Origin of the sequence: Granulibacter bethesdensis CGDNIH1 (assembly GCF_000014285.2) — a bacterium.
Taxonomy (GTDB): Bacteria; Pseudomonadota; Alphaproteobacteria; order Acetobacterales; family Acetobacteraceae; genus Granulibacter; species Granulibacter bethesdensis.
In genome coordinates this window covers 832,501-890,171 of sequence record NC_008343.2, presented here as the reverse complement: position 1 = coordinate 890,171, position 57,671 = coordinate 832,501, and the positions used below count along the sequence as shown (strand labels likewise).

The 57,671-nt window shown below is 57.6% G+C and carries 37 protein-coding genes, 3 tRNA genes and 2 rRNA genes (2 of these 42 only partly in view); 22 read left to right on the top strand and 20 right to left on the bottom strand.

The window, feature by feature from the left end; all coding sequences use genetic code 11:
* From GBCGDNIH1_RS16345 to fae, 5 genes are all read left to right on the top strand, one after another.
* Nucleotides 1–527 carry the 3' portion of an ATP-grasp domain-containing protein gene (locus GBCGDNIH1_RS16345; RefSeq protein ID WP_011631481.1) on the top strand. It extends 625 nt beyond the left edge of the window, so the window shows 527 of its 1,152 coding nt (coding positions 626–1,152); its start codon lies off the left edge, out of view; its stop codon occupies nucleotides 525–527.
* Nucleotides 524–1,495, top strand: coding sequence for a methenyltetrahydromethanopterin cyclohydrolase (mch, locus tag GBCGDNIH1_RS16340; protein ID WP_011631480.1), 972 nt, complete (start codon nucleotides 524–526; stop codon nucleotides 1,493–1,495). Before GBCGDNIH1_RS16345 ends, mch begins: the two co-directional genes overlap by 4 nt.
* A gap of 16 nt (nucleotides 1,496–1,511) precedes the next feature.
* Nucleotides 1,512–2,417: an ATP-grasp domain-containing protein gene (locus GBCGDNIH1_RS16335; RefSeq protein WP_011631479.1), complete on the top strand. Its 906-nt coding sequence runs from the start codon at nucleotides 1,512–1,514 to the stop codon at nucleotides 2,415–2,417.
* A 13-nt stretch (nucleotides 2,418–2,430) separates the two neighbouring features.
* Nucleotides 2,431–3,279 carry a triphosphoribosyl-dephospho-CoA synthase gene (locus tag GBCGDNIH1_RS16330; RefSeq protein ID WP_011631478.1) on the top strand — a complete coding sequence of 283 codons (849 nt, stop codon included), beginning with the start codon at nucleotides 2,431–2,433 and terminating at the stop codon, nucleotides 3,277–3,279.
* 121 nt (nucleotides 3,280–3,400) lie between these two features.
* Nucleotides 3,401–3,910, top strand: a complete 510-nt coding sequence (fae, locus tag GBCGDNIH1_RS16325) for a formaldehyde-activating enzyme (protein WP_011631477.1) — start codon at nucleotides 3,401–3,403, stop codon at nucleotides 3,908–3,910.
* Nucleotides 3,911–4,001: 91 nt separating this feature from the next.
* Here fae and GBCGDNIH1_RS16320 read toward each other — a convergent pair whose 3' ends face one another.
* The gene (locus GBCGDNIH1_RS16320) at nucleotides 4,002–4,697 is read right to left on the bottom strand and encodes a HisA/HisF-related TIM barrel protein (protein WP_011631476.1); all 696 of its coding nucleotides are present in this window, start codon (nucleotides 4,695–4,697) and stop codon (nucleotides 4,002–4,004) included.
* A 71-nt stretch (nucleotides 4,698–4,768) separates the two neighbouring features.
* Here GBCGDNIH1_RS16320 and GBCGDNIH1_RS16315 point away from each other — a divergent pair, with 71 nt between their 5' ends.
* Together GBCGDNIH1_RS16315 and GBCGDNIH1_RS16310 are read left to right on the top strand one after the other, a co-directional pair.
* Complete coding sequence (locus GBCGDNIH1_RS16315; protein WP_232449679.1) at nucleotides 4,769–5,767, top strand: hydantoinase/oxoprolinase family protein; 999 nt, start codon at nucleotides 4,769–4,771, stop codon at nucleotides 5,765–5,767.
* A 23-nt stretch (nucleotides 5,768–5,790) separates the two neighbouring features.
* Nucleotides 5,791–6,192, top strand: coding sequence for a lysozyme inhibitor LprI family protein (locus GBCGDNIH1_RS16310; protein WP_025319259.1), 402 nt, complete (start codon nucleotides 5,791–5,793; stop codon nucleotides 6,190–6,192).
* Here the strand turns inward: GBCGDNIH1_RS16310 and GBCGDNIH1_RS16305 are convergent.
* Genes GBCGDNIH1_RS16305 through pabB form a run of 7 tightly spaced genes read right to left on the bottom strand, consistent with a single transcriptional unit; the run spans nucleotide 6,173 to nucleotide 13,561 of the window.
* Complete coding sequence (locus GBCGDNIH1_RS16305) at nucleotides 6,173–6,766, bottom strand: DUF447 domain-containing protein (RefSeq protein ID WP_011631473.1); 594 nt, start codon at nucleotides 6,764–6,766, stop codon at nucleotides 6,173–6,175. The two genes, GBCGDNIH1_RS16310 and GBCGDNIH1_RS16305, sit on opposite strands and share 20 nt — an antisense overlap.
* A complete protein-coding gene (locus GBCGDNIH1_RS16300; protein ID WP_011631472.1) occupies nucleotides 6,763–8,241 on the bottom strand; it encodes a DUF6513 domain-containing protein in 1,479 nt (492 codons plus the stop codon). Before GBCGDNIH1_RS16300 ends, GBCGDNIH1_RS16305 begins: the two co-directional genes overlap by 4 nt.
* Before the next feature lie 9 nt (nucleotides 8,242–8,250).
* Nucleotides 8,251–8,847, bottom strand: coding sequence for a flavoprotein (locus GBCGDNIH1_RS16295; protein ID WP_011631471.1), 597 nt, complete (start codon nucleotides 8,845–8,847; stop codon nucleotides 8,251–8,253).
* A complete protein-coding gene (locus GBCGDNIH1_RS16290; RefSeq protein WP_011631470.1) occupies nucleotides 8,844–9,425 on the bottom strand; it encodes an amino acid kinase family protein in 582 nt (193 codons plus the stop codon). Before GBCGDNIH1_RS16290 ends, GBCGDNIH1_RS16295 begins: the two co-directional genes overlap by 4 nt.
* The gene (locus GBCGDNIH1_RS16285) at nucleotides 9,422–10,591 is read right to left on the bottom strand and encodes a (5-formylfuran-3-yl)methyl phosphate synthase (RefSeq protein WP_198353682.1); all 1,170 of its coding nucleotides are present in this window, start codon (nucleotides 10,589–10,591) and stop codon (nucleotides 9,422–9,424) included. Before GBCGDNIH1_RS16285 ends, GBCGDNIH1_RS16290 begins: the two co-directional genes overlap by 4 nt.
* 22 nt (nucleotides 10,592–10,613) lie before the next feature.
* A complete protein-coding gene (locus tag GBCGDNIH1_RS16280) occupies nucleotides 10,614–11,453 on the bottom strand; it encodes an aminotransferase class IV (protein WP_011631468.1) in 840 nt (279 codons plus the stop codon).
* Nucleotides 11,450–13,561: an aminodeoxychorismate synthase component I gene (pabB, locus tag GBCGDNIH1_RS16275; protein ID WP_217265684.1), complete on the bottom strand. Its 2,112-nt coding sequence runs from the start codon at nucleotides 13,559–13,561 to the stop codon at nucleotides 11,450–11,452. Before pabB ends, GBCGDNIH1_RS16280 begins: the two co-directional genes overlap by 4 nt.
* 243 nt (nucleotides 13,562–13,804) lie before the next feature.
* Here pabB and GBCGDNIH1_RS16270 point away from each other — a divergent pair, with 243 nt between their 5' ends.
* Nucleotides 13,805–14,569 (top strand): tyrosine-protein phosphatase, encoded by a 765-nt coding sequence (locus GBCGDNIH1_RS16270; protein ID WP_011631466.1) that lies wholly within the window; start codon nucleotides 13,805–13,807, stop codon nucleotides 14,567–14,569.
* Between the two features lie 14 nt (nucleotides 14,570–14,583).
* The gene (panC, locus tag GBCGDNIH1_RS16265) at nucleotides 14,584–15,447 is read left to right on the top strand and encodes a pantoate--beta-alanine ligase (protein ID WP_011631465.1); all 864 of its coding nucleotides are present in this window, start codon (nucleotides 14,584–14,586) and stop codon (nucleotides 15,445–15,447) included.
* Nucleotides 15,448–15,449: 2 nt separating this feature from the next.
* On the opposite strand, the gene GBCGDNIH1_RS16260 is transcribed toward panC, so the two are convergent.
* The 3 genes from GBCGDNIH1_RS16260 to GBCGDNIH1_RS16245 form a co-directional block, all read right to left on the bottom strand.
* On the bottom strand, nucleotides 15,450–17,126 hold the full coding sequence (locus tag GBCGDNIH1_RS16260) for a sensor histidine kinase (protein ID WP_025319264.1): 1,677 nt from the start codon (nucleotides 17,124–17,126) through the stop codon (nucleotides 15,450–15,452).
* A gap of 383 nt (nucleotides 17,127–17,509) precedes the next feature.
* Nucleotides 17,510–18,088: a sigma-70 family RNA polymerase sigma factor gene (locus GBCGDNIH1_RS16250; protein WP_025319265.1), complete on the bottom strand. Its 579-nt coding sequence runs from the start codon at nucleotides 18,086–18,088 to the stop codon at nucleotides 17,510–17,512.
* A gap of 118 nt (nucleotides 18,089–18,206) precedes the next feature.
* Nucleotides 18,207–18,785 carry a sigma-70 family RNA polymerase sigma factor gene (locus GBCGDNIH1_RS16245; protein WP_232449678.1) on the bottom strand — a complete coding sequence of 193 codons (579 nt, stop codon included), beginning with the start codon at nucleotides 18,783–18,785 and terminating at the stop codon, nucleotides 18,207–18,209.
* Nucleotides 18,786–18,903: 118 nt separating this feature from the next.
* Between GBCGDNIH1_RS16245 and GBCGDNIH1_RS16240 the strand changes: the two genes are divergently transcribed.
* From GBCGDNIH1_RS16240 to GBCGDNIH1_RS16200, 9 genes are all read left to right on the top strand, one after another.
* The gene (locus GBCGDNIH1_RS16240; RefSeq protein ID WP_043452734.1) at nucleotides 18,904–19,647 is read left to right on the top strand and encodes a response regulator; all 744 of its coding nucleotides are present in this window, start codon (nucleotides 18,904–18,906) and stop codon (nucleotides 19,645–19,647) included.
* Between the two features lie 142 nt (nucleotides 19,648–19,789).
* On the top strand, nucleotides 19,790–22,747 hold the full coding sequence (locus tag GBCGDNIH1_RS16235) for an alpha-1,4-glucan--maltose-1-phosphate maltosyltransferase (RefSeq protein WP_011631459.1): 2,958 nt from the start codon (nucleotides 19,790–19,792) through the stop codon (nucleotides 22,745–22,747).
* Between the two features lie 79 nt (nucleotides 22,748–22,826).
* Complete coding sequence (gene treS, locus GBCGDNIH1_RS16230; RefSeq protein ID WP_011631458.1) at nucleotides 22,827–26,162, top strand: maltose alpha-D-glucosyltransferase; 3,336 nt, start codon at nucleotides 22,827–22,829, stop codon at nucleotides 26,160–26,162.
* Complete coding sequence (glgB, locus tag GBCGDNIH1_RS16225; RefSeq protein WP_011631457.1) at nucleotides 26,163–28,367, top strand: 1,4-alpha-glucan branching protein GlgB; 2,205 nt, start codon at nucleotides 26,163–26,165, stop codon at nucleotides 28,365–28,367. It begins immediately after the preceding gene.
* Nucleotides 28,368–28,372: 5 nt separating this feature from the next.
* Entirely contained in the window at nucleotides 28,373–30,163 is a 1,791-nt protein-coding gene (treZ, locus tag GBCGDNIH1_RS16220) for a malto-oligosyltrehalose trehalohydrolase (RefSeq protein WP_011631456.1), read from the top strand.
* The gene (malQ, locus tag GBCGDNIH1_RS16215; protein ID WP_011631455.1) at nucleotides 30,160–32,172 is read left to right on the top strand and encodes a 4-alpha-glucanotransferase; all 2,013 of its coding nucleotides are present in this window, start codon (nucleotides 30,160–30,162) and stop codon (nucleotides 32,170–32,172) included. The genes treZ and malQ overlap by 4 nt, the downstream gene beginning before the upstream one ends.
* Nucleotides 32,169–35,024, top strand: a complete 2,856-nt coding sequence (gene treY / locus GBCGDNIH1_RS16210; RefSeq protein ID WP_011631454.1) for a malto-oligosyltrehalose synthase — start codon at nucleotides 32,169–32,171, stop codon at nucleotides 35,022–35,024. The genes malQ and treY overlap by 4 nt, the downstream gene beginning before the upstream one ends.
* Nucleotides 35,021–36,514, top strand: coding sequence for an alpha,alpha-trehalose-phosphate synthase (UDP-forming) (locus GBCGDNIH1_RS16205; protein WP_011631453.1), 1,494 nt, complete (start codon nucleotides 35,021–35,023; stop codon nucleotides 36,512–36,514). Before treY ends, GBCGDNIH1_RS16205 begins: the two co-directional genes overlap by 4 nt.
* A 64-nt stretch (nucleotides 36,515–36,578) precedes the next feature.
* On the top strand, nucleotides 36,579–38,402 hold the full coding sequence (locus GBCGDNIH1_RS16200) for an ATP-binding cassette domain-containing protein (protein WP_011631452.1): 1,824 nt from the start codon (nucleotides 36,579–36,581) through the stop codon (nucleotides 38,400–38,402).
* Between the two features lie 7 nt (nucleotides 38,403–38,409).
* Here the strand turns inward: GBCGDNIH1_RS16200 and GBCGDNIH1_RS16195 are convergent, their stop codons facing one another.
* Nucleotides 38,410–42,411, bottom strand: a complete 4,002-nt coding sequence (locus GBCGDNIH1_RS16195) for a glycosyltransferase (RefSeq protein ID WP_162288469.1) — start codon at nucleotides 42,409–42,411, stop codon at nucleotides 38,410–38,412.
* A 268-nt stretch (nucleotides 42,412–42,679) separates the two neighbouring features.
* Between GBCGDNIH1_RS16195 and GBCGDNIH1_RS16190 the strand changes: the two genes are divergently transcribed.
* From GBCGDNIH1_RS16190 to GBCGDNIH1_RS16180, 3 genes are all read left to right on the top strand, one after another.
* Nucleotides 42,680–46,315: a glycosyltransferase gene (locus GBCGDNIH1_RS16190; RefSeq protein ID WP_011631450.1), complete on the top strand. Its 3,636-nt coding sequence runs from the start codon at nucleotides 42,680–42,682 to the stop codon at nucleotides 46,313–46,315.
* Between the two features lie 4 nt (nucleotides 46,316–46,319).
* Entirely contained in the window at nucleotides 46,320–47,429 is a 1,110-nt protein-coding gene (locus GBCGDNIH1_RS16185; protein WP_011631449.1) for an acyltransferase family protein, read from the top strand.
* 94 nt (nucleotides 47,430–47,523) lie between these two features.
* A complete protein-coding gene (locus GBCGDNIH1_RS16180) occupies nucleotides 47,524–48,726 on the top strand; it encodes a hypothetical protein (RefSeq protein ID WP_157691980.1) in 1,203 nt (400 codons plus the stop codon).
* 67 nt (nucleotides 48,727–48,793) lie between these two features.
* Here GBCGDNIH1_RS16180 and GBCGDNIH1_RS16175 read toward each other — a convergent pair whose 3' ends face one another.
* Nucleotides 48,794–50,140, bottom strand: coding sequence for a calcium-binding protein (locus GBCGDNIH1_RS16175; RefSeq protein ID WP_011631447.1), 1,347 nt, complete (start codon nucleotides 50,138–50,140; stop codon nucleotides 48,794–48,796).
* 437 nt (nucleotides 50,141–50,577) lie between these two features.
* On the opposite strand from GBCGDNIH1_RS16175, the gene GBCGDNIH1_RS16170 reads away from it, so the two are divergent.
* Nucleotides 50,578–51,669, top strand: a complete 1,092-nt coding sequence (locus GBCGDNIH1_RS16170) for a branched-chain amino acid aminotransferase (RefSeq protein ID WP_043452731.1) — start codon at nucleotides 50,578–50,580, stop codon at nucleotides 51,667–51,669.
* A 36-nt stretch (nucleotides 51,670–51,705) separates the two neighbouring features.
* On the opposite strand, the gene GBCGDNIH1_RS16165 is transcribed toward GBCGDNIH1_RS16170, so the two are convergent.
* From GBCGDNIH1_RS16165 to GBCGDNIH1_RS16135, 7 genes are all read right to left on the bottom strand, one after another.
* Nucleotides 51,706–52,734 carry an ATP-binding protein gene (locus GBCGDNIH1_RS16165; RefSeq protein WP_238595336.1) on the bottom strand — a complete coding sequence of 343 codons (1,029 nt, stop codon included), beginning with the start codon at nucleotides 52,732–52,734 and terminating at the stop codon, nucleotides 51,706–51,708.
* Between the two features lie 433 nt (nucleotides 52,735–53,167).
* A complete protein-coding gene (locus tag GBCGDNIH1_RS16160) occupies nucleotides 53,168–53,887 on the bottom strand; it encodes a response regulator (RefSeq protein WP_025320937.1) in 720 nt (239 codons plus the stop codon).
* 171 nt (nucleotides 53,888–54,058) lie between these two features.
* Nucleotides 54,059–54,135, bottom strand: a tRNA-Met gene (locus GBCGDNIH1_RS16155).
* Between the two features lie 37 nt (nucleotides 54,136–54,172).
* Nucleotides 54,173–54,287 (bottom strand): 5S ribosomal RNA (rrf, locus tag GBCGDNIH1_RS16150).
* Between the two features lie 101 nt (nucleotides 54,288–54,388).
* A 23S ribosomal RNA gene (locus GBCGDNIH1_RS16145) occupies nucleotides 54,389–57,126 on the bottom strand.
* Between the two features lie 355 nt (nucleotides 57,127–57,481).
* A tRNA-Ala gene (locus GBCGDNIH1_RS16140) sits at nucleotides 57,482–57,557 on the bottom strand.
* Between the two features lie 44 nt (nucleotides 57,558–57,601).
* Nucleotides 57,602–57,671 (bottom strand) — tRNA-Ile (locus GBCGDNIH1_RS16135) (it continues 7 nt past the right edge of the window).

Below are 57,671 nucleotides of genomic sequence, written 5' to 3'. Positions count from 1 at the left end.
CCGCCCCCTCCCCCTGCACACCGTTCCGTTTCGGTGGTGCGGCGCGTCTCACAGAGAGAGAGAATGGCCGCCTCTCCCCTGCTCTCCAGCACGCGGCGCTCGATCTGACGCGGGCCAGCGGGCTGGTCGGGCTGGGGAGCCTGGATTTTCTGGTTCACGAGGACGGTTTTCACCTGCTGGAAATCAATCCACGCCCCGGAGCTACGCTGGACGTGTTTCCGGAACAGCCACTCATCACCCTGCACATGCTGGCAAGCGGTGGGACGATCCCGGAGCCGGTCATTTCTCTCGCTTCGATGGCCGGATCACGCGCCTGTGCAGTGGCCTATGCACCCCGGTCAATCAAAATTCCCGAGGATTTTGTCTGGCCGGACTGGACGGCGGATCACTCGCGGACGCATACCCTCATCCCACGCGGCGCGCCTGTCTGCACGGTCCTGACCGAAGCGGCAGATGCCACCTCCGCCAAAGCACTGGCAGAGGATCGCACAAACGAGATTCTTCAGCGCCTGGAGACGTCATCATGAGCAACGCTTCCCCCGTCAGCGTCAATGCCCGCGCCTGGGCCTTGCTGCAGGACATGATCAACAATGCCGAGGAACTAAAAATCGGCGTATCCACCGGTTCTTTGGGCGAGACACTGATTGATGCCGGCTCCGCCGTGCCCGGCAGCATCGCCGCCGGTCTGCAACTGGCCCGCATCTGCATGGGCGGTCTCGGCACCGTCACGCTGCTGCCCGACCAGACTCTGGAGAACTGGCCGTTCAGCGTCTCCGTCGCGTCCTCCAACCCCGTTACCTCCTGCCTTGCCAGCCAGTATGCAGGGTGGAGCCTGCACCATAAGGACGAGAACGGCTCCTTCTTCGCGCTCGGCTCCGGCCCGGCCCGCGCCCTGGCACGGGGCGAAAAGCTGTTCGAGGAACTGACCTATCGCGATGAAAGCACCCATGCCGTGCTGGTGCTGGAAGCCGCCAAGCCGCCGCCGGCCGCCATTGTCGAGCGCGTGGCGCGGGAATGCCGCGTCGCCCCGGAAAATCTCGGCATCATCTATGCCCCAACGCAGAGCCTCGCCGGTTCCGTGCAGGTGGTGGGGCGCGTGCTGGAAGTCGCCCTGCACAAGACGCATGAGCTGCATTTCCCGCTGGAAAACGTCGTGGACGGCATTGCCTCCGCCCCGCTGCCGCCGCCGCACCCGGATTTCGTGACCGCCATGGGCCGCACCAACGATGCGATTATCTTCGCGGGCCGGGTGCATCTGTTCGTCAAAGGCTCCGCCGAGGAAGCCCGCAAGCTGGCCGAACAGCTGCCTGCCTCGACCTCCCGCGATTACGGCAAGCCGTTCAAGGACATCTTCGCAGCGGTGAAAGGCGATTTCTACAAGATCGACCCATCCCTGTTCAGCCCGGCGGAAGTGCTGGTGACGGCCATCGAGACCGGCGAGACCTTCCGCGCCGGTAAGCGCGATCAGGCCCTGCTGGACGCATCCTTCAACTGATCCCGAGCCTGCGACCGTGTCCCGGCCCGTAAATGGCTCCTCTCCCCTGATCGTCGTGTTCATCGACGATCAGGACTGGCATCTGCGTATGCTCCGCGCGGCTTTTTCCGCTGCGGGAGCCACGCTGCTGCCAGTACGTCTGAGCGATTGCGGGCTGGACACCACCCAGCCGTACGGGCTGCTGATCCCCGGGCTGGATGGCAGATTGCCGGATGGCGTGCTGGTGCGTGCAGTCGCGGGGGGCAGTTTCGAATCCGTGACCATCCGGCTGGGCGTACTGCATGCTCTGCACGCGATGGGGGTGCCGGTCTGGAATTCTGTCGGCGCGATTGAACGCTGCGTCGATAAATCCATGACCAGTTTCCTGCTGCAACATTCCGGGCTTCCCACTCCGCCAAGCTGGACCGTTCCCGGTCGCGATGCTGCCCTGGCCATCGCCCATCGGGAGCTGGTGCAGGAAAGACTGGTGCTGAAGCCCCTGTTCGGTTCTCAGGGCAAGGGCCTGACCATGATCGCCCGGGCAGAGGATCTGCCGCCGCCGGAGGAGGTCAACGACGTCTATTACCTGCAACGCTTTATCCCCGCTCATGGGCGTGGTTACGAGGATTACAGGCTGTTCGTCTGCGACGGAGAGGTGATCGCCGCCATGATCCGCCGGGCTGATGACTGGATCACCAATATCCGTCAGGGGGCCATCCCCTCTGCCCTGACCCCGGATGCGGATATGTGCGATCTGGCCCGGCGGGCTGCTCAGGCTGTTGGAGCCACCTATGCCGGGGTCGATCTGATCCGTGACCCGGACGGACAATATCTGGTGCTGGAGGTCAACAGCATGCCCGGCTGGCGTGGTTTGCAGCAGGTGGTTTCCTATCCCATCGCCGAGCAACTGGCCTCCCGGATGCTGGCCAGCCTGCGCCGTTGACGGTTTTTATGCCATGAACACCGCCTTTACCACCGAAGCCTTCGTCGATGCCTGTCTGGCAGAGCTGGAGGCCCCCAAGCCGGGCAATATCCATGTTTATGCGGATGGTCACGGCGCCACCATGGATGATTTCATCCGCAGCGCCCGTGCCGCCGCCCCCGCCCTGTGCCGCAGCGGTGCCAGCCTTGGCCCCCGCATCCGCGATGCCGCACAGGCAACATGGGACGCGGTGCAGCGGAACACCAATATCGGCATTCTGCTGCTCTGTGCCCCGCTCGCCATGGCGTTCGAGTCGGGGGAAGTTTCGTCCTCCGCCATACACGACATCATCGCGCGGACCGGTTTACAGGATACCAGAGCCATATTTCATGGAATCATCATCCTCTCCCCCGGCGGGCTGGGGGAAGCCGCCGAGCACGATGTACGCGCCCCCGCGACCGTGCCGATCCTGACCGCCATGCAAGCCGCCGCCGGGCATGACATGATCGCCCGGCAATGGAGCAGCGGATTTCAGGACATCTTTAACAAGGCCCTGCCCGTCTATACCGAGGCCAGAAAACGCTGGCCGGACCGCCAGTGGGCGGCTCTGGCGGTGTTCCTGCATTTCCTTTCGACCGGACCTGACAGCCATATTGTCCGCAATTTCGATGCAGAAACCGCCGAGACCACGCGCCAGCAGGCAGAAGCACTGAGCAACCGAATCGCCGCAGCCGCACATCCTCAGGCTCTGTTGACCGAAATTCTGGCCTTCGATTCCGCACTGAAAACCGCCGGGATTAACCCCGGCACCAGCGCAGACCTGACTGTGGCGACAATATTCGCCTATTCCCTCTCTGCGCACCTTGCGGGATCGCGCCGATAATGGTTGATATTCGCGCGCTTGCCGTGGTCCTCAAGGCCTCGGCGTTGCGGGTTTTCCTGATACTGCACCCGATGCGGTAATAGGAAAAGCCTATCCTGCCATTTATTCGGAGGAACACACCATGGCGGTCATCACGAAGACCCTGGTTGGCGAGTCACTGGTTGGCGACGGTAACGAAGTCGCTCACATCGATCTGATCATTGGCCCGCGCGGCAGCGCTGCCGAAACCGCGTTCGCAAACGCCCTCACCAACAACAAGGACGGCTTCTCCACCCTGCTCGCGGTGGTTGCACCGAACCTGATGGTGAAGCCGAACACAATCCTGTTCAACAAGGTCACCATCAAGGGCGCCAAGCAGGCCGTCCAGATGTTCGGCCCGGCCCAGCACGGCGTGGCTCTGGCAGTTGCCGAAGCCGTTGCCGAAGGCATCATCCCGGAAGCCGAAGCCGATGACCTGTTCATCTCCGTTGGCGTCTTCATCCACTGGCTGGCCGAAGACGACAAGAAGATCCAGGAATACAACTACAAGGCCACCAAGGAAGCCCTCGTCCGCGCCGTTCGCGGTGAGCCGAAGGCCTCTGAGGTCGTCTCTCAGTACAAGAGCGTGAAGCATCCGTTCGCCGCCAACTAATTGGCGCGCGCACTTTTGCGCACAGCGAAACGCCCGGCCTCTGGCCGGGCGTTTTTCGTTTCAGCCTTATTCGTTACAGCTTTCTGACACGTCAGATGCGTCGCAGATCATCCTGCGTGATAGTGCCGCCATGCAAGGCGGTTGCAACCAGTGCACCGCTGGCACCAGCCTGTTTCAACCGCTCCAGATCGGCGATATTGCGTACTCCGCCCGCTGCATAGACCCGTCGCGCACGGCCCGCACGCACCACAATCCCTTCCACACGGCTCAAATCCGGCCCAGTCTCCGACCCAACCCTCGCCAGCGTCATGGCAATCAGCCTGGTTGGCCAGAAAGCCACATCCTCCCACAGCCTCTGCGGTCCCTGAAACACATCCCCCCTGAAATCCAGTGACAGGCAGACACGTGACTCGCCTGTCAGAGACAACATGGCTTCCGTATCATTCTGCGACTCACTGCCCAGCACCAGACGATCATGCGTATGACGATCCAGCCAGTCGCGCGCGTCCTCAGCCCGCATGCCGGCATCAACCCAGACATCGAGATCCGGAAAATCCTGTCGCAGCGCCCGCAGGATCGGGGCAGCACTGCCCTGCCCCTCGATCGCGTCGAGATCGGCGATATAAAGCGAGCGGAATGGATGCAGCTTCAGCAGTCCGGCCACGACATCTCGCGGCGCGCTGCCCGCGCAAAGTGGTGTCTGAATAGGCCGGTACCGGTCGCGCTGGCCATGCCGGGCATGCACCACCTGTCCCTGCTTCAGATCAATGACGGGTATAATGTCCACGCCCCGATTATAGAGGAATTTCTGTCAATGCACACACGGGCTATAAATACCCGGACAGGATGGGGAACAACATGACGGTCATCGGGTGGGACATTGGGGGGGCCCATGTAAAGGCGGTGCGGCGTCAACAGGGGCAAATCGTGGTCGCCCATCAATATCCCTGCCCGCTCTGGCGTGGACTGGAGCATCTGGATGCCGCCATTGCACAGGCTCTGGCCGATCTCGGCGATGCGCCCTGCCATGCCGCCACCATGACGGGCGAGCTGGCAGATATTTTTTCTTCCCGTGCCGATGGTGTGGCTACCCTGTCAGCCCGGCTGGCGCAGTCTTTACCACGCCTGAAACTGTATGGCGGACGGGCCGGATGGATTCTGCCGGAACATGCAGGGCAGCACACGGACGATATCGCCTCCGCTAACTGGCATGCGAGCGCGAGCCTTGCCGCCCGCCATGTGCGGGACGGGCTGCTGATCGATATGGGGTCTACCACCACCGATCTGATCCTGCTGCGTGCCGGAAAGATCGCCGATATCGGCTACACCGATGCGGGACGGCTGGAGAGTGGGGAACTCGTCTATACCGGAATGGTGCGCACGCCCGTCATGGCCATCGCCAGCCATGCCCCGCTGAACGGCCGGATCACTGCCCTGACCGCCGAGTATTTCGCTACGGCTGCTGACATCTACCGGATTCTCGGATGGCTCGAAGAAGCCGCAGATCAATATCCCTCAGCGGATGGTGGGGCGAAAAGCTGCGAAGGCTCGCACCGGCGGCTGGCACGGATGGCGGGGGCGGATGCCGGGGATTTTTCCGACACCGCCATGCGCGGCTTTGCCGAGTGGCTGCACGAATCGCAACTGCGGCGGATTCAGGATGCAGCCATGTTGCTGTTATCCAACCGCGCCCTGCCTGCGGAGGCTCCGGTCATAGGGGCCGGTATCGGGATAAGAGTGCTGGAAAAGTTGGCGGCCCGGCTCGGGCGGCCCTTCCAGCGTTTCGGCAACCTGCCCGGACTGGGCGGCGATGGCAGCTTCGCGCCCGCCATCGCCGTTGCCATGCTGCTGACATGACGCAGAAACAGGACAAGTAGACTATGCGAACGATCCTTCTCGCCTCCTGCCTGACGGGCCTGCTTGTTGTAGTCTGCCGGACCGGTTTTGCTGCGGACTGCACCGATGGCAATCAGATGCAGCTCTCTCAATGCGCGGCACAGGCGGCTGCCAGTGCGGACAGGACGATGAACACGCTGTACCAGCAGCTTCTGAAAAAAATCGACCCTGACAGTCAGCAAAGGCTGCGAGCGGCTCAAAGGGCCTGGATTGCATATCGTGATCGGGAATGCCTGTTCCGCACCGGCGGAGGCCCCGACCAGGGCGGCAGCATCTGGCCGATGATCAATGCGCAATGCCTCCAGACCCTCACGGAAAGCCGCAATCACGATCTGGCTGCACAATTGAAATGCCAGAGCTGGGATCTCAGTTGTCCCGCAAACTGACAGCAGGCATTGATACGCCAATGTCCGGGTGAACGGCGCGGATTTTCTCCAGCAGCCATTCCCACGCCTCCTGCTCTCTTGGGCCGGCGGTCTTGGTGATGGCGATGCTGAGATAATCGACCTCCGCCCGCACCTTGTCCACGGGCAGCATATGCAGGCGGCTGGCGAGAATGGCGGCCTCGATCACCGCGGACTGGGCACGGTTGAATCCCGGAAACGGCGCATGGGTCTGGACAGTCTTCACCCGACAGCGGAAACGGGGGCGCAAATCGTCTTCCTCCACCCCGATGACCTCCAGCTCCTCATGGGCCAGAGCCGATGCGAGACGGGGCGGTGCCACAGACACGGAAGGAGCCAGTGGCCAATTACGTCGACCCGTGAGGCAGCCTGCGAAAACACGGACATCGTCGGTATGGCTGGCCGTCGCCTGTCCCCGCGCGCGCAGATTGGCAAGCGTGGTGGATGGATGAAACGGCGCCACGATCCAGTCACTGCCATCACGGATCAGCCCGAGCGGAGCCAGATGCGGCACACCATCCACCGACAGAGTCGTCACAATCGTTTCACGAATCATGGAATGTCATCCTGCCCGGTCGGCGGGGAAGCATCTGGTGCCGTGTCGGATGCACGTTTCCGCTCTTCCCTCTCCTGCTTCGATTTCAGCGTATGCCCGGCATCCGCAAGACGCGTGCGATCCGTGGCTGCCCCCGGACGCACGGCACAGCCCCAATCCAGTGGCTCGTCCTGCGTGTATCGTTTGCCGAGGGCGTAGGCGATTTCCGCCTTCATCAATTCAGCGCCGAGATAAAATCCATGCGCGCCATCCTGCTCTACCCCAAGATGGGGGAAGAAAGGAAAAGCCGTGTCCGAAACCTGATGCAATGCGCCGTTAAAAACGTGAATACCGTCTTCCGCCACGGCAATCCGGAAATTGGAATCGCGTATTTCACTGGCAAGACCGGCAATGTCTTCCGATGACTGCGCATAAGGCCAGCGATCATGAACATGCAGCAAGGCACTGGTATAATTGCGTGGCAACTCCGCATGGGCACGGGCTGCGAACATCATACGGCGCGCGACATCATGTTCCGCTACCGTGCGACGTGTATGCGGGCTGACATGCACGATCAGCACATTACGAATACGCAGCTCGGTGCAGATGCCGACCAGAGTGGCCGTGATGCCGGATGTATCGGCATCGGTCAGCTCGGTCAGATTACCGGTGCCCATCATGATTTCAGCCTTCGGCAGCATTTCCCTGATCCGCACATACCGCATCAGTGAATCCGTAAAGCCGAAATTGATCGGATCGAGCACCGGATCCAGCATATAGTCGATGCCCTTGGCATCCGCTTTTCTGGCCGCCCGGACCAAACTGTCGAGATCACCATGTGGTTTGGACAGCAGCACAGGCACCGCCGCAGTGCCATCAACCACATCCAGCGTATCTTCATTCAGGCTCAGCAGAAAATCCGCTCCAGCCAGCGCGCCACGCCGCAATTCCTCAGGATCGCCGCTATCCACGCTGACCTTGAAACCAGCTTGTTTCAAGGCACGGATCTGGTCTTCCAGATGCGCGAAATGACGTCCCGGCTTACAGCCGACATCAATGACATCCGCCCCATCCGCGGCAAGCCAGCGCGCCCGCTCGACAATCGCATCCGGGGAAAGATCAATCGCCGTGACGATCTCCGCGAAAATTCTCAGATCATGCTTGGATAAATCAGGAGGACCACCTTTCCGTCCCAGAAAACGGGGAAGATCGGCCAGTTCCTCCGGCCCCCGTTCGAAATGCACCCCGAAATGGGCCTGCATTTCATCCGGATCGATCCCGGCCCGGCCAGGAAAGATAACCCGATCTGCCTGTATCGGCGTTTTCAGACGACGCTGCACGATGGCTCCGGTCATCAATGCCGCGACCTTCACACCGACATTGGCCACCTCCCAGGTAAAAGGGGTCTGCCCCAGCCCTTGCAGCACATCGCGCAATCTGGCTTCCGCCAGATGCCCGGTCAAAAAAACGATGTGTTCGGCAGAGGCATCGGCCATGGCGCTGATTTACCGGGATTGAGCGAACGCGCTACGGCGACCGTCAATCGCGGCCTGCAAATCCTCATATGTTTCGACAACAGTCGTCGCTTCGAAATCACGCAGGCGTTCGGTGTTCTGAAGATCAATCCGGCGCGGATAGACTTTCACCATGCCGGACGGAGCTTCCGTATCCATTTCCGGTGCGGTATCGCAAGCGAAGACGATGGTGGGCACACGGCATTTTCCCGCCTGCGCAAACACGTTGGTGGCCAGATTGTCCGAGATTCCAACCACGCATTTTGCAACCGTATTCGATGTTGCCGGCGCGACGACCAAGGTATGATAAACACCGAAATAAAAGTTACCGACCGGCGCCGCACTGGCAGTCGTATCACGAAAAATACGGACATTGTCTGGCAGTTTGAGATCTTTGTGGTACATCCTGACCACTTCCGCCGCCGCTTTACTGACGAACAGATCGACATGATCCAGACTGCGGATCAAATCCAGACATTCGGTGAAATAATGCCCTGATCCGGTCAGGGCCCAGCCCCAGCGCGGTTTGACGATATGGCGGCTTTCCTCAGCCAGCGCGTCCATTTCTTCCTTGAGCGATCCGCTCATACCACGACCCTTTCATGTCCTGGCGGATGGGCTGCATCCAGCCCGGAGACGGGAATATCTTCCGGCCCGGCGATCAGCACCCGCCCCCGATAGCGCACGCGCATCGCCTGAAAAGCAGGATCCACGCTCCCCGCCGAATCTCGCTTGATAATCAGTACAACCTCGGCCCCAAGCCGGGTTGCCAGCCAGATGGCAAGGCTGTCCGAGGTCACATCCCATGTTTCCTGAATGTCCGGAGCACCACGCAGCATCGCCGCCGGCATCCAGACTGGGACCAGACCATCGCCAAGCGCCGTTTCAATCTCCGTCATGGAAGCCGCCGGAACGAGGCGGGCTTCCTGCCCGGCTTCACTACCGCACAATGCCAGACCAAACTGGGCCATCGCCAGCAGCGCCATTTCATGCGCTGCCGCGTCGTGAAAGCCAATCACGGGTTGCATCGCCCGCACAGTATCCGCAAAAGGCCCGCCCCCCGGCACCAGCACGATCCGCCCGGCACCACGGCCAATCGCCAGCAACCAATCCCGTCGCAAATGCGTATCCGCATGGCTGCCGCCGAGTTTGACGACCAGCGTCATCCGGCGGCACCACCATAGGCAAACAGCGCATCCGCCGCAGCACTGTAAGCCGTTTCGCGGGTGCGCTCGATGGTCACGCCAACGATGCCGGTGCCGACTTCCAGCTTCTCGACCGTGACGGTAGCCTTCATCACACGCGGGTGCACGATCACGAAAGCAGCGATACGCTCGGCCAGCGTTTCCACCAACCCGACATGACCATGTTCCACCAGCATGGCGATGCCATCGGTGATAACGTCATACGAAAACACATTCTGCATATCGTCGGTCTGGTAACGCGGATGCGCAACCAGAACCTCCACCGTGAAGCGGACTTTCTGCGGTTTCTCCCGCTCTCGCTCATAGGTACCGATGCGCACCGGCAGCACCAGATCGCGCACGAAAATACGATCCGCCAGCGACATGTCGCCTTGCGGATCAGGCGTGTAACCACGGGTCGCCAGCACGCGGTAATCAACCACCCCGGCCCCATTCGGCTCGGCCACGCGCGGGATCAGCGCCCGCACCGTACGCACACGCTCCAGCGTCACGGCGCCAGCACGGGCACCCTCCGTCAAGGCACGGCGGAAACCGAGAAAAGCAGGGGCCAGCAGCAGCAGGCGTGGCACATCCGGCTCTTCCAGCGATCCGGCCAGACCTGGCTCCAGCCCGATCCTGCGGCAGGCGCGGGTGAAATCCAGCAACGCCGGGGCCTTCATATGGCTGAGCAAACCACCCGCGCCCTTATCAGCGGTATCGAGCATCGCGCCATAAAAACCGGCGCCTTTCAGGGTGGGCAGAATGGCCAGATCGGGTTTCCGGTCAGCAAACAGCACCGCAACCAGCCTCACCCGACCGGAAAGAGGGGCCAGCGCGTCCAGCACCTTCTGGGGATCACCCTCGAAAAAGCCGATTTTGACATAGTGAACACCCGCCTCAACCATGGCTTCGGCAGCCTGAACGATCAGCGCCGGGTCCATCGGCAGATCGCCCGTCACGGCGCTGACCTTGTGACCGGAATGGTTATGCGCAGCATCCCAACGGGCCACCGCATCGACCGTGTGCCGCACCACATCCGGCGAAACAGCCCCCAGCGCCCCGATGGATGGGTCTTTCAGATCAATAATATCAGCACCGCCGGCAAGCGCGACTTCCGCTTCTTCTGGCCCGGTGACGCTGGTCAGCATGCGTGTCATCCGCGCCTCCCGCTCAATTCATGCATCGGTAAAGGAGGTCCGTATCGAAGGGAAGCTCCGTCGCCAAGAGGCTTTCACCGTTTCCATCCATTATGGAGGCCGCCATCGTGCATCCCAGACTGTTCACGATCAGCAGCCGGGAGGCATGGCGAAGCGTCTCCACGGACACGCTTTCCTCCCGGGCTTTCAGCAGCGGGATCAAGCGGGCACGGGTCAGACCGGGAAGGATTCCGCACTCCAGCGCGGGCGTGACCCATGCGCCATTCTCAAGCCCGAGGAACACGTTCCCGGCCGCGGCACAGGCTACGTCTCCTCTGGTATTGAGCAGCACGGCATCCTGAGCGCCCCGACGCTCCGCCTCCTGCCGGGCCAGAATGGCATCACCATACGCAAGCGATTTGATGCGGGAGAGCGGCGAATCAGCATTCCGCCGGGTTACCGCACACACCGTCACCCGGACAGAGGACAGGATCAGCGTATCAGCGGCTTTGGCGGCAATGGTGGCATAAAGAACCGGGCAAACCGGCTCCCCCGGCGGCCAGATACCACGTTTTGCAGCCTCCCCCCGCGTCAGGGTCAAACGCAGCGCGGCATCCGTCAGCCCGGCCGCTTTGGCCAGAGCGATCAGGCCGGAGCGCATCGCCTCATCCTCCATCGGCACCGGGATGGACAGCACCTGCGCCCCTTCCCGCAGGCGGCGCAGGTGGTCGGCAACCCAGATCAGACGGCCATGCCTCATCAGAATGGTCTCGAACACGCCATCGCCCAGCATCGCGCCACGATCCATCGGCGAAAGTCCGGCTTCGGAGAGCGGCAGAACCTGCCCGTTGATCCAGCAGAGGGGCTGCGTCATCGCGTACGCTCTTTCAGAATACAGCGTTCCTCGCTCCAGCCTCCGGTTGCGGCAGTGACGATGGCGCGCATCGGTGCCTGCGCCTTCAGCAGCATCTCCGCATGTTCTCGCTCCGGCACGGATTGGGCGACGATCCCGCCCCCCACGCCAATAGACAGGCGATCCCCCTGCATCACGATAGTACGGATGACGATGCTGAGATCAGCCGCTCCGTCATCACCGATCCACCCCAGGGCACCGGAGTAAATCCCACGCGGGCGCTGCTCCAGACGGTCTATCAGATCGAGCGTGCGATGTTTCGGACAACCGGTCATCGACCCGCCGGGGAAAGTCGCCCGGATCAGCCCGGCAATACCTTCTCCCGGTCGCAAACATCCGCGCACCGTGCTGACCAGTTGATGCACCGTGGCATAAGTCTCGATCGCGCACAGCGCCGGTACCGTCACACTGCCCGGTATACAGACGCGGGAAAGGTCGTTGCGCAGCAAATCCACAATCATGGTGTTTTCAGCACGTTCCTTCACATTGTCCCGCAATGCCTCGGCCAGCGCCGCATCATGAGCCGGGGTAGTGCCGCGGGGGGCTGTTCCCTTGATCGGTTTGGTCTCGACACCACCATGGCGATCCACTTGCAGAAACCGCTCGGGGGAAGCACTCAGCACCGCTCCGCCGGGCCATTTCAGATAGGCCGCGTAAGGGGCCGCATTCTGCCGCCGCACGATGCGGTACAGGGTCAGCGGATCAAGCTGAAGCTGGCAGCTGATCTCATTGGTCAGACAGACCTGATAGGTCTCACCCTGCCTGATCCATTCCAGACACTGCGCGACATCCGAAAGATAGGTGTTGCGCCCGCGATCCGCCGTGAAAACAACAGACGAGGCCTCTCCTGTCTCCGGCGGTGACGGGGCAGTCATCTGCACCAGGGCCTGACGGGTTTGTTCGATCCAGCCCTCATCTCCGGCAGGGGCAATCAGCCAGGTCTGGCCAGTCTGGTGATCCACCGCGATCAGTCGCTCCACCCGCATCAGCAGCGCATCCGGTGTCGGGGAAGCACGATGCACCGGGCCCCCGACTGCCTGCGCGAATTCATAGCCGAACCAGCCGACATAACCGCCGCGGAACGGCACCGGAAGCTCTGTTCGCTCCGCCCTATGGGGAACCAGGCTGGCCAGCGCCTCAAGAATATCCCGCGCCTGCTCTGGGTGATGAAATGCATCACAGCCAAGCGCACTTTCCGCTTCCCCCAGATAGGACCAGCGCGAACGGCTGCGCTCGCTCAAGGCTCCATCAAGCCAGAAGGCATGGGGTGAAGCCCCGAACAAGGTCAGAAACGCAGCCTCGGTATCAATTTCTACTGGCAGGCACAGGCTGATGACCCGGCTGGTATGGCTAAATTCCGACACTGGAAAAGCCATGGGTTCCGGCTCCTCCGCCACAGGCGGCTGAAATACCGGACGGTGCGAGCGTGCCGCCAGCGCCAGATCCCTGAAATTCGCAACCAGTCTCTCCCCATCCGGGGTCAGGATAGATTCAGGGTGAAACTGAACGCCCCAGACCGGTGCTGAGCGGGCGGCAAGCCCCATCACCAGATGATCCGGAACGGTCCAGGCTGTTTCTTCCAACCCCTGTGGCAGCGGGCGGCGTGCAATCAGCGAGTGGTAGCGCCCGACCGGAAACGGATTGGGCAGACCGGCAAACAGGCCGCTCCCCGTATGATGCACCAACGAGACCTTGCCATGCACCGGCTCCGGCCCGGCTGCCACTTCCGCCCCGGCAAGGGCGGCGATGCCCTGATGACCGAGGCAGATACCCAGCAGAGGCCATGCCCCGCTGCGGATCACATCCGCGGAAACGCCGAAATCACCGTCCCGGCCCGGGTGGCCCGGCCCCGGCCCGATGACCACAGCATCGAAACCCTGCCGGCGCAGATCACGCCACAGCGCACCATCCCACGCGCCCGCATCGTTGCGTACGATCACGGGTTCCTGCCCGGTCACACGGGCAAACAGATGGAGAATATTATGGGTAAATGAGTCGTAATTATCGACGATGAGCGTCCTCATCGCGGGCCGCTCCAGTGCCAGACGGTCGCTTTGCGTGAAACTCAACCCTTCCGCGCGTTTCAGACACGGCAGGGCCGGGTTGTCCCTATCATGACAGAATGCCGCCGTCACCCCGGAAGATTAAGGCCGGTGATGAACTCCATCCCCGCGTCCCACGCCACCCTGCCCTGCCCCGATCCGGGCGTAAGCCTGCCCCGCGTCATGCGGTCTGGCATTTCCTTTGGCGATCCGTAGCTTCAGGTTTCGGGTTTTCCGGATATCCCACGCCGGAAACAGCAGGAGGGCCGAATGTACGCACATCAACAGGTCGGCACACTTCCGCGTCAGGTAAGCGTGGAAGCAGCCCATAATTTTCGCGATCTGGGAGGATGGTCGACCCGTCTGGGCGGGAAGGTTCGTTTCGGACGCGTATTCCGCTCAGCCGCCATTCCCGCCGATCGGGACAACATTGCCCCCGAGATCGCGGCACTGAACCTGAAAGCCGTCTGCGACTTCCGGAGCGAGAGTGAAAGCGCGGTGTCCGATTCGGTTTTTACGCACCTTCCAGGCGTTACCGTTCATCGTCTGCCCATCAACCCGGCCGTCGGCGGCTCCATTATCGAGCTGCTGACGCGCGGGGCGCAGACAGGCGAGGATATCAGCCACCTTCTGCGCCGGGCCTATATCGCCTACGCGCTGGAATGGGGACCGAGCTATCGCGGCATGTTCGACCTGCTGTTGCAGAATGATATTCCCCTGCTGCTTCACTGCAGCATCGGCAAGGACCGCACAGGCTTCGGCGCCGCGCTGATCCTCCGCGCAGTCGGGGTCCGCTGGGACGATATTCTGGAAGATTACCTCGCCACCAACCAGCTATGGGAACCGGACCAGCAATTACTGGACCGTGTTCCACGCCATGCCCGCGCCACCCTCCTCAACGCTCATGAAGAGATGCTGCACGCGGCTTTCGAGGCCATTCGTCTGGAATATGGCTCTATCGAACGGTATTTCGAGCGTGCGCTGGGCCTGACCGCCCTCAGCCGCGAAAAACTCTGCGATCTTCTGGTTTCCTGACCGATCACAAGCACATGCATCTTGCCCGCACCCTGCCCACCTTGCAGCAGGCTGTCCATCAGTTGCGCCATGCCGGAAAGCGCATCGCCTTCGTGCCGACCATGGGGGCGCTCCATGAAGGCCATCAATCACTGGTCCGGGCCGCAATCGCGCAGGATTATGCGGTCGTCACATCCGTCTTTGTAAATCCGACACAGTTCGGGCCCTCAGAGGATCTGGCACGCTATCCTCGCGATGAGAAAGGCGATATCGCCATACTCGAACGCACGGGCTGCTCCATTGCCTGGCTGCCGGATGTGGACACCATGTACCCGCCCGGAGATGCGACCGGCTTTGTCATGGGCGGTCCTGCTCTGGGGTGGGAAGGCGCCAGACGTCCCGGTCATTTCAACGGGGTCGCGCAGGTTGTCGCGAAGCTGTTCGGTCAGGTGCGCCCGGATGCCGCTTTTTTCGGCGAAAAAGACTGGCAGCAATTACAGGTGATCCGTCGCCTGACGGCTGATCTTCTGCTGCCGGTTGCAATCCATGGCGTGCCGACACAACGGGAAGAAGACGGGCTGGCCATGTCATCGCGCAATCGCTTTCTCTCTCCTGAGGAACGCGCAATTGCCCCCTTGCTGTTCAGGACATTGTTGCAGGCCGGGCATGCCTTATCCTCCTCCCCTGATGCAGAGGAAATCTGCAAGAACGCAATTGCGGCGTTGAACGGACAGGGCTTCGATGTCGATTATTTTGCTCTGATCGAGGGCAGCTCCCTCTCTTCCATCGCCATTTTGCCGGAGGGAGATGACTGGCGGCTGATCACCGCTGCGCGTCTTGGTTCCGTCCGTCTGCTGGACAATCTCGGGCGGGCTGAGCTGGCGCGCTTCAGGGCTTAGCCTTAGCTCTCATCATCCTCTACCGATAGATCAGCCTCCTCCGAGGCAGAGTATCTGCGCCCGTGATTGCGTAGCCTGACCCGCAACTCATAGCGTGTGCCGCCCTCTGCCGAGACATCCAGAGCAGCACCAAGCTGACGGGAAAAGCCCTTTATCAACTGCCGTCCCAGCCCATCACGCATATCTGCCTCCACTTTGACGGGCGCAGTGTTGAGGCCGACCCCATCATCCTGAATGACCAGACAGACATCGTCATTCTCGACTGTCAGACGCACCAGAACGCTCCCTTTCCGCTGGTCAGGAAAAGCATATTTGACGGCATTGCTGACGACTTCAGTGACAATCAGGGCCAAAGGCACAGCCTGGTCACTGGTCATACGCACCTCCGGCGCCTCGATATGCAGGTTGATGCGCTCACCCGGCACTTCCCCGAATGCCTGAAACAGCTGCTCACACAACTCATTCAGGAAGCTGCGCATATTGATCGCCTGTAATTCTCCCTGCGTATAAAGATGCCGGTGTAACGTCGCGAGCGCCCGCACGCGATCACGCGCCGATTGAAACTCCGCCTTCGCCTGAGGCAGGCGAATGCGGGATGACTGGAGATTAAGCAGGGAGGCAATGATTTGCAGGTTATTTTTGACCCGATGATGAATTTCCATCATCAGCAATTCTTGCTGTTTATGAACTGTGGTCAGCTCATTTTCCCTTTGTCTGACGGCAATAACCGCCTGATCAAATGTGTCAGACAAGGCACGAAGCTCAGAAGGAAGCGGCAGATCTTTGCTGACATCCTCGATATCCATGGTGCGCCACTGCATCACGCGATGCGTGAACCGTCGCAGGGGTCTGGTAACGCTCAGATCGGTGGCGATCCAGACAGCCAGCAGACCGCACAGCACCAGCAGCAGAAATTCTCCCACCCGTGATATGAAAACCCGGTAGGCGGCGAAATGATTTCTTCCCTCTGACAGACCCAGCAGAAAACCAGTTTGATCTGTCAACGCAACATACCCGTATGCGGAATGTTCCCCACTACGCGACATATCGGAAAAGACAGTGTTCTGTCTGTCATGCAACGAAAGCAGCGGCACAGATCGGGGAAGACCATTTTCAATGTCCCCCGCCACCCCTTTACCTTTGTCGATCAACCAGACATGGGAATCTGCAAATTTGGGAGCAATGTGCAAACGCATATCGCTCAAAAGCCATGGACCGACATTCTGGCCGGAAAGAGCATACCGGATGATGACATGCCATTCGGGCGCATTTTGCGGGGAATTTTTTTCCTCATAAGCCGGCAAAGACTTATCTTTGATCATCCCATCAAGCAGGCTCTGTGATGGAGCGGGCTGATCTTCTGTGACACTGTCACATAAATTACCCCGACCCGGCTGAAAAACAGCCAGCCAGAGAATGCTTCCTTTTTTCAAGGCTTGGACGGTCTCAAGTAAGGTAGAGCAGGCAATATCGTGCTGCACGAACTCCAGCACCGCGGGAGACAAGGTTTTCAAAACCTCCTGCGTGCCGTTTATCTGGCGAAGAAAAGAGTGCTGATATTCGGTAACAGTATCCAGAGCGGCTAATTCAGCATGATAAGAAGAATGCCGGTAATTCGACCATTCAATAGAGACCGCACGTACAAAAACAGGAGCAACAGCGAGCAGAACAAGCCCCATGAGACGGATTCTGAAAGAACCCCTCATCGACAGCCATAATCTTCCAAAAGAAAACAGATGAGGCTGGCCGGCTGCCGAACATGCCTTATTTTGCACGATCCTTCTCGATCAGACGCAGCAACTCCTCCGGTATTGGTTCTTTTGCGATATCGTCAAAAATCTGATGCAGACTACGCTGGAGCCAAAGATCAAAGGCCCCATCGGTCTTCGCGGAACCGGATTCTGATGCAGGCCTGTCATCCTTCCGCTTTTTCATCGACACGATATTTCTTGGTTTATGCGGCTGGCAATGATTACCGACCAGCCTATCGGCTGGGATCAGCATACTGCACTGGCATGGACTTAGCCAATGGGCATCAACCTTCTGGTTGATGCCCGGCCGTTCATTGTGCCTGTAAACCACGCAAATCATGTTGTGCAGTAGCCGCCTTCTTCGTCGCAATACGGGATACTTTCCCGTCGCGGGCGGCTTCGGAGCGGTCTTCACCCATCAGCCAGGCCTCCAGCTGACGGCGCGCCCGGAAAACGCGGCTTTTAGCAGTCCCCACAGCGCAACCGGTTGCCTCGGCGAGGTCTTCATAGCTCATGCCGTGGATGACGACCATGACGAGCGCCTCACGCTGATCAACCGGAAGGCGCTCCATTGCCTTGCCAAGTTCCTTCAGCGCCAGACGGTCCTCATGGGCTGCGTCTGTTGCAAAAAATGATGCCGGCACGTCATCAATATCCGTGATATCGCGGCGTTTGCGGAGATTGGAAATAAATCGGTTGCGCAAGATTCGATGCATCCAGGCTGCAAAATTGGTTCCTGGAACGAAGCTCTCGCTGGCGGACAGTGCATTGCAAACCGCATCCTGCACCAGATCCTCAGCCACTGCCCGATTCCTGGTCAGAAACAGTGCCTGAACCCGCAGTTTCGGCAGAATAGCTATCACTTGATCGTGGAAGCTCTCGGTCGCCATAGGGTTTTTCCTTCTGTCTTCATGAGGACAATGAAGCAGGAGAAAAAAGGTTACATCGGCCGATACCAAAAAAATCCCGACCGCCTCTTTTTATTTTTAAAGTATATTTTTCAATAACTTAATCATTCTCACTGACCCCATATTCTGCCGCCTGGCTCAAAATCCGCCGGGCACGAGAGACGCGGACCTTCATGGCCCCGGCCGAAACTCCACAGATTCTGGCAGCCTCCTCATACTCCATTCCATGGGCCCCGATCAGCATCAATGCTTCCCGCAGCAGTGGTGATAACGACCAGATCAGCTTTTCGATATCTTTCAGATCCTGACGCTGATCCTGTTCCGTTATATGGAAGGCAACGCCCATGCTCTCTCCGGCCTGCCCGACATCTTCCAGCACCCTGCGCTCTGTCCTGAGGTGGCGGGCCTGCTCATAAAAAACATTCCGCAGAATAGTGAAAATCCATGCTCTCAGGCTGGTATCAGGCTGAAACTGATCAAGCGCACCCAGCGCCCGCAGAACGGCATCCTGCACCAGATCATCCGCGGCATGACGGTCCCTGGCCAGAAACCGCGCATAGCCACGCAACTCCGGCAACAAAGTTGCTATTTGCACGCGGAGTTCAGCCGCGCCATGCTGTTGGTCAGCATCCGACAGCGACGCCTGATTCTCCTCCCCCGGTCCCGGAGCAGGTTTCACGGCACGCGAATGAGAAGCGGATGATAAAGGAGAACCCGCGTGACGCGGTTGTCGTGTCATGGGGGCACAGTAACAGCGGCGCGCGCATGCGCAAGCGCAGAGCCAAGGAATGATACGGATGCAGAGCCTGTCCCGCGATGAATTGCTTCAAGCCCTGCCCTATGCACGCCGTTACGCCAGAGCGCTGGCCGGAAATCAGGAAAAAGGCGATGCCCTTGTTGCCTCCAGCCTGCGGCAGGCATTGACCGCTGCAGAGTCGCGTTATCCACAGGATAATGCCCGTTTCGGGCTGTATCATTGGGTCACACAGCAGTTTTCTGCCGAAGCCCCATCAGATCATGGGCCGCTTTCGATCCAGCAGCGGCAGAGTCTTCTTCTTTCCCATCTGGAGGAAGTTCCGGTGGAGGCGATCGGACCGATTATGGGCCTGAGCAAGGATCAGGCGGCCTCCCTGTTGGCGGATGCGCGCAGCAATCTGCGTAATGCCGCTTCGGCCAATGTTTTGATTATCGAGGATGAGCCGATTATCGCGATGGATATTGAAGAGCTGGTGCAAAGCTGCGGCCATCATGTCGTCGGGCTGGCAGCCTCGGAGCAGGAAGCCGTGGAGATGGCCCTGAAACACCGTCCCGGCCTGATTCTGGCCGATATCAACCTTGGCAAGGGTGGAGATGGCATGCAGGCTGTCTCCCGTATTCTGGCGCACCATCAGGCACCGGTGATTTTCGTGACGGCCTATCCGGAGCGTCTGTTGACCGGGGAGCATACGGAACCGGCTTTTGTCATCACCAAACCTTTCGAACCGATGACACTCGCCATTACGACCTATCAGGCAGTGACAGGTGGTGTATCATTGGGGTGAAGGCATGCCTGCGGGTCAATAAGCACGGTGCCTTCCCCCCTACTTGAGCTTCCGGTGAGGAACCCATTCCGCTGCGAGGCGCTTTCTGGGGAGAAGTGTCGACAGGATCGACGTCCCTCTTTTCGGAGCAGACACCGTATCCATGCAAGTTCTGGATCAGATCGCCAAGCCAGTCAGTCAACATATGACAGGGGCAAAAGCCGTCACCCTGGCTCGCCTCCCGGCCCTCCCAGCGCTGGAGCGGGAGGAGGACTGGCAGAGCACCCTGCACCGGATGGTCCAATTCAGGCAGGACGGATTTACCCATGTCGTGGTAACGGCCCACTTTGCGGCAGATGCGGGCGGGATCAGTGTTCCCCTTCTCAGTAGCCTGATACGACAGGCGCGTGCGGCAGACATTGGCGTCATTTTGGGTATCGACACTGGTGATCTGGATGCTCTGCCATCTCTTTCTCCCATTCTGGACACGCTGGACGGCCTCCTGATTGGCGGATTGCAGGACGCCTCATCGGCAGCAATCCGTCATTTCACCGACTTGGCATCTCGGGAAGGCAGGCTGCTGATCGGGGATATGGCCGGAACACCTATTCATCGTCTTCAGGATTTCGAGCAGACAGGCCTGACCCATGTTCTTTCATCCTATCCTTGGTGGGATGGGATCGGGATATGGTTCTGGCGGGAACTGGCTGCCCTGCAACGGATTGCCGCGGTGATTCATCCGCTGCCGGAGCATGACGATGATACCCGCTTTATCTTTCAGGCTGAACTGGCGGCCATCCTGGGCACCGGTCTGTCGGTGACGGCTTCATGGGGGCAGGCGGATGATCAGGCTTCCGCCCGCAATATCGCCCTCCGTCAGGCCAATGATCGGGCGCATTTTCTGGCCAGGTTCAGTCGTAGCGCCGTGCTGATCAGTGCGCCCGGTGCAGAATTGATCGCGTGCCTGCGCAGCGGAACTGATGGGTCGGGACGTCTCCTGCTGGTAAATACCAGCACGACATCGAGTGTCACCCCTCCCGCTGATCTGCTGGCCGCGTCCCGCACAGCGCTTTCCCTGCGCAATCCTGTTCCGATCACCATCAGCCCGCTCGGCACGGTGGACATCGAGGTTTCGCCCGCTCCTCCCATTGTCGAGAGGGCGTCGCTTTCCGTCATCGACTCAGCATTGAATGCCAGCCATTGGGCACGGATTGCCATTGAAAATGTCAGCCCCGCTGTGAATGACGGAGACTTTCCCGCCCGACGCACCGTCGGTGAAACCGTCACAGTGGAAGCGGATATTCTCTGCGAAGGCCATGACGTTCAGGCAGTCAGCGTATTATGGCGCGCAAAGGATGAAACCGGCTGGCATGAAAGCCGGATGCAGCCGCTGGGCAATGATCGGTGGCAGGGTTCCTTCCCCCTGACCAGGCTGGGAGACCATGTCTTCTGTATCGAGGCATGGCGAGATGAATTCGGCACCTATCGCGAGGAACTGCGCAAAAAATACGAAGCCGGAAACGACATCACACTGGAGCTTCAGGAAGGAAGATTACTGGTCGAGCGCCTGATCGAGGGACACGCTGATGTCCCGGATGGCCTGAAAGCCCTTACCTATGCCGATGATCAAGCCACACGGGCTGCTCTGCTGGCACCCGGCACGGCAGAGCATCTGGCTTCCCTTGATCCTCGTCCATTCCGGACACGCTCAGCCTTTTATCCTGTCGAAGCAGAGCGGCAGGCGGCACGTTTTGCAAGCTGGTACGAAATATTCCCACGCTCCATGAGCGATGATCCGGAGCGCCATGGCACCTTCCGGGATGTAGAAAAACATCTGCCCCGTATCCGCGATATGGGCTTTGATGTGCTGTATTTCCCTCCGATCCATCCCATTGGTCGGCAAAACCGCAAAGGGCGCAATAATACCCTGACACCTTCGGATACCGATCCCGGCAGCCCCTATGCCATCGGATCGGAGGTGGGCGGCCATGACGCCCTTCATCCTGAACTGGGAACACTGGAGGATTTCCGGCATCTGCGCGATGAGGCCGCAAGACACGGGCTGGAATTGGCATTGGATTTCGCGGTGCAGTGTTCCCCCGACCACCCATGGCTGAAACAGCATCCAGGCTGGTTCGCATGGCGCCCGGATGGCACGATCAAATATGCTGAAAATCCGCCCAAAAAATATCAGGACATCGTCAATGTCGATTTTTACAGCGACAAGGCGATACCTGATTTATGGGTTGCCCTCTATCATGTAGTCATGATGTGGGTAACGGAGGGTGTCAGGATCTTCCGCGTGGATAATCCACACACGAAACCGTTTCCCTTCTGGCAATGGTTGATTGCGGAAATACGTAAAACCCACCCCGACACGCTGTTTCTGGCCGAGGCATTTACCCGGCCCAAAATTATGTATCGTCTGGCGAAAATCGGTTTTTCCCAGTCCTACACTTACTTTACCTGGCGCAATAGCAAGGCGGAGCTGGCGGAGTATTTGCAGGAGCTGATCGGCACATCAACGCGGGAATTTTTTAGGCCCAATTTCTTCGTCAATACGCCGGACATCAACCCCACTTTTCTCCAGACATCCGGACGCCCTGGTTTTCGTATCCGTGCTGCACTGGCAGCAACATTATCGGGATTGTGGGGCGTTTACAGTGGATTTGAACTCTGCGAAGGCCGTGCCCTGCCCGGCAAGGAAGAATATGCGGAGTCCGAAAAATACGAGATCAAGGCATGGGACTGGGATCGCCCCGGCAATATCGTCGACGACATTCGCGTGCTCAATCGTCTGCGGCGTGACAATCCGGCGCTTCAATCCCATTTGACGGTGCGGTTTCTGACGGCATGGAATGATGCCGTCCTGTTCTATGAAAAAGCGACTCCCGACCGGCAAAATGTTCTGCTGATTGCGGTGACTGTCGACCCTTTCAATGCTCAGGAAACAGACATCGAAATACCTCTCTGGCTTTGGAATCTTCCCGATCACGGTTCACTTGTGATGGAGGATCTCATCTCCGGCGATGATTTCATCTGGACCGGAAAGATCCAGCATATCCGGCTTGATCCATGGACGCGCCCCTATGCCATCTGGCGCGCCAGATCCGCCATCTGACAACACTGCCGGCGGGAAGTCTGACCAAATTTTTCCTTGTGCTTTGACTGGCCTGAAGACCAAGTTGATTGGAGTTCACATGAGCAAAAACACCGCACTGTCACCCATTGAAGATCCGCTCTGGTACAAAGATGCAATCATCTACCAGTTGCACGTCAAATCATTCTTCGATGGCGACAATGACGGAATTGGTGACTTTAAAGGACTTCTTTCAAAACTCGACTATATTGCCGAGCTCGGGGTCACGGCCATATGGCTGCTGCCTTTCTATCCTTCTCCCCGGCGCGATGACGGATATGATATTGCCGATTACAGGGGGGTCCATAAAGATTACGGATCACTGGCCGATTTCCGCCGCTTTGTAGCCGAAGCCCATGCGCGCGGGCTGAGGGTGATTACGGAGCTGGTGGTCAATCATACGTCCGACCAACACCCATGGTTCAAAAAAGCCCGGGAAAGTAAGCCCGGATCGGCAGCACGCAATTTTTATGTCTGGTCCGACGACGACAAAAAATATAGCGGCACCAGAATTATCTTTCTCGACACAGAGAAATCCAACTGGACATGGGATGAAACGGCCAAAGCCTATTTCTGGCACCGCTTCTACTCCCATCAGCCTGATCTGAATTTCGACAATCCCCGCGTCTTGCAGGAAGTTCTGTCGGTGATGCGGTTCTGGCTGGATATTGGTGTTGATGGATTGCGCCTTGATGCCGTGCCTTATCTGGTGGAGCGCGAGGGCACCAATAATGAAAACCTTCCTGAAACGCACGATATTCTGAAACGCATTCGCGCAGAACTCGATGCGCATGCGCCGGGCAGAATGCTGCTGGCAGAAGCCAATCAATGGCCGGAAGACGCGCAGCAATATTTCGGCGAGGGCGATGAATGCCATATGTCGTTTCATTTTCCGCTGATGCCCCGCATGTATATGGCCATTGCACGGGAGGACCGCTTCCCGGTCACCGACATCATGCGGCAGACACCTGAAATTCCAGCTCTCTGTCAGTGGGCGGTGTTTCTGCGCAACCATGACGAGTTGACGCTGGAAATGGTCACGGATAGCGAACGAGACTATCTATGGAGCACATACGCTGCTGATCGAAGGGCACGCATCAATCTGGGCATTCGCCGCCGTCTGGCACCGCTGCTGGAACATGACCGCCGCCGTATCGAATTGATGAACGGGTTGCTGCTCTCCATGCCGGGAACGCCGGTTATTTATTACGGCGATGAAATCGGTATGGGCGACAATATCCATCTCGGCGACCGTGATGGGGTGCGCACGCCGATGCAATGGTCCAGCGACCGCAATGGCGGTTTTTCCCGTGCTAATCCGGCAGCACTGGTTCTGCCGACGATCATGGACCCAGTCTATGGATTTCAGGCCGTCAATGTGGAAGCACAGGCAGCGGACCAGCATTCCCTGCTGAACTGGATGCGCCGCATGTTGGCGGTACGCAGGCAGTTCACGGCTTTCGGGCGCGGCACGCTGCGTTTCCTGTATCCGGAGAACCGTAAAGTTCTGGCCTATCTGCGTGAACATGAGGATAGCGGCAATGAGCAGACCATTCTCTGTATCTGCAATCTGTCCCGCTCGGCGCAGGCAGTCGAGCTGGACATCAGCGCCTTCAGTGGACGCGTCCCGGTGGACATGGTCGGTGGCTCTGCTTTTCCCCCCGTTGGGCAATTGCCGTATCTGTTGACGCTACCCCCTTATGGTTTCTTCTGGTTCGTGCTGGCCCAGAGCGAGCATCTGCCACATTGGTACACGCCCCCATCCGAATCCCTGCCGGATTATGCAACGGTGGTGATCCGTTCCGACATCAGCGAGGTTCTGGAAGCACAGAACCGCAAAATTCTGGAAACTGAAAGCCTCCCCGCCTATCTGCCCAAACGGCGCTGGTTCGGCGCGAAAGGCGAAAGGGTCAAAGCCGCACGCTTTGCCTACATGGCGCGCCTCGGCGGCCATGAGGGTGATCCGGTGCTGCTGGGTGAGGTCGAAGTTCAGCTCGGCTCATTTACCGAACGTTATACGCTTCCACTCGGTATTGTGTGGGAGGATGATATCAGCAGCCCGCTGGTCGCACAGCTTGCCCTGGCCCGTGTACGACGTGGACGAAGGGTGGGCTATCTTACCGATGCCTTCGCGGTGGACAGCCTGACGGGCGCACTGATGACAAGCCTGCGCCGTGCTGCCAATAATCACAGCTCATTGAGCGTGGATGATGGCACAATAGAATTTCGTCCGACCCCCCTTCTGGCGGAGCTTACTTTGCCGCCGGATCCGGAAATTCGCCGTCTTTCAGCCGAACAGTCCAATTCTTCGCTGATTTTGGGAGAAACGATCGTCTTCAAGCTGATCCGTCGTGTCAGCAGCGGTATCCATCCCGAGGGCGAGATGACGCGGGTGCTGACTGAACGCGGCTTTGCGAATACAGCACCGCTTTATGGCGAGATGGTGCGGATCGGCCCCGATGGCACACCGCATACGCTGGCGCTGGCACAGGGCTTCGTACGCAATCAGGGCGATGCGTGGCAATGGACGCTGGATTTCCTCAGCCGGGCGGTGGAGGAATATGCCGTCACCGGTCGCAGTGGCACAACGGAAAGTGACCTGTTCGGCGGTTATAATGTGCTGGCCTCCGCTATCGGCCGTCGTCTTGCGGAAATGCATGCGATCCTGACATGGCCCGATGACAATCCTGATTTCAGCCCTGTTGCCGTCGATGTCCATGACTTGCAGGGCTGGGCCGACAGTGCGCGGGAACAGGTGCGCGACGCCTTCCGCCTGCTACATGGCATGACGGAGTTTGCTTCCAACGAAACTGCCGATCAGGTCAGAGCTCTGCTAGCTCAGGAGGCGGAAATAGTAGAACGCCTCGATACACTCGCCACAAAGGGAGCAGGCGCAATAAAGACCCGGATTCACGGGGATTTCCATCTTGGACAAGTGCTGGTCGTGCAGGATGACGCCTACCTGATCGATTTCGAGGGCGAGCCTGCCCGTCCGCTGGAGCAGCGACGCGCCAAAGGCAATGGTTTGCGAGACGTTGCGGGTTTGCTGCGCAGTTTTGACTATGCGGCCTCCTCCGGCGGCATGTCGCTGACCATTGCCGGCGCTGCACAGATGACGGAACGACGGGATCATTTGTTGCAACAGTTCCGGCAGAGTGCCACACGCAGTTTCCTTGATGCCTATCTGGAGGTTTTGCGTTCAGCAGATACGCCCTGGGTTCAGCCGGAAGGGATCGAGCCACTGCTGACGCTGTTCCTGATTGAAAAAGCTGCCTACGAAATACGCTACGAAGCCGCCAACCGGCCGGGCTGGATCGGCATTCCAGTGGCGGGGCTGTACCATCTGGTTTTCGGTGCATCCCCCTCCTCTCCGGCTACCGATGAAGGACATTCCTGAATGAATGCGCTGGACCCAGACACCCTCATCCATCCCGATGTAGCCACCGCGATCATACATGGCCGGCATGGCGATCCGTTCAGCGTATTGGGCATCCATACCACCCGTGAGGGTGTGGTCCTGCGCAGCTTCCAACCTGAAGCCACCAGCGTGGTGGCGATAAATCCGGAGAGTGGACAGGAGATCGCCACACTGCACCGTGTGCATGGCGACGGAATTTTTGCCGCCCGTCTGCCGGGCAGGACAGGTTACCGCCTGAAAATCGTGACCGCGACCGGGACGGATATCATAGATGATCCCTATGTTTTTCCTAATCTGCTTGGCGATCTGGATGTTTACCTGCTGGCTGAAGGGCGGCATGAGGATCTAGGACGTGTTTTGGGTGCCCATGTCACCACCATGCACAGTCCGGACGGACGGGAGGTCGAAGGGGTCCGTTTCGCGGTATGGGCGCCAAATGCCACCCGTGCCTCCGTGATTGGCAGCTTCAACCATTGGGACGGCCGCTGCCACCCCATGCGCAAACGCGTGGAGGCAGGGGTATGGGAGCTGTTCATTCCCGGTCTGACCGCAGGAACGATCTATAAATACGAATTGCTCGGCCCGAACGGAGAGCTTTTACCTTTGAAAGCCGATCCGGTGGCCTGGTATGCGGAAATTCCTCCTGCCACGGCTTCGATCGTCGCCTCCCCTGCTCCGTTTCAGTGGACGGACGAACAATGGATGCAGCAGCGCGGCAGATTACAGGCGGCTGACCAGCCGATTTCGATTTATGAGGTTCATCCAACCTCCTGGATGCCGGCGAAATGTGGAGACTGGAACACTCTTGCCGATCGGCTGATTCCCTATGTGCAGTCGCTGGGCTTTACCCATGTCGAATTTCTGCCGGTCATGGAACATCCGTTCGGCGGTTCATGGGGCTATCAACCGCTCGGGCAGTTTGCGCCGATGGCACGTCTCGGCACACCGGAATCCTTTGCTTCTCTGGTGAACCGACTGCATGAAGTGGGTATCGGCGTTATTCTCGACTGGGTACCTGCGCATTTTCCCACTGATGCGCATGGGCTGGCCCGCTTCGATGGCACCGCACTTTACGAACATGAAGACCCGCGCGAGGGTTATCACTACGACTGGAATACCTACATCTATAATCTGGGCCGCAATGAAGTACGGGCCTTCCTGATTTCCAGCGCAGTTCACTGGCTTACTTATTTCCATGCTGATGCGCTGCGCGTCGATGCCGTCGCTTCCATGCTGTATCGCGATTACAGCCGCAAGCATGGTGAATGGATACCGAACATGTATGGTGGCCGGGAAAATCTGGAATCCGTCAGTTTCCTTCAACATCTCAGCACTGTTGTGAAATCCCGTGCACCGGGCGCCGTTCTGATCGCTGAGGAAAGCACCGCATGGCCGGGTGTTACCAGACCAGCCCATGAAGGCGGGTTGGGCTTCGACTATAAATGGAACATGGGATGGATGCATGACACGCTGCATTATATGCAGGAAGACCCCGTCAATCGCAGCTGGCATCATGATCAGATGACGTTTGGACTGGTCTATGCCTTCAGCGAGAAATTTGTTCTTCCGCTTTCGCATGATGAAGTCGTGCATGGGAAACGTTCCTTGCTTGGGCGCATGCCGGGCGATGAATGGCAGCGTTTTGCCAATCTGCGTGCCTATTATGGCTTCATGTGGACGCATCCCGGCAAAAAGCTGCTGTTTATGGGCGGCGAGATTGCCCAGGAACAGGAATGGAGCGAAGGCCATGGTACCGACTGGTATCTGCTGGACCGCCCGAACCATCAGGGTGTTCAACGTCTGGTGGCCGATCTGAACATGCTGTATCGCGCGGAACCGGCCCTGTATCGCAAGGATTGCGCGTGGGATGGTTTTTCATGGCTGGTGATCGACGACAGGACGCAGAGCGTTTTCGCCTATATGCGGTACGGAGCAGATTCCGATGCTCCGGTTCTGGTGGTGTGCAATCTGACACCCGTACCACGTCATGATTATCGAATTGGTGTGCCGCAGGGTGGATACTGGCGGGAAATTCTCAACACGGACGCGGGAATTTATGGCGGCTCCAATACCGGCAATGGCGGGGGACGCATGGCGGATGCAACGCCCAGCCATCACCATCCCGCATCCCTGCAACTGACGCTACCACCACTGGCAACCATCATTCTGAAGCCGGAAAGCTGATCGCAATGGCGCGGTATAAATGGCCCACCAGACATGGCGTGATGCGAAAGGACGACATCACCCGTTTCCGCATCTGGGCACCGGATATCACCCTCATGTCACTCCAGATTCAGGGTCATGATCCTGTACCGATGCAGGCCCTTGATGGCGGCTGGCATGAGTATGAACAGAGTGCATCTGCCGGAACCAGATATAAATTCATCCTGCCTGATGGGCTTGCTGTTCCTGACCCTGCCTCTCGCTGTCAGGACGGAGATGTACATGGCTGGAGCATCGTCACCGATCCCGCTACCTATGTCTGGAAGCATACGGAATGGAAAGGCCGGCCATGGCATGAAGCCATTCTCTATGAACTTCATCCAGGCGCTTTTGGCGGATTCAAAGGCATCGTCGATTATCTGCCTTCCCTCAAAACTATCGGGATCACCGCTCTTGAACTCATGCCGTTGGCTGATTTTCCGGGAGCGAGAAACTGGGGATATGACGGTGTTCTACCCTATGCCCCCGATACGGCGTATGGCAGCCCGGACGATCTGAAAGCTTTGATAGACACTGCGCACGGGCTGGGCCTGATGGTCTATCTGGATGTGGTATACAATCATTTCGGGCCTGATGGTGCCTATGCCCATGTTTATGCCAAAGATTTTTTTGACGAAAGCAAACATACGCCTTGGGGTGCCGCCATCGATTTTACACGGTCGGAGGTTCAGGATTATTTCGTCGACAACGCGCTTTACTGGCTGAACGAATTCCGCTTTGACGGGCTTCGCTTCGATGCCACCCATGCCATAGAGCCACAATCTTTTTTGCCGGACATGGCGCGCCTGATTCGGGAACAAATCACGCCATCAGACCGTCATGTGCATCTGATGCTGGAACATGAGGGCAATGTTTCCCCCCTGCTCCGCCCGGCCAAGAACGGCGCATATTACGACGCGCAATGGACTGACGATTTCCATCACTGTCTCCATGTGCTGCTGACCGGAGAAACCGAAGGATATTATGAAGATTTCGAGGATGCTACCAACCTTCTGGCACGTTGTCTGAGTGACGGCTTCGCCTATCAGGGAGAAGTATCACGCCATAGCGGCCAGCATCGTGGCCATCCCGCCGATGGGCTGCCTACGACCGCTTTCATCATCTGCCTGCAAAATCATGACCAGATCGGCAATCGTGCCATGGGGGAGCGTCTGATCACCCTGACGGATCATGACGCCTTACGGGCGGCTACCGCGTTGCAGATCCTTATGCCTCAAATACCTCTGCTTTATATGGGCGAGGAATGGGAATCACATACACCATTTTTGTTTTTTACTGACCATCACGACGAACTTGCCGACGCCGTCAGAGAAGGACGGCGGGCTGAGTTCAAACATTTCTCCGCCTTTCAGGATCCGGAAAAACGGGAGCATATCCCTGACCCAAATGCCGAGACGACCTTTACCCGCTCAATCCCCGACTTTAGCGCTGCTCAGACACAGCAGGGGCGGGATGCACTGGCATTCCGGCAGATACTGCTGTCACTGCGTCATACTCTGTTGCTGCCCCGCCTGGCAGGAACACGCAGCGCAGGGGTTGATATTCTAGGTCAGGGCGCCCTGCTGGCACGGTGGAAGCTGGGAGATGGCGCACTCATGAGTATCGGCATCAATCTCGGCACAGAACCGGTTCCCCTGCCTCCGATAGCCGGAAAAGCCATTTTCAGTACGCGCGACCCATCCTCCAATCACACCCTGTTGCCGGTAGCCACCACCGCGCTATGGTTCAAGGAAGCCAGCGCCGAGGATGTTCCGTGATTGATGAAGACCTCCATCGCCTTGCCGACCGTGCCGGAGTATCTACCTGGTACAGAGATGCTTTCGGACATGATAATGCCGTCTCCCCGGATACATTGCGGGCCGTATTGCGGGCAATAGGACTGCCCGGCGACAGTCCGGGCCAGATTGCGGACAGCCTCGCCATTCTTCAGGCACGGGAAGACGGGCGGCATCTTCCTCCCCTGATGACCGCCGATGCGGGGCAGCCCATTTCGCTCGGGCAGCAGGAAGGCGCGTGGGAACTGACGCTGGAGAACGGCACACGCCGCAGCGGAACACTCAATCCTGGCGAAAGCCTGCCACCCATTGAAGAACCCGGTTATCACAGTCTGGAAATAGCCGGACAGCGCATCACTATTGCCAATGCTCCGGCCGAGTGCAAACGCCCCCGTCATGGAAGCTGGGGGGTGGCAGCACAGCTTTATGCCCTCCGCCGCGAAGGAGATGGGGGCATTGGTGATTTCGCCGCGCTGGCCCGCTTTGCTCCCGCCGCCGCACGGCAGGGTGCGCACGCGATCGGCATCAGTCCGGTCCATGCCCAGTTCAGCGCCGATCCGGACCGATTCAGCCCGTATTCTCCCTCCAGCCGTATTGCGCTCAATGTGCTGCATGGCGACGATGCCGGTCTTCTGGACGGTTTTTCCTTCCCGGAAGGAGAGGCCGAGCGCCAGCATCTGGAAAGCCTCAGCCTGATTGACTGGCCTGCCGCCACGCGTCTGCGTCTGCGCCGCTATCGCGCCCTGTTCGATGCGCTGGGCGGCACCCATCCCGACTTCACCGCATGGCGGGCCGGTCCTGGCAAAATGGTGGAGGACCACGCCCGTTTTGAAGCCCTGCACGGGCATTTCTTCGGAACCGACCCGTCCCGCTGGAACTGGCGGAGCTGGCCGGAGGAGTATCGTCACCCTGCCTCCCTCACCGTACAGCGTTTTGCAGTCGAGCATGCAAAAGAAGTCGATTTCCATGCCTTCCTGCAATTTCTGGCCGAGCGTGGGCTGGCTCATGCCCAGCATGCTGCGCGGGAAAGCGGGATGGAGATCGGGCTGATCACCGATCTCGCCGTCGGCACGGATGGAGGCGGCAGTCATTGCTGGAGCCGGCAGAAAGAAACGCTGATCGGCCTGTCCGTAGGCGCACCCCCCGATCTGCTCAGTCCGCAGGGGCAGGATTGGGGCCTGACGGCTTTCTCCCCCGTCGGTCTGATGGAGCAAGGATTCAGCGCTTTCATTGAAATGCTGCGCGCCGCCCTGCGCCATGCGGGCGGGGTACGGATCGATCATGTGATGGGTATTGCCCGGCTTTGGGTGTTGCCGGAAGGCGCGCGCGCGACCGAAGGCGCTTATCTGCGCTTTCCGTTGCAGGATATGCTGCGCCTGATCGCGCTGGAAAGCCATGCGCATCAGGCATTGGTCCTGGGCGAGGATCTGGGGACCGTACCGGAAGGGTTTAGTGACGCGCTTCAGGCCCGTGCCGTACATGGATTGCGTGTGCTGTATTTCGAGCGCGGAGAACATGGCTTCAAACCGCCTGAATATTATTCCCGCACCGCCGTCGCCATGACCAGCACGCACGACCTTGCCCCCGTTGCGGGGTGGTGGAGCGGCCATGATCTGGAAACCCGGAAGTCACTCGGCTTGCTGGGTGACGACACGGCTATCTGGCTCAGTTACGAAGAACGCGAGCGTGACAGACAAGCCCTGTGGGGTGCCATGCAGGCATCGGGCGCGGCTCAAGGCGATGCGCCCGAGGCACATAATACCAGCCCTGCCGTGGATGCAGCGATCCGTCATATCGGCCGTACGAACTCGACCCTCGTGCTGTTGCCGATAGAAGATGCGCTCGGATTACGCGAACAGCCGAATCTTCCGGGGACTTACAGGGAACATCCGAACTGGCGCCGTCGTTTCAATGGAGCAGCGGAAGCATTGTTCGACTCCCCGGACGTGTCGCATCGCTTGCAGGAATTGGAAAAAAGCCGCCCCTCATGAGCATCAGCGCCACGGCCAGACTGCAATTCCACAAGGATTTCACCCTCGCCGATGGCACGAAACTGGTCCCCTATCTGGCCAGTCTGGGTATCAGCCATCTCTATGCCTCCCCTTTGCTGAAGGCGCGTCCCGGATCGACTCACGGCTACGACATTGTCGATCACACTCAGCTGAACCCCGAAATCGGGGATGAGGCAGCGCTGCAAACGATGGTCGCTGCTTTACGGCAGCACGATATGGGTTTGATCCTGGATATCGTGCCCAACCATATGGGGGTCGGCGGCACCGATAATCTCTGGTGGCTCGACGTGCTGGAATGGGGACGCTCCAGCCCCTATGCCGAGTTTTTTGACATTGACTGGGATCCACCGGATTCATCCCTGCGCGGTCGTATACTGGCACCTTTTCTCGGCAGCCCCTACGGCGACGCTCTGGACCAGGGCGATATCACCCTTCATTTTGATGATCAGGACGGGCGGCTTTTTATCAGCTGCTATGGGTCTCACCGCTTTCCCGTGACCCCGCGGGAATATGTGACGATTTTGTCCGCCGAAGGTGGCCGGCTGGAGGAAATCGCCCGCGACATCGCCGAACTTCCTGCGGGCCGCGACAGCACCCGACGGCAGGTCGAAGACTTGCGGCAGCAATTGCGCGAGCCTTCCCTGCGGAGCGGAATAGATCATGCCCTGCGCGCCTTCGATCCTCATCAGCCGGCGGGGCGGGAACGCCTGCACCGCCTGCTGGAACGGCAGCATTACCGGCTGAGCTTCTGGCGGGCAGCCTCCGATGAGATCAACTGGCGGCGGTTTTTCGACATCAACGGTCTTGCCGGGGTTCGGGTCGAAGTGCCGCATGTGTTCGATGCAACCCATGAGTATACGCTTTCCCTTTATACGCGTGGGCTGATCGATGGGCTGCGGATCGACCATGTAGACGGGCTGGCAGATCCTCGCGGCTATTGCCGGAAGCTGCGGCGCAGGCTTGAAGCCGCAACGGAAAGCAGGCCGGTGGAGTTGCGACATATTAAACCGGTGATCTGGGTGGAGAAAATCCTCGCCCCGCATGAGAAACTGCCTGCCGACTGGCTGACCGATGGCACCACCGGCTATGATTTCATGAGTCAGGTGTCAGCCCTGCTGCATGATCCGTACGGAGAAGCGCCGCTGACGCATTTCTGGACCAGCCTCACGCATCGTCCCGGTGATTTCGAGGATGAGGCCAAGGCGGCCAGACGGCAAATTCTACGCGAAAGCCTGTCCAGCGAGACCTTTGCCACAGCTGCCGCCCTGCATCGTCTTGCCCGCCGCGATCCACATACGCGGGATTATACGCTCACCGCCATCCGACGGGTACTGGTCGAAATTCTGGTTCATTTCCACGTGTATCGTATCTATGCCGGGCTTGGAGGGATGGCGGAATCTGATGAGCGGGAGTTGGACTGGGCGATTGCCGGGGCCCGGAAAACCGTACGCTCTGCTGATATCGGCCTGCTTGATCTGGTCGGAAGATGGCTGGCCGGCAGCGGGCTGCGGCAGGTGCCGGCAGGACCCAGGCGTCAGGAATGGTTACGCGCCATGGTACGGTTCCAACAGCTTTCCGCCCCGACCAATGCCAAATCGGTGGAGGATACGGCATTTTATCGCTATGGACGCCTGCTGTCCCGCAATGAAGTCGGCGCCGAGCCGCAGCAATTCGCGCTGACTCCAGCCGCCTTTCATGCCGCCAATACGGACCGTCGCAAACGCTGGCATCGCGGCCTGCTGGCCACTGCCACCCATGACCACAAACGTGGCGAGGATACACGCGCACGCATCGCGGTTCTGTCCGAACTTCCAGAGATCTGGGAAAACGCCGTCATGCGGTGGAGCCGCCTGAACGCGCCCCTGCGACGGGAGATCGAGCATCATCCGGCACCCGACGAAGCCGATGAGGCCATGCTGTATCAGATGCTGATCGGCGCATGGCCCTTTGGCCTGTCACCCGACAACAGGGAAGGCATGGCCATTTTCATCGAGCGTATCGCGGCATGGCAGGAAAAAGCATTGCGGGAGGCCAAGCGCCACTCCGAGTGGGCTGCACCCGATGAGGCATATGAATCCGCCTGCCGCAGTTTTCTGTCCGATCTGCTCAATCCGGACCGCCCGGCAAAAGTAGCACAGGACATGGCGGCTTTCGCATCCGGTATCATGGCAGCAGGCGCCTGCAACAGCCTGTCGCAGACTCTGCTGAAAGCGACATCCCCCGGAATCCCCGATCTCTATCAGGGGGCAGAGTTCTGGGATTTCAGTCTGGTCGACCCTGATAACCGTCGACCAGTTGATTTTCCATCCCGCATGGCCGCTTTGCAGGATGAAAACAAGGCAGAGGCAGCCAGTCTGGCCGGGCACTGGCATGACGGACATATCAAGCAGGCAATTCTGGCGGCTGCCTTGCGCTTGCGCCGCCGGGCACCAGGCCTGTTCGAAGCAGGAACCTATCTGCCGTTAAAGGTGGAAGGGCCTCAATCCGGCCATATTCTTGCCTTTGTTCGGGCGCATGAGGGACGTGCTGCGCTGACAGCTGTCACAAGGCTGACGGTGCGGCTGCGAAATGAAGATGATTTTTCCTCTTCCCCGGCTCAGCCTCACTCTGGCAGCAACGGTTCCTTGCCCCTTGCGGAGCAGACGCAGTCAGAACTGTGGACCGTTCCGGCAACGTCATGGAAAGGAACTTTCATCCACGTACCGCGTCAGTTTCAGGGCCGAAAGGTCAAAAATCTGCTGGATGGGATGGAGACGAACGCTCTGCCTGCCCGGATAAGGGCGGAAGATCTGTTCAATATCCTTCCTGTCGCTCTGCTGGAGGCAGGATGAGTCGTCTGGTCGTCATATCCAACCGCGTGCCGCTGCCAGGCAACGATTCGCTTGCTGGGGGGCTTGCTGTCGCCTTGTCGGGTCTGCTGCAAAGCAAGGGAGGATTATGGTTCGGCTGGAGTGGTCGGATCAGTGACGATGGGGAAGATACCATCCACCATCAGGCTGACGGGCAGGTTGATTACGCGACCATCGATCTGTGCCGTCATGAGCATGACGGATTTTATAATCGCTTCGCTAACGGCACTCTCTGGCCATTGTTGCACGGAATGCCCGATCTGGTGCGCTTTCGTCAGCAGGATGCAGCGACTTACCGGGCGGTCAACCAACGTTTCGCCGACCTTGTGTCCACACTGCTGAAACCCGACGACTTCATCTGGATTCACGATTATCATTTCCTGCCCCTGGCCGGCATGCTGCGCCAGAAAGGGTTGCGTAATCCGATCGGCTTTTTCCTGCATATTCCGTTCTGTATGCATGAAACCCTTCAGACCGTACCCGGCATGGACGGGTTGGTACGCGAGATGCTGCAAGCCGATCTGATTGGTTTCCAGAGCACCTCCGATATGGACCATTTCAGTCAGGCCGCCCATCAGGCCGGTCTTGTAAAAGGTTTACCTCCCACCCTGGAAACCATGCAGGGGCACCGCGTCAGACTCGGTGTCTTTCCTGCCGCCATTGATGCACGCGGTTTTGCACAGACCGCCAGCATCGCGATGGAAGGGCCGGAATATCGCGCCCTTCAGGAAAGTCTGGGCACGCAATCCCTGATTCTGGGGGTTGATCGGCTCGATCCCACCAAAGGCTTGCGGCAGAAAATCGGGGCCTATCGCCAGTTTCTGCTTCGGCATCCAGAGTGGCGCGAACTGACCAGCCTGTTACAGATTGCCGCTGCCTCACGTCAGGATGTCGAGGCCTATCGTCGACTGAAAGAAGATGTCACGCGGGAAGCAGGGGCCATCAATGCAGAGATGGGCACACCGCACTGGCAGCCTCTGCGCCTTGTCACGCAGGCTGGCCGGAGGGAGATTATTGCCGGTTATATGCGGCTGGCCAAAGTTGCGCTGGTGACGCCAGCGCGGGACGGCATGAATCTGGTCGCCAAGGAATTTATCGCCGCCCAGCGCCCGGAAGACCCCGGTGTGCTGATCCTTTCCCGATTCGCCGGTGCGGCTGATCATCTGGAGGAGGCGCTCATCGTCAATCCTCATGATCAGGATTCACTTGCCGAGACGATTGCACGGGCGCTCTCCATGCCTCTGGCCGAACGCCGGGCGCGATGGGAAGCGTTGTGGCAGAGACTACAGCAGGAAGACCCCGTCAAATGGGGCCGGTCCTTCCTTGCTTCCCTGATGCGTTCTACGCACCATCCTGCTTCGTACATACCAACAAATAGACTCCCCCATACTCATACCTCCATCATCCGGGCCGGATCCCGACCGGTCGGGGTTCATAAGCAGGGTGCTTCCAAAAACTTCTCCCATCATTGAATGCCTGAATACGATTACCAACCCCTCTCGCCAATCGACTGATACAGAGCGTAAAAGCGGGGCCATGGCCCCTCCCCTTCTTCTTCTGAGCGATATTCATCTGTCTTTGGGCAGCGCGCCGCTGCTGACCGGGGCTGAACTCAATGTTGCTGCCGGTGACCGGTTATGTCTGGTCGGGCGTAACGGTTCCGGTAAATCCACCTTCCTCAAGGTCGCCGCCGGATTGCTGAAGCCGGATAGCGGTACCTGTTTCGTGCAGCCAGGCACGACTGTGCGCTATCTGCCGCAGGAACCCGATCTGAGCGGCCATGCTACGCTGCTGGATTATGTGACAGCCGGGCAAGGCCCTTCCGACGACCCATATCGTGCCGCCTATCTGCTGGAGCAGCTGGGGCTGGCTGGGGAGCGCACGCCCGTCAACCTTTCCGGGGGGGAGGTACGCCGCGCCGCATTGGCGCGGGCGCTTGCCCCCGATCCCGACATCCTGCTGCTGGACGAGCCGACCAATCATCTTGATCTCCCCGCCATCGAATGGCTGGAAGCCGAGCTGAAATCCATGCGCGGCGCGTTGGTGTTGATCAGCCATGACCGAAAACTGCTGACCGATCTCTCCCGCTCCATCGTCTGGATTGATGGCGGCATCACCCGTCGGCTGGATCAGGGCTTTTCCCATTTCGAGGAATGGCGTGATCAGGTGCTGGAGCAGGAAGAGCGCGATCATCACAAACTCGGCCGCAAGATCGCCATGGAAGAAGACTGGCTCCGCTATGGCGTGACGGCCAGACGCAAACGCAACCAGAAACGGCTGGGTGATCTTCACTCTCTCCGGGCACGGTTCAAGGAGACCAGACCCGGCCAGTCATCACTCAAAATGAACGCGGCGGATGCCCAGCTATCCGGCAAAATCGTGATCGATGCCGAGGACATCTCCAAAAGCTTCGCTGATACAACCATCATCAACACATTGACCCTGCGTATTCTGCGCGGAGACCGGATCGGCATCGTCGGACGCAACGGCGCGGGTAAAACGACCCTCCTCTCCCTCCTGACCGGCACGCTCGAACCCGATACCGGCACGATCAAACTGGGCACCAATCTGGTGGTCGAAACGCTCGACCAGCGCCGTGCCAGTCTGGACGACAGCCGTACCCTTGCCGATACGCTGACCGAAGGGCGCGGCGATCAGGTCATCGTCAACGGCCAAAGTCGCCATGTCATCGGCTATATAAAGGATTTCCTGTTCAAACCGGAACAGGCCCGCACACCGGTCGGGGTGCTGTCAGGTGGGGAACGCGGGCGGCTTATGCTGGCCCGGGCACTGGCCAAGCCGTGCAATCTGCTGGTGCTGGACGAGCCGACCAACGATCTTGACCTCGAAACTCTGGAACTGCTTCAGGAAATCATCGCCGATCATCCCGGCACTGTCATCATCGTCAGCCACGACCGTGATTTTCTGGATCGTACTGTCGGCAGCGTCGTGGTCGCAGAAGGTAACGGCGTCTGGACGGAATATGCCGGTGGCTACAGTGATATGGTGGCGCAGCGCGGTCAGGGCGTTGGCGATGCCCCCATATCCGGCACGACCGGAAAACCGGCGGCTCTCCGTACCAAACCGGCGCAGGCTGCCGCCAGAACACCGTCACCAAAGGGCAGGCTATCCTATAAAGACCAGCATGCTTTCGATACGTTGCCCGCCAAAATCGCCGTTTTGGAAGAGGAGATCGCCCGGCTGCGAAGCAAGCTGGAGGATGCGGATCTGTTCAGGAAAGACCCGGCCACCTTCTCGAAAACATCAGAAGCACTGGCCACCACCGAGGCAACGCTGGCTGAGACGGAAGAACGCTGGCTGAACATTGCCTTGCTCAAGGAACAGCTTGAGCAAGGCTGAGAGTCTCTTACTTGTAGCGATACCAGGGCTTACGGATACGCGGCGGATAGGAAAGCGTGAACTCCGTCTGCAATGACAGATTGGGGTTGTAGGTGGGATCCTGCCCCAGCACATGCTCCCACTGCCGCAGCATATAGAGATACTCCCGATGTGCACGCTCGGCGTTGGATTGCTGTGTGTCTTCACCACGGCTGATGGATTCCAGATGATCCAGCACCGCATGAGGGGTCCAAAGGACACGCCATCCAGCCTGTTTCACCCGCAGACAGAAATCGACGTCATTGTAGGAAACAGGCAGGTTTTTCTCATCCAGCCCCCCTACAGTTTCAAACACATCACGCCTGATCACCATGCAGGCCGCCGTTACGCAAGACATATCCTGCACACGGACAAGCCGACGATCATAGCCTTCGGCATCGGGGGGACTCTGCCGGAAAACATGGGATGCCACACCGCCATGCAGGCCGGTGATCACCCCGGCATGCTGCACCGTTCCATTCCCATAGAGCAGCTTGGCCCCCACCACCCCGACATTCGGTCGCAGCAGCTGGGACACCATCTCCCGCAGCCAGTCCGGCTCCCTCACCACAATGTCATTATTGACGAGCGCGATGACCTCGCCTTTCGTCAGCCTGGCTGCCTTGTTGTTGAGGGCTGAATAATTGAAGGGGCCATCATCACGCAGAACCGAGACGCGGTCATCGTCATCCTGAAGGGCCTTCAGAACACGCGCCGTCGCAGGCTCGACACTGCCATTATCGACGATAATCACCTCGATCGCAGGATAATACGTCCTGTAAAGCAGTCCTTCGACGCATTGGCGCACGAGTGCCGCATGGTCCTTGGTGGGAATAATGATACTGACCAGCGGCGGCTGCATGGGCAGCGGATAGACAATGCGCGGCCCATGCGGTGCATCGACAATCTGTGCTCCGTCCGGGCATTGCACCTGAAGAGTATCGAGCCATTCCGACCGATCCGGGGCCGCCCGAACCCTTCGCTGGATGGCAATATGGGCTATGTGGCTTACTTCTGACGGTTCAGAACCAGCAACCGCCTGCGCCCACACACGATGCCGCCACAGCGCCCCCGTCAGCAGATCGCCATCAGGCAGCAGATCGCTTCTGATGGCCACCAGACCATCCAGCGCGCAGGGGTCACGCAGGCTTTCCTCAGACCATTCCGGATAGAAATGCGGTTGAACCTCTGCCCCGGCAATCTCGTCATCCGTGTAGAGCATGACGGCACCCGGTGCCTGATCCGCTTCAGCCGCCAGCAGATACAGGGCATGGGAGCGTAAATGGTCCCCCGGCTCCAGCAGCACCGTGTAAAAACGCCGTCTTATTTTTCCGGTCGGCAGCAATGAGGAGAATCGGCTGTCCTCCCGCGCCAGCGCCTGCCACCATTCAGGGAGTGGAGAAACATCGGGCGCTGACAACAGCAGCATCGTCCAGCGCTGATATGCTTGCTCCTGCAGCGACGTCACACAAGCCCGCAGCGTGGCCTCATCACCATCCCAGCGCATACGCACATCGAAGGTTGGACGCTCCACCAAGTTGGCCATATGCCGATGGATGGCCGCAATGTCCTTGTCATCCAGCGTATCGTAAAACTGGCTCCAGAGACTGAAATTACGCTTCCCGACGCGTTTCAGAATCTCAAGCCACGCACGCTGGACCGTTTTCGACAGGCCATGCCGCACTGCATACTGTCTGGCCCCCCGCACAAGCCGCAGAGCACGATACGCCTGATAACGGGCGACTGCCATTCTGCCTGGCGCCTGCCTGCCATCCGCAGCCACCGTGTTGACCAGTGCGGAAGCCATCGCAGGCCATGCATCCGGCACATGCCGCAGAGCATGGCTCTCTATGGCAGGGGACATGATCTCCGCCACCCGGTTTCTGAAGAAATCGGGGCTGTATTCCTGCTCAACACGCTTCAGGGCGGCCTGACGAAGCCGTTCCCACAAAGCCTGGTCCCGATACAGACGAGCGCAGGCGTCTGCAAATTCCTCTGCGTTATCGGCAACCAGCAACTCTTTCTCATGCGTCCAACCGAGCTGGCGCGCCAGCAGGGCAGTGGCCACAACAGGAACCCCGCGTGCCGCCGCTTCGCAGACTTTCAAGGGAATACCAGCCGCATAGCGGGTGGGCGCAATAAAAACCCTGGCGGTCTCGTACAATGCGTCCAGATCCTCGACTCTGCCCAATATGGCAATACGAGGCCCCTGTAGCGCCTTGGCACGGCGTGCGCCTGCACGGCCCGCCACCTGAAGGGTCCAGTTCTCCGGCATTGCTCTGGTCAATAGAGGCATGACATCGCTGGCAAACCACAGCAGACTGTCCAGATTGGGGGACGGATCGTCATCAAGCGCACCGACGAACAGATAACCCGATCTCTGATCGAAGCCGTTTCCAGTAGGGGCCGGTGCCTGTGCATGGCCCAGCACATGGACATCTGCACAACCTCCCTGCGTGAACAGAATTTTCTCATGCGGAGAGACGGTGACGATACGGTCTGCCAGACGGGCCATACTCATTTCCGCCTCCAGCATCTCCTTTCGTCTGGCTGCGCCGGGAGGATGACCTTCCAGCGTCATCTGGAGAATGCTGCGCTGTGCGAAAACCGCCTCCGCATCATAAATGAGGCGGGCAGACGGGCGGGTGGAAATATGGTCCAGAAACAGCCGCATATTATGGGGGCGGCTGACGAAAATCGTGTCGTAATAGCCATCCCGCTTATCAATCAGACGGCGCAGCCCATCCACCCCTTCATTCAGGGCAACTTCCACTTCCCGTGGGAACAAAGTGTAGATCTCGTCCCAGGAATCATTGGGGGTCAGAAGCGGATAATAGGTAACCGACCAGCCCTCCGCGACCAGAGCCAGAGTCAGTTCTGCCGCGCGGGGATAGCCTGCGCCGAGGGACGGAAACGGAACCCGGTCGTCAATAACCAGTACACGGCCCTTTCCACTGTCCCGGGCGCGGGCGAACAGGGGATCGGTTCCGGGAGCATGATGCTCGCGCTTCAATATCTGCTGATGCCGGGTTCTGAAGCGTTCATGGTTGGTTGCCTGCAATGCCAGCGCCGAGGCGGAAGAGGTCGCGCTGGCAAACTCGAAGTGATCGATCGCCGCATCAGGTTCGTACACAATTCTGTATCCGGCTTCCCGCAGCCGCATGCAGAAATCGGTTTCCTCGTAATAAGCGGGCGCAAAGGCTGTATCCAACCTTCCCAACGCCTCGAACGCCTTTCTCCGCACCAGCAGGAAAGCCCCGGAGCAGTAATCCACGTCACGCCTGAACTGGAATTCCGCCTCCAGAGGGTTGCGCCCCCTTCCATAGCCAAGGCAGGTGCCGTCGCTCCAGATAATGCTTCCGGCTTCCTGCAAGGTGCCGTCCGGCAGAATGATGGGGCCGCCAACCGCACCGATATCCGGTGCAGCGTTCAATGCGTTCCATGCCGCCTGCAACGTTCCCGGCCGCAGCATGGCATCATTGTTGAGCAATAGCAGCCCCGGACCCGCCGCATGGTCCGCCGCCAGATTGACCCCGCGCAGGAAATGCAGATTGTCCTTGTTCCTGAGGATCACCGCCCCATCAATGCGATCCAGCAGACGCGATGTCTCATCAGACGACGCATTATCTGCAATGACGACTCGCACCTGTAGAGGAGCAGCGTGCTCCATGATCGAACGCAGGCATCGGTATGTCAGGGGGGCCTGGTTATAAAGCACCAGCAAAATCGAGATGTCCGGAGTCTCACCGCCATAGAAAACCAGGCGTTCCTCCGAATCCAGAAAGCTTTCCAATTCCTGCCGGGCTTGCTCCCGGAAAGTGTCTTTGTCGATCCGCAGAACAGGCACACCAGGGCCGCCCGACGATGGAGAGGGTGGTTTGCCCAGTAGCCTGCCGGCGGAACGCTTTAAATTCCTTGATATTTTTCTGCGCAGCCGCCCCCAATCCAGCCTGCGGTCCTGCTGACGGGCCAGACCTGATATCCGAGCCATGTCCAGTTGAGCCGTCAGGACGGCCACCTGCGCCCTTAACTCAGCCTCTGAAAGCCTGGCCTGAGCCAGCTCTTCGCGTAAAAGGTCAAGTTCTGCTTCCGTCGATAGCTGGCCAGACAAAGTGTAAAAGCCCTTAATGTTCATATCCTCCGACCAACAGGATGGTCGGAGGAACCGCACTTGCACATGATCGCATGTCACGGCAGGAATATACAGGTTTGCTAACCTGCATATTTAATAACAAAGCATCTTTAAGAGGAGAAAGCGGTTGGGAGAAATCTTCCGCCAGGAACGAGCCAGCGATGGTCTCGAATTTACCGGTGAGCGCTTTACCTCGACCGTCTCTGGCCGCATCGAAATTGAACATTTGCACCGCTATTATCTGGCCAGGCATTTCTGCCGTGGGCTGGATGTGCTCGATATTGCCTCTGGCGAAGGATATGGGACGGCTATTCTGGCCCAGGTAGCACGCTCCGTCACCGGGGTAGACATCGCTCATGATGCCATTGCCCATTCTCGTTTACACTATCGCCGCCCGAACCTCACTTTCATGGAAGGGAGTGGAATTGCCATTCCATTACCGGACCAGTCAGTTGATAGAATAGTTTCTTTTGAAACCATAGAGCATTTATACGACCACCAATCTTTTATGGCCGAGTTGCGCAGGGTGCTGCGCCCGGGCGGTCTGTTGATCATTTCCAGCCCGGAACGTGATATTTATTCTCCCCCTGACCAAGGCTCCAACCCGCACCATGTGCACGAGCTGACACGCCTTGAATTTCATTCCCTGCTGCTATCGAATTTCAGGCATGTCCGCTCCATGGGACAACGCGCCTTCATTGGCAGCGCGATTGCAGCCGAACAGATTCCGGCTTTGCCCGGACTGGCAATACCTGCCAGTCCGCTGCCGCTGGTGATCGAACACCGTGGCGACCTGCATGCTGAAGCCTCCAACGGCCTGCCGCGTGCGACCTACCTGCTGGCCATTGCTTCGGATGATCCTCTTCCCGAAACGCCGGAAAGTCTTTTTATCCATACCAGTGATCTGGACAGAAAAATCTACGCCCAGCTTGACGAGCTGAAAGCGCTCAAGGAGCATCGGGAAGCTGAGATCGCGGATATTCAGGCAGGCTTTGCCAAAGATCATCAGATTATTGCCGAACAATATCGGCGCCTGAAATGGGTTGAACAGGAACGGGGCACCACACGGGCTGCCCTGATCAATACAAGGCAAACACTTGCCGTGGTGGAGCATGAGCTTCGACAGACCTGGAATGCCCTGCAGAATGCCGGCCAGCAATCCGAGAATATCCGTCAGCAGCTGGATAACGCCCATCATCAGATTGCGCATGCTCATCTACAGCTCGCCGATGCCGCCAACCATGCACAGGCATTGCAGCGTGAACGGGATCTGCATCTGGAAGAAGCCGGCCTGCTGCGGATGCGCCTGGCCATCGCCCAGCAACAGCCTCAGCGCTCGTTATTTTCAAGTGTTATACAAAAAATCGTGCCTTCATCATTGATGGTCCGATATCGCAACAGAAAAAAAATCAAACGGGCGTACCGCATCATCAAGGATAGCCCTCTGTTCGATGCGCGCTGGTATCTGGATACGTATCAGGATCTCGATAGCAGTAAAACTGATCCGGTTATCCATTATATTCTGTACGGAACCCAGGAAGAACGGGATCCCGGACCAGATTTCTCTACCACGTTCTATATCCGGCGTTATCCGGATTCGATCAGTGCCGGTCTGACGGCGCTGGAGCATTATGAGCTGCATGGCAGAAGCGAACAGCGCCAGATAGCGCCCTCCTCTCATGCCGAAGCGCCTGTCAAAGAGCCGGAACCAGTCATCGCGGAATACGACACAGAAGCAGACAATGCCTCCGAACCGGATGAAGTCATTCAGCCGCCAGTCTTGACTGCAGACGACAAACGTAAGCCCTACGTTCTGTGTATATCCGGTGAGCCGCATACGGCGGGGCATTTCTATCGGGTCGTTTATTTTGCCGATGCCATCCGCGCTGCGGGCGGCAGGGCTACTATTTGCACCATTCCCGAAGCCAGAGACGGCCACGAAATGGCCGAGGCTGATATTATCTATATTTGGCGCAGCCAATGGACGCCTGATACAGAAATTATTTTCCACCGTGCGAATGGTCGCAAGCTGCCGATCGTATTCGACTGTGACGATCTGATGTTTGAACCCGCTTTTGCAGAAAAGAACATTATCGACGGGATCCGCTCGCAAAATTACGCTGAAAAAGACGTCAAGCGGCTCTTCTCCCGCGTGCAGCAGATGATGCGCATTGCGGATTTCTGCACAGCCCCAACCCTGCCGATGGCCGCCAGAATGCACCGGCGGCAGAAAGCCACCTTCCTGATCCCGAATGGCTTTGTGGAATCGACATGGAGCACATCACGCAACGCCGTTCGTACACGCCATATACATGGACAGACGCCGCTGGTCCGCATCGGCTATGCGGGGGGAAGCCGCACTCATCAGAAAGATTTTGCCCAGATTGCTTCCATCGTTGCGGCAGCCCTGAAGGCTGATCCGGATCGTCGTCTGGTTCTGTTCCGGCGTGGTCCGTGGCCGGCCATGGATATTGAGGAATTCCCCGACCTGCATGCCATGGAGCACCAAATTGAATGGCGCGAACTGGTGCCACTCGAAAATCTCCCCACGGAAATAGCCCGTTTCGATATCAATCTGGCACCGCTGGAAGTCGGAAACGTTTTTTGTGAGGCCAAGAGTGAGCTGAAGTATTTCGAAGCGGCTCTTGTCGGCGTGCCAACCATTGCTTCTCCGACGGTTCCATATCGTGACGCAATCCGCCATGGGGTCACCGGTATGTTGGCAGACAGTCCGCAGGAATGGGCGGATGCGCTTGATCAACTGCTCAATAATCCCGACGCACGTCGGGATATGGCCCGGGCCGCATATCACGATGTGCTCTGGCGCTATGGTCCTGACGGGCGCACCGAACTTGTGGCGGGCTGGCTTGACCAGATGCTGCGCCCGGGCCGTGCGGCGGCATGGGCCTTTGAGCGGGAAATAAAACATCGGCAGGCATGGCCGCATCCGCTTCCGGAAATTCCCGAAACAGAGACTGTCTTCTTTCATGACAGCCTGCGGGATGCGGAAATGACGGTTATCATTCCCGTCTACAATTATCGTCAGTACATACTGGAGGCGCTGGAATCTGTCCGCGATCAAACGGTCGAGCAGTTGCATCTGGTTGTTGTTGATGACTGTTCAACCGATGATTCTCTGGAAGTCGTGCGTTACTGGATGGAAACCAATGCCGCCCGCTTCGGCCGGGCAGTGCTCCTGAAAAACAAGACGAATCAAGGTCTGAGCCTGACGCGCAATGCCGGCTTCAACGCCGCGGAAACGCTGTTCGTGCTGCCACTGGATGCCGATAACAAGCTGATGCCGGAAGCCGCGGTACGGCTTTATGAAGCCATTAAGGATACGGATGCAGCCTATGTCTATCCGTCCCTGCAGGAATTCGACGATGGCGACGGGATCTTCAGTGCACGGGATTATAATCCCGCCATCTTCCGACCCGGCAATTTCATTGATGCAACAGCTCTGATCAGGCTGTCCGCATGGGCCCATATCGGTGGCTATAAGCGCATGCCACTGGGCTGGGAAGATTATGATCTGTGGTGCCGGATGGCTGAATATGGATGGTATGGGAAACATCTCGATAAAATTCTTGGATTTTATCGGGTGCATGGCGAATCCATGCTTCGTACAACGACGAATAAAAGCCGGAATCAGGAAGATCTGATCAACGATATGCGCACCCGCCATCCGTGGATTCTGGACGGTATTTCTGCTGACAGTGATGAGCCGGGTGGACTGATTTTGCCATTGCCGGCTGAACCATAAGAAAATGTCCCAACCATCGGCCACCTCTGCATATGGTCATGCAGGAGGCTATCATACACGCTGTGCAGGTCTGGATATTTTCCGGGCCTGCGCCATTTTATGTGTTCTGTTCATCCATTATCTCAGCACATTTTCCCACTGGTTCGGCATACCGGTAAAAAACTGGCTGTTTAATTTCGGGCTGCTGGGGGTCGATCTTTTTTTTGCCCTCAGTGGTTTTCTTGTGGGTGGTCTGATACTTGATATCGTCGACAAAGGGCCGAGTATCGCCAATTGGCGCATTTTCTTATTGCGGCGCTGGACGCGGACACTTCCGCTGTATTATGCAGTCTTGCTAGTGCTGGCAGTTATTTATCCGCCCACAGAGCATCTGGTGCAGACATTGCTTCAGTATGCGACATTCACGCAAAATCTGCTGACACCGCTGCCGTCGCAAAACTGGTATGCCGTCACATGGTCTCTGGCAATCGAAGAATGGTTTTATGTTATCTTTGGCAGCCTGGCCATTTTAGGAAGTCTTCTTATTCGTAAAAGCTGGGCGATCGGTCTTGCCCTTGGCGTAATGATCATCGCCCCCCATCTGGCGCGATGGTTTTTTCTGACGCCTGAATTATTTGCCCAGGCATCTGGCACAATTGTCATTCATCGTCTGGATGGCATCGCATTGGGTGTGCTGCTTGCTGTTCTGTCGCGAAAAAACAGTCTGCTCTTCCTATACCCCAACCTGTTTTTTCTGATGGGGCTGGGGCTGATCATTCATCTACTCCTGTTTCCAACCCCTCTGCCGGGTCGCTATTTTCGAACCTATATCCTGACTTTGTACCAGATCGGTGCCTGTCTATGCCTTCCCGCCATGCTGCAGATCCGCCGTCTACCTGTCCTGCTGGATAAACCCGTCAAGGCACTCAGCAATCAGGCTTACGGGCTATATCTTTTCCATCTTCCTATTCTGGAACTCGTCAATATCTGGGTGCTTGAGGACAAAATCGGTCGCGGGACGGGTACGGTCATGATCATGACTCTGCCTCTTATTCTATCATGGGCATCTTTTCGATATTTCGAAATGCCTTTGCTGTCATTGAGACCAAAACAAAGATTTGCAAATGCCTCCTGAGCATACAGACCAGCAGCCCTCCCCCGATTTCCTTTCTTCGATTCCGTGGAAGCGCCAACAGTTTTATTGGCTCTTATTTTCCGCCTTCTGTTTGGTGACACTGGCTGTCCGGTATCCGCTTGGTCTGCATCATGCCACTTTGTGGGCTGAAGATGGCATCTGGTATCAGAATGCCTACCAGCACGGATGGTCGAGCTTATTGCTGCCTCATGTAGGCTATCTGCAAACTGCCTCCCGGATTGTAGCGTTGCTGGCCCAATCTTTGCCACTGGGAGATGTGCCGGTTTTTTTTGCTGTGATTGCGCTTCTGATACAGGCAGCCCCGGCAATATATGTGACCTCATCCCGTTTTGCGCCGCTCGTACCTGACTGGCGAATTCGCTTTCTGCTGGGTGGTTTCATGATCACCATGCCTTACGGGTTCGAGGAATTCGTCATTCTGACCAACACCCAATGGCATCTTGCACTGCTGGGCTTTCTGATCGTGATCAGCCCCGCCACTGCAACAACCAGGGGAGCCATTTGGGAATCTTTCTGTCTGGCCATTGCGGGCTTGAGTGGTCCCTTTTCAATTCTGCTGACACCATTTGCCGTTTATGAGCGGTGGCAGAGAAAGGATACAGCGGCTCAAAGGCGTCTCATCATCATGGGGGCATCCGCATTGATCCAGCTCGGGTTCCTGATGGTGTTTCACCACACGCGCACTCTCCCCGCACCACTCGGGGCTTCCGTTTCCGGTTTTTTCAAAATTGTCTCGCTGCAAGTTTTTGTGGGTGGGCTTGCCGGTTTTAACGGGGCCACCTGGATATCCAGGCAGCCATGGTGGGCAGACAGCACTCTGTTACCATTTATCGTGACAGTTTCTGGCATGTTCTTGCTGGCAGTGGCAGCCAAGACCGGGAGTTCTGCTTTCAGAAAGCTTCTGGTATTTGCCGCCCTCATGCTGACAGTGGCGATGATATCCCCTCTGGCGGCAAAGGTGGAACCACAATGGCAAGCACTTGCTCGGCCGGGAATAGGGGGCAGATATTATATGATGCCTATTCTGGCCTGGTTCACGGCCCTTCTTGTAGTGACCTTGCAGGCCAAAATACGTTCGATCCGTCTGGTTGGCATGCTGCTGCTCAGCACAACCCTGTTTGGTATTGTCATGGACTGGCATTATCCGGATATGCTGGTCGTTTCTCCTGCGGGTTTTTCCGACAGTGTTGCCCGTTTTCAAAATGCGGCACCCGGTAAGGTTATCTCGTTTCCGATAAGACCTCCCGGATGGAATATGTGGCTTCAGAAAAAATAGTTTGGCACTTTTGACAAAAAAAGCCGCCAGGAAAACCTGGCGACTTTCTTTTCGACAGCCTCAAAAATCAGGTTGTGGTGATTTGATTCTGGTTCAGCTGATTAACCCCGACCAGCGTGATTGTGGTCGAGTCAGACAGGGTAATCTGCAGGCTGGATGCTCCACCGACAACGGTTGACTGAGCAGCGTTAAGAACATCCTGCGCAGTCTGACCATATCCGAGGATAGCCAGATCAGAGCTGGCTTCAAACCCATAGATGCTGAGGTTACCACCGGCCTGACCATTGACCACGGCAAAGACATCTTCTCCACCACCACCAAAGATAGTGGCAGTACCAGCGCCACCGAAGAAGGTGTCGTCACCAGAACCGCCGAAGATGGACTGCCGCCCTGTTCCGCCTATAAACAGGTTATCACCGGAAGAGAAAGCGCTGGACAGGGTTACGTTACCATTGCCCGCAAAGAAGGTATTGCTGGCGCTGGATTGGGCCACGTCAATTTCACCGCCCGTGCCGCCATAGTAAACACCACCGACAGAGCCGCCGAAGACATGTTGCGTGCCACCACCATTGGTGAGCGAGAACGCACCGCTGCCCTGAATATACAGACCATTGCCGCTGCCACTGAACAGCGTTTCCGAACCGGAACCCCCGAATAGAGTCGGGCTGCCCGTATCATTGACGAAAGTGAGGTTACCGGATCCACCCTGATAAAAACCACCGCTGCTTTCGGCGAATACCGTATCAGAGCCAGCCCCCCCCATATACGTATCAATACCGTCAGAATGGCTGGTGAAGCTGAGGGAGGAACCACTCTGCCCACCCCAGATTTCCGAGCCATTACCGTAGGTTGCCACGGTCGCAACCCCAGAGCCGCCGACAAAAGTGTCCGTTCCCAAAGAGGCGACCTGCATGGAAGAATTGTTTCCGAAAACCAGGCTTCCTGCAGTACTACTCCCGCCATCGGTCATAACAGACCATGCGCCAGTGGTTCCGCCAACGATTGTATTATCACCAAGAGACCCCACAACAGTGCCAGATCCTTGTTCGAGCTGCAGAAGATTACCTGCCTGCCCAAAGAAGATAAGCTGATTATCGAGAGTGTTCTGGTTGAAATAAACCGTATTGGAGACGGCTCCCGCTGCTATGGGAGCAAGCACAGAAACCTCGTATCCCTGCGGAATACTGACACGTGCATTTGATCCTGGCTCAAAAATAGTGACGCTATCCGACATGTTTGTTGAAGATATCGGATTGATCACAGTATTCGGCTTATTAACCGAATAATTCTGTGGCAGAACACTATCCAGAAGCTGCTTTGAAAGCAACCCAAGGTTGGAATAATAATTAATCGTGAAGTTTGTACTATAGGCGTCGGTACCACTGGCACCTGGAACAGTGACAACGCTGGACATGGAATAACCCTCCGCTTCCCAACGTTCTGTTAGACGATGAAATAGATTTCATTCAAGCAATTTTACTATTTTTATAAATAAATAATCAGTCAAATATATTTTATATACTTATAGAATATTTTTTTCTATTATAAATCAACCTTTAGTTATTTTTATTATTACTATAATAATATTATGAACAAAGATTTTCAACCATACGGTTATAACCGATGATTTAAATTTTAGCTTGTTTTTGCACCCATTATGCTGGAGTGCCCCGCCGATGCTGCACGGCAGCATAGCGACTATCTCTGAGCATTTAAGCTGTGCACCACCGCAACATCGCCTTAAATATGTGACAGATCGCTTGGTCGTCGCACTGAGAGGTTTCTTGATCGGTGGCTGCTATACCTGCCTACCGTGCTGTTTCGGTCCTACTGCCCAGGAGTTCCCGGCTAATGTCTTTTCCGGTCACACGAACGACATCTCCGAAACAGCGTCCTCATGATGATGATTTACGCTTCGGGCGGACGTTCTCAGACCATATGTTCATTATGAACTATGATGAAGGGCAAGGTTGGCACGACCCTCGTATTGTACCGTACGCTCCGTTCACCTTCGATCCGGCCTGCTGCGTCCTGCACTATGCCCAGTCCGTGTTCGACGGACTGAAGGCTTTCCGGGGCGCAGATGGCGCCGTCCGTATTTTCAGGCCATCCCGCCACGCTGAACGCCTGAACCAGTCCTGTGAAAAGCTGTGTATTCCCCAGTTAGACCCGGCTTTGATTGAGGAGTCGATCGCGGCTTTGGTGCAGGTGGATCAAGACTGGGTTCCGGGCAAGGCCGGAACCTCTCTCTACATTCGTCCGACCGTCATTGCTTCGGAAACGTTTCTGGGGGTGCATCCCTCTCATAGCTATATCTATTTCGTGATTCTTTCCCCTGTCGGCGCGTATTATGCGGAGGGGCTGAATCCTGTGAAAATTCTGGCCACCGATACCCATGTCCGCGCCGTCCAGGGGGGGCTGGGTGCCGCCAAAACAGCGGGAAACTATGCAGCCAGCTTGCAGGCCGCCCGGGATGCGCAAGCCGAAGGATATACGCAGGTTCTGTGGTTGGATGGCGTTCATCGTGAATATCTCGATGAGGTCGGAACAATGAACATCATGCTGCGCATCGGGAATGAAGTGATTACCCCTCCCCTCAGTTCCGGGACAATCCTGGCCGGCGTCACGCGGGATTCTGTCCTGACTCTGATGCGTGAATGGGGCATGACAGTCAATGAGCGCCCCATTTCCATCCATGAGGTGATGGCAGCGGCCGAGCGTGGCGATCTTGCTGAAATGTGGGGGACAGGCACGGCCGCCGTGATCTCTCCGATCGGGGAGCTTGGCTATCGTGGGCAGAAGATCATCATCAATCGGGGAAAGATCGGTGATCTGACCCAGAAACTCTATGACACCATCATTGGTATCCAGTACGGCACCTTGGCTGATACCCATGGATGGACCCGTATCGTCGTCAAGGAGCCTGCTTCCGCAGCTGCGTAAAGTTCCGTTCCGTCTCCTCCCCTCGGTCACGTCTCGTTAAACAGGTAAGGTGACCGAGGCACAGGCCCCTCCCTCGCGGCGATTGCTAAGCACGACATCACCGCCATGAGCACGTAGAATATTGCGGGCAATGGGCAGCCCCAGACCAAATCCACCGGTTTCCCTGCTGCGGCTACCTTCCAGCCTTTGGTAAGGGTCGAAGACCCTCTCCATATCCTCGGGCGGAATACCCGGTCCCTCATCCTCGATGTCCATCCTGACCATTCCATTCACAGACAGGCTAATCCGTATGGTCGCGCTGCCCCCATAGGCGAGCGCATTATTCAGCAGATTCGTTATCGCCCGCTTCAGTGGCAATGTTCTTCCACGTACAGGCAAATGATCTGGACCTATATAGTGAAGCCGCTCGGTATAGTCTGGACGCGCATCAACTGCTTCATCAAGAATTGTCTTTGCCAGTTCTGGTAAATCAAGCAGTACCATCGGCTCCTGCATATCGGCATCTCGCCCGAATGCCAGAGTGGCACTGACCATTTCTTCAAGTTCATCCAGATCGGCGATCATGCGCCGGCGCAGTTCTTCATCATCAATAAATTCCGCGCGTAATTTGAGCCGGGTGATTGGCGTCCGCAGATCATGACCAATGGCGGATAGAATGAAAGTCCGGTCCTGTACAAAGCGACGGATACGGGCCGCCATCACATTAAATATCTGCGCCGCCTGAACAATTTCACGCGGCCCCTTTTCCTCTAACGGTGGGGCATTCACGTCACGCCCTAATGCTTCGGCAGCATGAGACAGGGTACGCACAGGGGCAATCAGACGACGGGTTGCCCAAATGCTTAGACATGCGGCTGTTAACGTCATCAGAATAAAAGCCGCCAGAAATGTTGGTGAATGCCACGGTTCAACAGGCGGAAGCGGAATGTACAACGTCAGCCACTGTTTCCCTGCTTTTCCAACCAAAGGATGCCAGGAAGGAGACCTGCCTTCAGACTCACCGGATAGATGCTCATGCATCTTATTATCCATTTCATCTTTAACAGATGGCATCTGCAGACTCACCTGCAGCATCCGCTGGGGCCTGTCCAACCTGACAATAATACTGACTGGATGGACCTCCTGCATCGGAGGACCGAAACTCATCCCCGCCCGCAGCAATTGCATCCATGTCTGCGGAATAGGCTGGGTATCACCCAGAGGAGGAGATTGGCTCAGAGCCAGCCGATAACCGGGCGGCAGATCCATACGCTGGATCAACGCCTGGCGCTCTTCCGGAGGAACCGACATGACGCTGCGATAAATCAGCGATATGCGACTTCCTGCATATCTTGCCTGAGCCAGTTGCTGAAGATCAATGCGATCCAGAGCATGAATGGCCAGCCCCGCCAACTGAACAATGACCAGAACACTGGTCAAAACCAGCGCCGTGCGGTTGGCGAGACTACGTGGCCATAATGGAAGCCTCATCATGACTGAAACGCAGCAATGAAGGTCATCAGATCATTTCAACGGTGGCAGCCAGCACGTATCCACCGCTCCGAACCGTTTTGATCAGTTGCGACTGACGACCATCATCTTCCAACTTACGGCGCAGACGGCTGATTGCCACATCAATCGCCCGATCAAAGGGGCCAGCCTGACGCCCCCGCAGCAGATCAAGTAGCATATCACGGGTCAAAACACGGTTAGGACGATCCACCAACGCGCTCAGCAAATCGTATTCTCCCCCGGTCAAGGGAACTTCCGCCCCTTGCGGATTGATCAGACGCCTGCGGGCTGGCTCCAATACCCATCCGGCAAAACGCCTGCTCTTCTGATTGGCTGTCTCAACGGTTCTCAATTCTCCTTCTGTCCGCCTGAGAACCGCACGGATACGAGCAAGCAATTCCCTGGGGTTAAAAGGTTTGGCAACATAGTCATCAGCACCGATTTCAAGGCCCACGATGCGATCCGTCTCCTCACCCATGGCTGTCAGCATAACGATCGGAACCAAAGACTGGGACCTAACCCAGCGAGCCAGATCAAGGCCACCTTCCCCCGGCAACATCAAATCAAGAACAAGCAGCTGAAAATGCCCGTTGACCCAAGCCCGACGCGCCTCGCGGCTATCACGGACTGCGGTCACACGGAAACGGTTTTTCTCCAGGAATCTGGCCAAGAGTTCCCTGATTTCCCGGTCATCATCAACGATCAGAATATGCGGCACTATTTCCATGCCACGACTGTAATCATCTTGTTGTACGATGGGGAGTAGCCGTTGCAATAAGTCACATTTCAGCGTGTCTAATCGCTGCTTGGGTGCTTATTGTATTGGGTACATACGAAAATAAGCCCATCCCTATTATTGAGGGATCGGCTTTATGGTTTCTATTTCAAAGTCTGGAAGTGGTTGCGGGGGCAGGATTTGAACCTGCGGCCTTCAGGTTATGAGCCTGACGAGCTACCGGGCTGCTCCACCCCGCGTTTGTGGTGGTAGGTAGCGTGAGGGGTGGGTTGGAAGACCTGGCGGCGACCTACTCTCCCGCATCTTGAGATGCAGTACCATGGGCGCTGGGGCATTTCACGTCCGAGTTCGGGATGGGATCGGGTGTAGTTTCCCCGCCATAGCCACCAGGTCGTCCAACCCACCTTTTTGGGTGGTGTTGTGATGGGATGTTCTGGTGTTTTTTAGGATGTGCTGTTTGTCATGTGTGGATGACTTCTGTGCATGATGGAAGTTCTTGAGCCTATCGGGCTATTAGGACCAGTTAGCTGAGTGCGTTACCGCACGTATACACCTGGCCTATCGACGTGATGGTCTTTCACGGCCCTCAGGGAGACCTGGTTTTGAGGTGGGTTTCCCGCTTAGATGCTTTCAGCGGTTATCCCGTCCGCACATAGCTACCCGGCTGTGCCGCTGGCGCGACAACCGGTGCACCAGAGGTGCGTCCATCCCGGTCCTCTCGTACTAGGGACAGATCCTCTCAAGTCTCCAACACCCACGGCAGATAGGGACCGAACTGTCTCACGACGTTCTAAACCCAGCTCACGTACCACTTTAATCGGCGAACAGCCGAACCCTTGGGACCTGCTCCAGCCCCAGGATGTGATGAGCCGACATCGAGGTGCCAAACCTCCCCGTCGATGTGGACTCTTGGGGGAGATCAGCCTGTTATCCCTAGAGTACCTTTTATCCGTTGAGCGATGGCCCTTCCACGCGGGACCACCGGATCACTATGGCCGACTTTCGTCTCTGCTCGAACTGTCGCTCTCGCAGTCAGGCGGGCTTATGCCATTGCACTCAACAGCCGATGTCCGACCGGCTTGAGCCCACCATCGCGCGCCTCCGTTACCATTTGGGAGGCGACCGCCCCAGTCAAACTGCCCGCCATGCAGGGTCCCGGACCGGGCTTACCGGTCTCGGTTAGACACCAGAAAAACGCAGGGTGGTATTTCAAGGTTGGCTCCACACAAGCTAGCGCCCATGCTTCAAAGCCTCCCACCTATCCTACACAGCATTTTCCTGGTGCCACTGCAAAGCTGCAGTAAAGGTTCATAGGGTCTTTCCGTCTGACCGCGGGTACCCCGCATCTTCACGGGGAATTCAATTTCGCTGAGCCGATGCCGGAGACAGTGGGGAAGTCGTTACGCCATTCGTGCAGGTCGGAACTTACCCGACAAGGAATTTCGCTACCTTAGGACCGTTATAGTTACGGCCGCCGTTTACCGGGGCTTCAATTCAGTGCTTGCACACCTCCTCTTAACCTTCCGGCACCGGGCAGGCGTCAGACCCTATACGTCGTCTCTCGACTTCGCAGAGCCCTGTGTTTTTACTAAACAGTCGCTACCCCCTGGTCTGTGCCACCCACACCCGGTTGCCCGGACATGGGTCTTGCTTATCCCGAAGTTACGCAAGCAATTTGCCTAGTTCCTTCGACATCGTTCTCTCAAGCGCCTTGGTATGCTCTACCAGTCCACCTGTGTCGGTTTCGGGTACGGTCTATTCGCTGGAGCTATTTCCTGGAACGATCCGGCTGCAGGGGCAATCCAGTAAGTCCCCACAACGCTTCACATTCGTCACTTCCAGCAGGCTCAGGAATATTCACCTGATTCCCATCGACTACGGCTTTCGCCCTCGCCTTAGGGGCCGGCTCACCCTGCGTGGATTAACCTTGCGCAGGAACCCTTGGACTTTCGGCGACAGTGTTTCTCGCACTGTTTGTCGCTACTCATGTCAGCATTCGCACTTCCGATACCTCCAGGAGGGGTCACCCCATCTCCCTTCACAGGCCTACGGAACGCTCCGCTACCGCGTAGATCACTCTACACCCGCAGCTTCGGTGTGTGGCTTGAGCCCCGTTACATTTTCGGCGCAGGATTTCTATTAGACCAGTGAGCTATTACGCTTTCTTTAAAGGATGGCTGCTTCTAAGCCAACCTCCTGGTTGTTTTGGAATTCCCACATCCTTTCCCACTTAGCCACAACTTGGGGACCTTAGCTGGCGGTCTGGGCTGTTTCCCTCTCGTCCACGGACCTTAGCACCCATGGACTGTCTGCCGCGCTATACTTCCCGGTATTCGGAGTTTGGTTAGGTTTGGTAAGCCTTTGGAGCCCCCTAGCCCATCCAGTGCTCTACCCCCGGGGGTAAACACGCGACGATCTACCTCAATAGATTTCGCGGAGAACCAGCTATCTCCGAGTTTGATTGGCCTTTCACCCCTAGCCACAGCTCATCCCCGACTTTTTCAACAGGCGTGGGTTCGGCCCTCCAGTGCGTGTTACCGCACCTTCAGCCTGGCCATGGCTAGATCACTCGGTTTCGGGTCTTCTACCTGCAACTTGACGCCCTATTCAGACTCGCTTTCGCTGCGCCTACACCTATCGGCTTAAGCTTGCTGCAAACAGAAACTCGCTGACCCATTATACAAAAGGTACGCCGTCACCGCAGATGCGGCTCCGACTGCTTGTAGGCATTCGGTTTCAGGTCTATTTCACTCCCCTCGTCGGGGTGCTTTTCACCTTTCCCTCACGGTACTTGTTCACTATCGGTCACTAGGGAGTATTTAGGCTTGGAGGGTGGTCCCCCCATGTTCAGACAGGATTTCACGTGTCCCGCCTTACTCATGTCCTTAATATCGCTATCGCATACGGGGCTATCACCCTTTGTCGCCGGACTTTCCAGACCGTTCCGCTACACAATATCAAGGCACTGGCCTGTTCCGCTTTCGCTCGCCACTACTGACGGAATCTCTGTTGATGTCTTTTCCTCCAGGTACTGAGATGTTTCAGTTCCCCGGGTTCGCCTCACGACCCTATGTATTCAGATCGTGATCTCCTTGCGGAGGGGTTGCCCCATTCGGATATCCACGGATCAATGCCTGCTCGCGGCTCCCCATGGCTTTTCGCAGCGTGCCACGTCCTTCATCGCCTCCTAGTGCCAAGGCATCCACCGAATGCCCTTATCGCGCTCAAGAGCTAACACAGATCGGTCAACCAATCCGTGCTCATCATGCACAGAAGACATCCACACCTTTCAGTGCAACGCTTCTGCGTGATTTTACTCAGCACATCTTAAACGCCTCTGATCATGATACCCTTCACCGTGGACGACAGGTCTCCCCGTCAATCCGGTCAGACAACCGGTCAAGGCATGCGCAGAGGCGCACCAGAACATATTCACCATAACAAAGAACAAATAGCAGAGCCTTCAACAAGAAGGCCCATCCCGCATGATATCAGAACCCGACCGGGGCCAGACTATCACCGGAAATTTTTAACCCATGCGACGATAAGGGAACCGGTCGGCAAACCGCCAGTCACCACACGCAATGGTGGAGGTGATCGGGTTCGAACCGACGACCCCCTGCTTGCAAAGCAGGTGCTCTCCCAGCTGAGCTACACCCCCATCACATCAAACCAGCCGCTTCCTCAAAAAGCGGCCGATCATCATGGTGGGCCAGGGAGGATTTGAACCTCCGACCCCACGCTTATCAAGCGTGTGCTCTAACCAGCTGAGCTA

Bases quoted from the DNA above. Each gene is read 5' to 3' on its own strand.
- GBCGDNIH1_RS16250 (WP_025319265.1), bottom strand. From the start codon at position 18,088: ATGGCGACCGAGAGCTTCCACGATCAAGTGATAGCTATTCTGCCGAAA.
- GBCGDNIH1_RS16260 (WP_025319264.1), bottom strand. From the start codon at position 17,126: ATGGGGCTTGTTCTGCTCGCTGTTGCTCCTGTTTTTGTACGTGCGGTC.
- GBCGDNIH1_RS16310 (WP_025319259.1), top strand. From the start codon at position 5,791: ATGCGAACGATCCTTCTCGCCTCCTGCCTGACGGGCCTGCTTGTTGTA.
- GBCGDNIH1_RS16270 (WP_011631466.1), top strand. From the start codon at position 13,805: ATGTACGCACATCAACAGGTCGGCACACTTCCGCGTCAGGTAAGCGTG.
- GBCGDNIH1_RS16195 (WP_162288469.1), bottom strand. From the start codon at position 42,411: ATGGCTCGGATATCAGGTCTGGCCCGTCAGCAGGACCGCAGGCTGGAT.
- GBCGDNIH1_RS16175 (WP_011631447.1), bottom strand. From the start codon at position 50,140: ATGTCCAGCGTTGTCACTGTTCCAGGTGCCAGTGGTACCGACGCCTAT.
- GBCGDNIH1_RS16285 (WP_198353682.1), bottom strand. From the start codon at position 10,591: ATGCTGACCAGCGTCACCGGGCCAGAAGAAGCGGAAGTCGCGCTTGCC.
- mch (WP_011631480.1), top strand. From the start codon at position 524: ATGAGCAACGCTTCCCCCGTCAGCGTCAATGCCCGCGCCTGGGCCTTG.
- GBCGDNIH1_RS16240 (WP_043452734.1), top strand. From the start codon at position 18,904: ATGCAGAGCCTGTCCCGCGATGAATTGCTTCAAGCCCTGCCCTATGCA.
- GBCGDNIH1_RS16205 (WP_011631453.1), top strand. From the start codon at position 35,021: ATGAGTCGTCTGGTCGTCATATCCAACCGCGTGCCGCTGCCAGGCAAC.
- GBCGDNIH1_RS16280 (WP_011631468.1), bottom strand. From the start codon at position 11,453: ATGACGCAGCCCCTCTGCTGGATCAACGGGCAGGTTCTGCCGCTCTCC.
- GBCGDNIH1_RS16300 (WP_011631472.1), bottom strand. From the start codon at position 8,241: ATGGCCGATGCCTCTGCCGAACACATCGTTTTTTTGACCGGGCATCTG.
- GBCGDNIH1_RS16200 (WP_011631452.1), top strand. From the start codon at position 36,579: ATGGCCCCTCCCCTTCTTCTTCTGAGCGATATTCATCTGTCTTTGGGC.
- GBCGDNIH1_RS16330 (WP_011631478.1), top strand. From the start codon at position 2,431: ATGAACACCGCCTTTACCACCGAAGCCTTCGTCGATGCCTGTCTGGCA.
- GBCGDNIH1_RS16235 (WP_011631459.1), top strand. From the start codon at position 19,790: ATGCAAGTTCTGGATCAGATCGCCAAGCCAGTCAGTCAACATATGACA.
- treZ (WP_011631456.1), top strand. From the start codon at position 28,373: ATGGCGCGGTATAAATGGCCCACCAGACATGGCGTGATGCGAAAGGAC.
- GBCGDNIH1_RS16290 (WP_011631470.1), bottom strand. From the start codon at position 9,425: ATGACGCTGGTCGTCAAACTCGGCGGCAGCCATGCGGATACGCATTTG.
- fae (WP_011631477.1), top strand. From the start codon at position 3,401: ATGGCGGTCATCACGAAGACCCTGGTTGGCGAGTCACTGGTTGGCGAC.
- treY (WP_011631454.1), top strand. From the start codon at position 32,169: ATGAGCATCAGCGCCACGGCCAGACTGCAATTCCACAAGGATTTCACC.
- GBCGDNIH1_RS16160 (WP_025320937.1), bottom strand. From the start codon at position 53,887: ATGGAAATAGTGCCGCATATTCTGATCGTTGATGATGACCGGGAAATC.
- GBCGDNIH1_RS16170 (WP_043452731.1), top strand. From the start codon at position 50,578: ATGTCTTTTCCGGTCACACGAACGACATCTCCGAAACAGCGTCCTCAT.
- GBCGDNIH1_RS16295 (WP_011631471.1), bottom strand. From the start codon at position 8,847: ATGAGCGGATCGCTCAAGGAAGAAATGGACGCGCTGGCTGAGGAAAGC.
- panC (WP_011631465.1), top strand. From the start codon at position 14,584: ATGCATCTTGCCCGCACCCTGCCCACCTTGCAGCAGGCTGTCCATCAG.
- GBCGDNIH1_RS16315 (WP_232449679.1), top strand. From the start codon at position 4,769: ATGACGGTCATCGGGTGGGACATTGGGGGGGCCCATGTAAAGGCGGTG.
- treS (WP_011631458.1), top strand. From the start codon at position 22,827: ATGAGCAAAAACACCGCACTGTCACCCATTGAAGATCCGCTCTGGTAC.
- GBCGDNIH1_RS16305 (WP_011631473.1), bottom strand. From the start codon at position 6,766: ATGATTCGTGAAACGATTGTGACGACTCTGTCGGTGGATGGTGTGCCG.
- glgB (WP_011631457.1), top strand. From the start codon at position 26,163: ATGAATGCGCTGGACCCAGACACCCTCATCCATCCCGATGTAGCCACC.
- GBCGDNIH1_RS16185 (WP_011631449.1), top strand. From the start codon at position 46,320: ATGTCCCAACCATCGGCCACCTCTGCATATGGTCATGCAGGAGGCTAT.